The organism is Candidatus Sulfotelmatobacter sp. (assembly GCA_035498555.1).
In the GTDB taxonomy this organism is placed as follows: domain Bacteria; phylum Eisenbacteria; class RBG-16-71-46; order RBG-16-71-46; family RBG-16-71-46; genus DATKAB01.
In genome coordinates, this window is record DATKAB010000107.1 from 1 (window position 1) to 45297 (window position 45297).

Below are 45297 nucleotides of genomic sequence, written 5' to 3' on the forward strand. Positions count from 1 at the left end.
AGCCGGCCGGAAAAGGCGCTCCAGACCGACCGCCGGAGTGCCGAAAACTCCGTCGACCCCGCCGGGCCGGGCTCGACGGGGTCCACCCCCCTCTTCCAGGGATGGGAGTCTCTTTGGCCCTGTCACGACAGCTGCTCCTGATCGCCGCGCTTGCGTTGCTCGCCGCTCCATGCCGGGCGGACGCCGTGCTCCGCGGCGTGGTGTGGCCGACCCGCGCCGAAGCGCAGCGCGCCGAGCAGGCGCGCGCCGAAATCGCGGCGGAGAAGAACTCCAAGCGGCGCAACGAGAACTATCTGGCGTCGTCGAAACCCGGCCACCCCGCGCCCTCCGGGCACCCGCTGACCCCGATGCCGGTGTTGCACGCCGAGCCCGGCATGCGCGAGGTCGTGGTCTACCTCGACAGCATTCCCGCGAAGCAGGAGAAGAAGCTCGCCGAGCGCGAGCGGAAGTCGCGGGACCGCGCCAACTACCGAATCGTGCTGATGAACAGCCGTTACACACCGCGCGTGACCGCGGTGGCCGCCGGCAGCAACGTCGAGGTCCAGAACCTCGACGGCATCTGGCACAACACCTTCAGCGTCTCCAGGGCCAAGAGTTTCGATCTCGGCAAGATCCGCCCCGGCACCATGGACACCGTCGCCTTCGATCGGCCCGGCGTGATCAACCTCCACTGCGACATCCATCCCAAGGAAATCGGCTTCGTGATGGTGACGCCGAATCACGCCTTTGCGCGTCCCGACTCGCTCGGACAATTCGACCTGCCCAGGCTTCCCGCCGGCCGCTACCGGCTGCGCCTCTGGCACCCGTCGATGGGAGAGGAATCACGCGAGATCGAGCTGCCGAAGAAGGGCGTCCTCGACGTGGATCTGGCGTTCCCGTGATGCGCACCAGCCTGCGCGGGCGGATTCTGGTCATCACCGTGCTCACCCCGCTGACGCTGGGGCTGGCCGCCTACATCACCGTCCATCGCAACGTGCAACAGCACGTGGACTCGACCAGCATCCACGAAAACCTTCGCCACAGCGCGTCGGTGTTCGAGAGCATGCTGGCGGTGCGCCAGCGGGCGCTGGTCGGCGGCGCTCAGGTGATCGCCCAGGATCCGCGCTTCTTCTCGCTGGTGATGCTCGGCCCCTCGCAGCAGGATCGGCGATTCATCGCGACCGTGAAGGGGATGGCGCGCGACTTCAACAAGATCACGCGCACCGACCTGTTCGAGGTGTTCGACCGGAACGGAAAACTGCTGGCTTCGGTGGGCGAGAGCCACAGCAGCCGCGAGGCCCGGGAGGCCATGGTGCGAGCCTCGCTGCGCGGCCATCTCGCCGCCGGCGTGCTGGTACAGACCGACGACCACTTCCAGGCCGCGTGCACGACGGTGCGCGCCGACGGGCGGATCGTGGGGGCGCTGCTGCTCGGCGCTCAGATCGGCGACGGGCTCGCGAACGAACTCCGCACCCAGATGCGCAGCGAGGTCACGTTCATTTCGGACGGACGGATCACCGGCACCACGCTGACGGAGCCCGCCGATCGCAAAGCCCTGCTCGAACGCATCAAGGGTCTGGGCACTTCGGCCGGCGAGCTGGCCGCGACCGGCGTGATCAAGGTGAAGGGCAAGTCCTCGACCTGGCTCACCCTGGCGGGTCGCATCCCCGGCGCGAGTGAAGGCGAGAGCGAGCTCTACGTCATGCAGCGGTCGTACGACCCCGAGATCGAATTCCTGCACCGCATGCAGCTGGACCTCGGCCTGCTCGCCGTGCTGGCCGTGCTCGGCGCGCTGTTCACCGGGTTCGTGCTGTCGGAGGAGATCACGCGCCCGATCGGTAAGCTGGTGCGAAGCGCGCAGGAGATGGAGCGTGGCAATTTCGACTGGCCGATCGAGGTGAAGAATCACGACGAGATCGGCTACCTGGCCCAGCGCTTCCGCGACATGCGAGAACGAGAGCGCGCGTTCGTGAGCAGCCTGCAGGAGGCTGCGCGACTGAAGAGCGAATTCATCAGCGTGGCCTCGCACGAGCTGCGCACGCCGATCAGCGTGATCCAGGGCTACCGTGATCTGCTCGCCGACGGCAGCCTCGGCTCGCTCGAACCCCGCCAGACGCAGGCTTTGAGCGCGATCGCGGACTGCTTGCGCCAGCTCACGCAGGTGGCCGAAGAGGCCACTCACGTCGCGCAGGTCGAGGGCGAGCGCATCGTCGTCAATCCTCAGCCCTACCCGGTCACCAGCCTGATCGACCAATCCTGCGCCCAGGCCATGACCACCGCCTCCGGCCGCAAGGTGGAAGTGAAGCGGAAGGTCGAGGACAAGCTCGGCAACATGTGGATCGATCCGCCGATGATCACTCAGGCTCTGGTGCACCTGATCGGCAACGCGATCCGCTTCACTCCCGATGGCGGTCGCGTCGAGGTGAAGGCCTTCGAGGAGCACGGCCATCTGACGGTTCAGGTGCGCGACACCGGCGTAGGCATCGAGGCCGACAAGCTGAGCCGCCTCTTCGACCGGAGCCTGCTGCTGCGCGACTCGCGCGAGCACCATTCGTCCTCGTCGCTCGAGTTCAAGTCGTCCGGCCTTGGCTTCGGGCTCGCGATCGTGCGCGGCATCGTCGAGGCGCACGGCGGCACCGTGAGCGCGGAGAGCAAGCCGAACAAGGGCAGCACGTTCACGATCCGCTTGCCGCGGGTCGAGCCGAAGAGCCAGCCCAAGGCCGCCTAGCCCTGCCGGCCGGGCGCGCCTGACACACCCCGCGCCACCTTACCGCTCTAGAGCAGCTGTCTCAGGTGCTCCAGGTCGCCGACCAGCTCCGACATCAGCTCGGAAAGCACGGCGTCGGTCAGCTCGAGGCGCTGAATCGCGCGCACCTCGAGTAGATTCAGCTCGGGACTCGGGTGGGTGTGGGCGCCGATCTTGCGCGAGATCGAGTTCGCCGCCTGAACGCACAGCAGCAGGCGATCGTCGACCGGTGGCTCGGCGTCGTGGTGATGGAGCGCCACGTGGCAGGCGCTCTCGGGGATGCGCCAGTCCGACAGCACGTGGTGTCCGAGCTCGGGATGGAGGGTCTCCATCAGCTCGTCGCGCGCGGCGGCAGTGAGCTTCTGGCCCTGGCCCTCGGCGAGCAGGCGATCGAACGCTCGGAACAGGAGCAGCTTTCCGGTGTCGTGGAGCAGCCCGGCGAGGAACGCATCGCTGCCATCCACGCCGCGTTCCGTGCCAATCCGTCGCGCGCCCTGCGCCGTGACGATCGAGTGATCCCACAGCGCGTGCAGAATCGCCTGCTTCTCGGGATCGTCCGACACGAAGTTGGCCTTGTGCGCCACCATGGTCACGATCGCCGTCACCTCGCGCACGCCGAGGCGCGCGATCGCGATGCGCAGGTCGGACACTTCGCCGAGTCCGCCGAAGATCGCCGAGTTCGCCACGCGCAGGATCGCCGTGGTCAGAGCCGGATCGCTGCTGAGCAGCACCACCAGCGGTCCGACCGGGCCGTTGTAATCCTCACGCAACAGCCGGAGCACCTTGGCCGCCACCGGGGGCATCGGCGGCAGCGTGAGCTTGCCGGCGTTGACGGCATCCCGAATGCTGCGGGAGAGCGAGGGCTTCGGGGTGCCAACCTGTCTCAGGGTCACGGGGAGCTCCTTCCCTATCTCCAATGACTTTCGGCAACTAGCCTCGCCGGCTTGAGCCCTCCCCGGCGGGCCTCAAGTTCGGAGCGGAGCAGCCGAGACTGAAGAACCCTTACCGCGCGCCATGGAGGCACCTGAATGTCGCTCGGAATTGGACCTCTGGTTCGGGACATTGCGCAGTTCGGAGGGCTGTTGCTCCGCGGGGCACCGGCCGGTCCGAGCACGCCCCCGACGCCCGCTCTGCCGCCGACCGCCGGCCCGCCGGCCGCCGCCGGCCCCGCGCCTGGCCCCGCTCAGGTCGAGGCCTCGACGCTCTCGACCCACGCCCAGGCCGACATGCTCGAGCTCTCCCCCTCGGCGCTCTTGCGTTTTGCAGCCTGGCTCGCGCGCCATCAGCCGAAGCTCCCAAGCCTTTCGGACGCTTCCAGCACCTCCAGGGCCCCGGCGCCGCCCGCCGCCGGTAGCACGCCGGGCGAAACCTCCTCGCGCTGATCGGCCTTCCGGCCGATAACTCCCGGGAAGCACAGGGTCCTGGCCAGGGACCGACGATTCCGGTGGATTCCGGCAACTCGAGTCGCCGGAGGCCGCCACACTCATCTTTGCGGGCAGGCATGATCGCGCTCATCGGTCTCATCGTGGTGGTTGGCTCGGTGATCGGCGGCTTCACCGTCGCCGGCGGCCAGCTGGCCGCGCTCTTCCACGTCTCCGAGATCATCGTGATCTGCGGCACGGCGCTCGGAACCCTGCTCATCTCGACGCCGCCCAGCACGCTGGCCGGACTGGCCGGCCGGGTCGGCAAGATCATCCAGCCCTCGCCTTTCGGCCGCGGCCTCTACCTCGACGCGCTCAAGATGATGTTCGAGCTGTTCCAGATCGCGCGGCGCGACGGCCTGGTCGCGATCGAATCGCACATCGAGGGTCCCGACAAGAGCGCGGTGTTCCGCAAGTACGCCAGGGTGCTCAAGCATCATCACGCGATCGAGTTCCTGTGCGACTCGCTCCGCCTGGTGCTGGTGGGCAGCGTGCCGCCGCACGATCTCGAGATGCTGCTCGACAGCGAGATCGACGTCCATCACGAGCAGGAGGCGCGTCCGGTTTCGGCGCTGCAGCGGATGAGCGACGGATTGCCGGGCATCGGCATCGTGGCCGCGGTGCTCGGCATCGTGGTCACGATGGGCGCGATCGCCGGCCCGATCGAACAGATCGGCGAGCACGTCGCCGCGGCGCTCACCGGAACCTTCCTGGGTGTGCTGCTCGCCTACGGATTCATCGGCCCGCTCTCGAACGGTCTCGACAATCTCAATCAGGCCGAAGCGCGGTTCTACCAGTTCATGAAGGCCAGCGTGGTGGCGTTCGCCAAGGGTTTCCCGCCGATCGTGGCCGTGGAGTTCGCGCGCCGCACCATTTACGCCGAAGATCGCCCGTCGTTCACCGAGATGGAAACCGCCTGTAAGAGCCTGAAGGCCAAGGCCGGCGCGGAGTAGTCGATGGCGAACAAGGACCGCGAGATTCCGGTCCGGATCATCATCCGGAAGAAAGGCCACGGATCCGGTCATCACGGCGGCGCCTGGAAGGTCGCGTTCGCCGACTTCATGACCGCCATGTTCGCGCTGTTCCTGGTGCTGTGGTTGATCAGCCAGAGCTCCGACGTGAAATCGGCGATCGCCGGCTACTTCCAGGACCCGCTCGGCCGCGCCGACGAGTTCGGCAGCTCGATCCTGCCTGGTGAGGGCGCGCAGGCCTCGACGCCGCGCGTGTTGCGCAACATCGACGTGCTCGACCTGCGCCGCGACCGCCTGCAGAAGCTGGCCGGCGACATCGAGCAGAAGATCGAGGATGCGCCCGAGCTCGAATCGGTCAAGGATCAGGTGCAGCTCACGCTGACCGACGAGGGCCTCAACATCGAGCTGATCGAGGATCCGAACGGAGTGTTCTTCGAAACCGGCTCGGGCAACCCCAGCGCGCGTGGCCGCGCCGTGATCTCGCTGCTCGGCGGCGAGCTGGCGAAGATGCCCAATCAGGTGCGCGTCGACGGCTACACGGACGCGCGCCCCTACGCCGATTCGAGCGGCTACTCGAACTGGGAGCTGAGCTCCGATCGCGCCAACGCCGCGCGTCGCATCCTGGTGCAGCATGGTCTGTCCATGAACAAGATCGCCGAGGTGCGCGGCCACGCCGACCACGATCTCCGCCTGCCCAAGGATCCGTTCGCGGCCGGCAACCGGCGCGTCACCATCACGGTACTGATCGGACCCCGGCCCTCGCTGCCGTCTCCCGACTCGATCGGCGTCCACCGGACGGAGTCGACATGAGCGAAGCGCGCGCGCGAGTCCTGGTCGCGGAGAGCGACCCCGCGGCGATCGCGGTGTACCGCGAGGCGCTCGGCAGCGAGCCCGGCATCCAGCTGACACTGGCTGGCGACGCCCTCGACGCGATGCGCGCCTGCCAGCAGGAAGCACCCGACCTCACGATCGCCGGCTCGGGGCTGCTGGCCGCCGACGACTGGGCGCTGGCGCGCCAGCTCCATCATCGCGCCGACGAGCGCGGCATCATCGTCATGGTGTCGGACGCCGGCGACTGCGACCGCCGGCACGAAGCGTTGATGCGCGGAGTGGACGAGTTCCTGCGCCGCCCGGTGGACGTGGCGAGCGTGCTGGCCAAGGTGCGCGGCATGCTGCGGCTCAAGCGCGCCTACGATCGGCTCAGGCTCGATCGCGACGAGATGGAGCGCCTCCACGTTCAGCTCAGCGAGCGATTCGAGCAGCTCATGAAGCTGCTGGTGTCGATCCTCGACATGAGCCTGCCGGGCGCCGCCGATCGCGGCATCCGAGTCGCGAGGCTCGCCGACCGCGTGGCCGACAAGTTCTCGGTGCCGTCGGAGCTGCGCAAGGATCTCGACATCGCCGCGCGGCTCTACGAGCTGGGCCGGCTGGTGATGATCACTCCCGAAAGCCATTCGACCGTCGGCACCGATGCCTGGGCAGTGGCGGTCGCGACGCGCGACATCCTCGATCGCGTCGAGGGATTGAAGGGGGCCGCCGAGGTGGTCGGCTCGATGTTCGAGAACTGGGACGGCACCGGGATGCCGAGTCACCTTCTGCAGGGACAGATTCCGCTGCGAAGCCGAATCCTGCGCGCGGTGCTCGACTACGACGGCGAGCTGGAGGGCGGCCGGGGCGCCCGCCCCGCCGAGGTGATGGCGAGACTGATGGAGCACAAGGCCGCGCGCTACGACCCGCTGGTGCTGGTGCATCTCGAGAGCGTGGTGGATGCGGGCGCCGGGGCGAGCGAGAAGACCGACCGGCGCGTGATCCCGATCGCCTCGCTCGAGACCGGCATGGTGCTCGCCGACGATCTCTACACCGCCTCGGGCATCAAGCTGCTCGCCCGCGGCACGCGCCTCGGCGCCGCGGCGATCGAATCCCTGCTGCGCCGGCATCGCGTCGAGCCCTTGCTCCACGGCGCGTGCGTGAAGATCGACAAGGTGGCCTAGGCCCCGTCCGGAAACGCTGAAACAATCCTCCGCAATCGACCGGTCCGACTGCCGGCCTCGGCAGAGCCGCGGCCAGATTGTCAGGCCCACCGCGTTCCGAGCCCGCCGGAGCCCCGCCCTCCGAAAGGGTGATCCGTTTGCCGTTGCGAGCGTTAGGATTCGCGAGGCGGATCCGGGCTGCGCTCGGCGTGGAGCTTGCGTGATGCTTGTCGCTACCCCAGGGCTTCGACCATCCATTCGAGGAGACGCCCTTGCGCAAGACCCTTCCCTTCACTCTCCTGGTCGTCGCGTTGGCAGGCTGCGCCGAGCTGGCGGTGAAGCATCCGGTGAGGGTGTTTCTGGCCCGCGTCGAGCTCAAGGAGCTGGTGGGGTTCGTCGCCGGCCTCGGAACGACGCTGGCCGCCCTCCCCGATCTGCTGGCGATGCTCAAGCGCCGCTCGAGCGAGGGCATGAACCCGAGAATGGCGGCCATCACGGCCGTCTTCCAGCTGGTGTGGCTCTACTACGGACTGCTGATCCTGTCGCGGCCGGTGATCGTGTGGAACACGATCGCGGTGGGGATCAACTCGCTGAACGTGGCCGCGTACTTTCATTTTGCTCGAAGAAGGAAGAGTGAGCGCCGGCAAGGCGTGAGTGCCATGCCCGCCCGCGCCGCAAGGAGGACCCAATGAAGGCGGAAGCCAGGCGACTCGAAGAGGCGCGGGAGCGGGAGATTCCATGGAAGCGGTGGGGCCCGTACTTGAGCGAGCGGCAGTGGGGCACCGTGCGCGAGGACTACAGCGATTCCGGCGACGCCTGGAACTACTTCAGCCACGATCATTCGCGTTCGCGCGCTTACCACTGGGGCGAGGACGGGCTGGCGGGATTCTCGGATGACCAGCAGCGGCTCTGCCTGGCGCTGGCGTTGTGGAACGGGAAGGACCCCATCCTCAAGGAGCGCCTGTTCGGGCTCACCAACAGCGAGGGGAATCACGGCGAGGACGTGAAGGAGTACTACTACTACCTCGACTCCACCCCGACCCACTCCTACATGAAGTACCTCTACAAGTACCCGCAGGCGGCCTATCCCTACGACCAGCTGGTCGCGACCAACCACTCGCGAGGCCGCGACCAGGGCGAGTACGAGCTGATCGACACCGGCGTCTTCAATGACGATCGCTACTTCGACGTGTTCGTCGAGTTCGCGAAGGCGTCACCCGAGGACATTCTCGTCCAGATCACGGTGCAGAACCGCGGGCCGGATTCCGCGGTGCTGCACGTGATCCCCACGCTCTGGTTTCGCAACACCTGGTCGTGGGGCGTCGACGTTCCGCGCCCGTCGCTGAGAGGCCTCGCGAAGACTGCGGGTCACGCCACGATCGAGGCCTCCCATGCGCAGATGGGTCAGCGGCTGCTCCGTTGCGAGGGCGCGCCCGAGCTGCTGTTCACCGAGAACGAGACCAATACCGAGCGACTGGCCGGCGTTCCCAATCGCACGCCCTTCGTGAAGGACGGGATCCACGACGCGATCGTGCACGACCAGCGCGGCACCGTGAATCCGAAGCACGAGGGGACCAAGGCCGCGGCGCACTATGCGATCACCGTCCCCGGCCGCGGCTCCCACACTCTGCGCCTGCGACTGAGCGAGCCGGACGTGCCGGCGCGCGCGGCAAAGGGTCGGGCCCGCGCCGAGCATGCGGCCCACCCCGCGACCGAACCCTTCGGCGATGAATTCGAATCCACGATGCAGGCTCGCCGCAAGGAGGCGGACGAATTCTACGCCTCGGTCATCCCGGCCTCGATCGGCCCCGATGCGGGCAACGTGATGCGCCAGGCGCTGGCCGGCATGCTGTGGTCCAAGCAGTACTTCTACTACGACGTGAACCGGTGGCTCCAGGAGCGGGGCGTGGATCCGTTCAAGCCCGGGCAGCGCAACTCCCGGAACGACCACTGGCACCACATGTACAACGCCGACATCATCTCGATGCCCGACAAGTGGGAGTACCCCTGGTATGCCGCCTGGGACCTGGCCTTCCACGTCATCGCGCTCTCCCTGGTGGACGAGGAGTTTGGAAAGGAGCAGCTCTCGCTGGTGCTTCAGGATCGCTATCTCCATCCGAACGGGCAGATTCCGGCCTACGAATGGAACTTCAGCGACGTCAATCCGCCGGTCCATGCCTGGGCGACGATCTTCACCCACCGACTTCAGCGCGCCCGGCGCGGTCGGGTGGATTACGGCTGGCTCGAACGCTCCTTCCAGAAGCTGCTCCTGAACTTCACCTGGTGGGTGAACCGCAAGGATCGCTCCGGGAACAACGTGTTCGAGGGAGGCTTCCTCGGCCTCGACAACATCGGCGTGTTCGATCGCAGCTCGCCGCTGCCGACCGGCGGCTATCTCGAGCAGGCCGACGGCACCGCGTGGATGGCGCTGTTCTGCCAGACCATGCTCGAGATCGCGGTCGAGCTGGCGATGGTGAAGCCCGCCTACGGCGAGCTGACGCTCAAGTTCGTGGAACACTACCTGTGGATCGCGTCCTCCATGGTGCACGCCGGTGGCGACACCGGCATGTGGGACGAGGAGGACGGCTTCTTCTACGACGTCCTGAGGCTGCCGGATGGGGGCGCCCAGCGGCTGAAAGTCCGCTCGATGGTCGGCCTGCTCCCGCTGTGCGCGGTCACGGTGTTCGAGGGCAAGTTCAGCGAGAAGTTCCCCGAGATGGCGCGACGACTGCGGGAATTCCTCGACTCGCGCCCCGAGCTGACGGCCTTCATGCATGATCCGACCCGGCCCGGCGTGGCCAATCGCCGGCTGGCCTCGGTGCTGAACGAGAACAAGCTTCGTCGCGTGCTGGCGAAGATGCTCGACGAGAATGAGTTCCTCAGCCCCTACGGCATCCGGTCGCTCTCCCGCTTCCACGCCGAGCATCCGTTCGTGCTCGATGTGGGCGGCCGCGAGTTCCGGGTGGACTACCTGCCCGGGGAATCCGACTCCGGCATGTTCGGCGGGAACTCCAACTGGCGGGGACCGATTTGGATGCCGGTGAACGCGCTGATCGTGCGCGCGCTGCTCCAGTACTACACGTACTTCGGCGACGCCTTGAAGGTGGAGTGCCCGACCGGTTCCGGCCGGCAGATGACGCTCTACCAGGTGGCCGAGGAGATCTCGCGCCGCCTGGGCACGATCTTCACTCGCGACCGGGACGCGCACCGGCCGGTCAACGGGGGAACCGCGAAGTTCCAGGATGACCCGCACTGGCGTGATCTCATCACCTTCTACGAGTACTTCCACGGCGACAGCGGCCTGGGGCTCGGCGCCAGTCATCAGACCGGCTGGACCGGCATCATCGCTCGACTGATGCATTTGTTCGCCACCACGACACCCGAGCAGGTGCTCGAGCTGGGGAAGGCGGCCGCGGTCGTCGAAACCACGACCGGCGAGCACCGCGAGCCGGCCGGAGTGGTCGGCGGCTGAGAGATCCGATGTGAAGCGGCCCCGCTATCCGTCGCTCCTTCAGATCAATACGCGCGTCTGGCTGGCGGCACGATCCCGAATTCTGGGGCGCGCCGCCACGCTCGACGACGTACCCGACGCCGAGCTCGACTCGATCACATCACTGGGCTTCGACTGGGTGTGGCTGCTGAGCGTCTGGAGAACCGGGCCCGCCGGCCGAAAGGTGGCGCGCGAACATGCCGGGTGGCGCCGGGAGTTCCAGGCGACGTTGCCCGATCTGCGCGAAGATGACATCGGCGGTTCGGGGTTCGCGGTTGCCGGCTACACGGTGGCCGAGCCGCTGGGTGGCGGGCCGGCGCTGGCCCGGATGCGCGAACGGCTGGGCAGTCGCGGCATTCGCCTGATGCTCGACTTCGTTCCCAATCACACCGCGCTCGATCATCCCTGGGTCGAGAGTCACCCCGAATACTATGTCCGCGGATCCGAGCTGGATCTGGCGCGCGAGCCCCGCAACTACGTGTGGGTGAAGCGCGCCGGCGGGGATCAGCTGCTCGCCCACGGCCGCGATCCGAACTTTCCCGGCTGGCCCGACACGCTGCAGCTCGACTACGCGAATCCCGAAACCCAGACCGCCATGCGCGGCGAGCTGCTCGAGATCGCGGGCCAATGCGACGGGGTGCGCTGCGACATGGCGATGCTGGTGCTGCCCGAGGTGTTCGAGCGCACCTGGGGTGCCCGCGCGCAGCCGTTCTGGCCCGAGGCGATCCGGGCGGTGCGCGAACGCGCGCCGGGCTTCTGCCTCATGGCCGAGGCCTACTGGGATCTCGAGTGGACGCTGCAGCAGCAGGGCTTTGACTACACCTACGACAAGCGCCTGTACGATCGGTTGCGGGCCGGAGTCGCGCGCCCGGTGCGCGAGCACCTGATGGCCGAGCTCGACTACCAGAACAAGCTGGCGCGCTTCCTCGAGAATCACGACGAGCCGCGCGCGGCCGCGACCTTCGCCTCGGGGCAGCATCAGGCTGCCGCGCTGATCACCTTTCTCGCGCCCGGAATGCGCTTCCTGCATCAGGGGCAGCTCGAGGGCCGCACGGTTCGCATTTCGCCGCATCTGATTCGCGCGCCGGAGGAACCGACGAATCAAGAGCTCAACCACTTCTATCTGCGGCTGCTCGATCTGCTCCGCCGGCCACTGGTGCGCGAGGGCCGTTGGCGGTTGCTCGAGTGCGCGCCGGCGTGGGAAGGAAACTGGACCTGGGACTGCTTCGTGGCGTTCGCCTGGGAAGGCGAGAGCGCCGAGCGCCTGATCGTGGCCGTGAACTACTCCGACCACGCGAGCCAGTGCCTCGCTCGTCTGCCCTTCGGTGATCTCGCCGGACGACGCTGGCGGCTGAGCGACACGCTCAGTGACTCGGTTCGCGATCGTGACGGCGAGGTGCTTGCCGGGCGCGGCCTCGATCTCGAGTTGCCGGCCTGGGGGTTCAGCGCCCCAAGGTTGGAGGCGATTCGCTGACCGCTCTCGGCTACGCCCCGGTCGCGGTGGTCATGTTGAGCAGGGTCTGGAGCATGGTGTCGGCCGCGGTGACGATCTTGGCGGCCGCCGAGTAGGCCTGCTGCTGGCCGATCAGGTTCACCATCTCCTCGTCCACCGACACGCCACCGACGCTCTGCCGCAGCCCGTCGTCGTGATCCCGAAGCGTCTGCTGCACGCTGACATCCTGATCGGCGTTCTGAACGCCCGCGCCGATGTCGGCGGCGAAGCCGTTGTAGTACTCGCGCATGGTCTTGCCGCCGAGCGACAGGATCTGCTGATTGCCGAGAGCCGACAGGGCGAGGGCGGTGTTGCCGTCGCCGGGCGCGGCGGTGCTGGCAGCCGCGATCTGATCCGTCGAACCCTGCACGGCCGCCGAGAGCTGAATGTTGCCGGCGGTGGTGCCGGCCGGATCGAAGAAGTCCACGCCGGTCGAGCCGTTGAGCGTGTAGCCGAGCCGGTGCAGATTGTTGACCTGGGTCACCGCGGCGTTGGCGAAGGCGTCGAGTTGCGCCTTCATGCCGGGCAGCGTGTGGGTGACCAGGTCGGTGAGCGCGCTCAGGCTGCCGGCGCCGGTGTTGACCGCGGGACCGGTCGGCGTGGTACCCACGCCCCAACCGCCGCCCACCGGGACCACCGAGAGCGAGTGCGACTGGCCACCTTCGACCAGCGAGACGTCGCCAAACCTGATGTTGACGCTGCCATCGGACTGCGGCGTCACCTGAACGCTGCCGTAGGTCGAGAGCTGGTCGATCAGGTTGTCGCGCTGATCCATCAGGTCGGGTGAGTTGGCGGCGCCCGAGCCGGCGATCTTGTTGTTGAGCTGGGCGAGCTGGTCGGCGAGCTGGTTGACGTCGCTCACCTGGCTCTGCAGGCGCGAAATGCCCTCCTGCTGCGCCTGGTCGATCGAGCCCGAGACGCGATGCATCTGATCCACGAATCGCTGCGCCGCGGCGCGGGTCAGTTCGCGCTGCGGGCCGCTGGTGGGATCGTTGGCGAGATCGGCAAACGACTGCATCATGCCGTCGAAGGCGGCGCCGATGCTCGAATCCGACGGCTCCATCAGCGCGCTGTTGACGGTGCTGAGCAGGTCGAAGCGCGTTTGCGCGTTGCCGAGCGATCCCGAGTCGCCCCGGACCGAGATGTCGAGAAACGCGTCGCGGATCCGCGTGATGCCGGTGTCGGTCACCCCGCGGCCGATCGCGCCCCACGGCGACTGATCGGGCGTCTCCGAGACCAGATCGAGCCGCTGGCGCGTGTAGCCGGGCGTGTTGGCGTTGGCGACGTTGTGAGACGTCACCGCCATCGCGCGCTGTTGCTCGAGCAGCGCCGAGCGGGCAATGCTGAGCAGGCTGATCAGTGACATCTCATCCCCTCCGATCGAAAAGACAGCCCGGCGACGGGCGCTCTTCGCCCCGCTCGCCCGGCCCGTAGGTGGGAGCCCCGCCCAGCGACGAGAACAGTTCCTGGAGGAACGCTTCGCCCGAGGCCATGATGCGCTGCAGCACTTCGCGATTGACGGCCGCGATCCGCGCGACTTCGAGCGCCGCGGCGCGTACGCGCTGCTGCGACGGCTCGAGCTCGGCCGCGCGTGCCGGCGACGCCGGATACCGCGACGCCAGCTCCTGACGCCGATGGCGCAGAGCGTCGAGCGTGAGCAGCAGGCGCTGCATGTCGTCGGCGCCCGTGTTCACGTCAACGACACGGTTCTTGACGACCGCCTCGCGCTGGCGAAGCAGCTGGTCGCGCAGCTCGCCGAGCAGCGCGACCTCGCGCTCCATCAACTGCGGCCAGGCCTCCGGCGACGACTCGTCGAGCTGCATGTTGCCTTCCAGGGTCGGGCTCACGGCGCGGAGCCGCTCCCGTCCTTTTCGGGCGGCAGGCTGCGGCTGAGCTGGCGGTAGAGCGCCTCGCCCAGTCCGCGATCGAAGCGCTGAGCGGCCTGGCCGGCCATCGCGTCGTCGAGCATGGACGTGAACATCTTCTCCCCCTGCGATGCACCCATCAGGTCGTCGGACGGCGTCGCTTCCCGCATCGCCGCGAACAGTTGCTGCACGAACACGCCCTCGAGCTCGTGCGACGCCTTGCGAAGCTTCGCGTGCTGGCTCTCGGGCGCCGGATTCGAGGCGCCCCTGCCGATTTCGCCCACTCCCGGCAGCGGTTTCATCGCACCACCACCGGGGCGCTCAGCGCGCCGGCCGAACGCAGCGCCTCGAAGATCGCGACCAGGTCGTCGGGACGCGCGCCGGCCGCGTGCAGTCCCGCTGCTACGTCTTCCACCGCGGCAGGCGGGTCCATCCGCACCAGCCCCGTCGCTTCAGCGCGGCTGCCGCTCCCTCCGATCTGGAGCGTGATGCCGCGGTGGGTCACCACCGCCGCGCCGACCCGTACGTCGCCTCCGGCGACCACGGTGCCGTCACGGCTGTCGATTACGATCTTCCCGGGCTCCTCGGCCGTCACCATCAGGGTGTCCACGGCGGCGAGGAACTCGAGGTAAGTCTCGGCTCGGGTGGGTCCGGGGTTGAGGGCCACCGCCCCGGGATCGCGCACCTTCGCGGTGCCCGCCCCGAACGAGGCGTTGATCGCCGCGGCAACCCGTTGCGCGGTGACGAGGTTGGGCTGGCGCATCACCAGCACGCTGTCGGGGATTCCACCGGTTCCGGGGACCTCGGCCTCGAGGATGCCGCCCTCGGCAATGCGTCCTGCATTGGCGCGCTGCCAGTACGAGCGCGTGTCGCCGTTGCTCGAAACGTAGAGCGGCCCCTGCGCGCTCCCCAGCACCGGCTGATCGGGCCCGGCGGCGAGCGGCGTCATCCACAGCACCCCGCCGCGCAACGAGGTCGCGTCGCCGAGCGCCGCGACCTGCACTTCGAAGCGGCCCCCGGGTTTCAGGAACGGAGAAATCTCGGCGGTCACCAGCACCGCCGCGACGTCGCGCGGGCGAAGATGATCGGGCGGGACGTCGATGTCGAAGCGATGGAGCAGATTGACGATCGAGCGCACCGTCGGCGTCTGGGAGCCGATGCCGCCAAAGGCGCGATCGCCGCTGCCGTCGAGCCCGGTCACCAGGCCATAGCCGACCAGGCGCACCGGCGTCTCTCCGGCGTGCTGGGTCAGATCGCCGACGCGCGCCGGAGCGGCGAGCGCGAGTGATGTCCAGAGGCACGCCAGGACGAGCGTCGCGGCCAGCGCCGCGGGAAGCGCGTGAGAGGCGCGATCGCTCATGGCCAGATCGCTCCGATCAGCTTGCCGATGAATCCATTCCGCGGACCCATCTTCTTCCCGGTGTAGAGGATCTCGGCGTCGGCGATCCGGCTCGAGTCCACGCGGTTGCCGCCGGTCACGTCCTGCGGGCGCACCAGACCCTTCAGCGTCACGGTCTGCGGGCGGCCGTCGACCGTCACCTTCTTGCTGCCCTCGATCTGCGCGAGTCCCTCGGGTGTGATCGCCACCACCTTCACGGTCAGCGTGGCGGTGAGATTGCCGAGTCGCTTCGCTTCGCCGGTGTCGTTCGACTGACCGGTGAGCCCGGTGGCGACGTGAGTCTCGCCCACCGCGGTGGTTCCGTTGGCGGTGGCGTCGAGCGTGCCCTTCTGGCTGCGGTCGGCCTTCGACACCTGGCTCACCTGCTCCTGCGACTGGGTCTTCTCGCTCACCACCACGGTGAGCAGATCGCCGGGCCTGAGCGGCATGCGATCCGAGGTCCACGACGCCATGGCCAGAGTTCGCACTGGCGGTGTCGCCGGCGCCGGAGTGGCGGCGACATCGTTCTGAGCGCGCGCGGCGCGAACGCCGACCGCGGCGAGCAGCACGAGCGCGAGCGCCGCGGCCAGCGTGCGCGCGGATTCACGGGCGATCTTCATGGTTGCTCCTTCCCGTCCAGCCGCACCACGCCGGGCGCGACCGCGATGCCGCTGAGACGTCCCTGCCGGTGCTGAACACGCACGCCCACGACGTCGCCGAGCCGCGCGTCGCCGAGCGCGACGCCGTCGAGGCGCACGCGAACTCCGCCGCGCTCCCACAGCACCGACACCGGCTTGCCGTTCTCGATCACCGCCGGCGGCGCAATCGCGGGCCACGCCAGTGGCTCGCCGCTTCTCACCGGACGCCGCACTTCCCAGCCCACGCCGGGCTGGCGCTCGCCCGGAGCAGCCGGCGGGCCGAAGCGCACGCGCGTCTCCTCGCCGATATCCGCCGCGCCGAGCCGTTCTCCCACCGCCATCGCCCGGGTCGCGACCTGCACCGTGGTGCTGACTCCGGCGTGCAGCCTCAGGGCGAGCGGGTCGCCGGCCGGACCGGCCACCACCGTGAACCAGCCACCGTCGCCGCCGAGCAGCCGCACCCGCGCGTCGGACTCGCCGAGGCGCGCGGCCGCGGCGGTCGCGGCGCGGGTCCATTCGAGCGCCACCTGATCCTCGGGAACCGACCACCGGCTCGCGACCTCGCGGCGCACCGATTGCTCGAACACCGAAGGCAGAACGTCCGGCTTGGGCGCGCCGGCGTCGGGCGCGCCGGGCGGCGCGTCGCCGGCGGCGACGCCCGCGAACAGCGCGAGCGCGAGCGCCGTGGCGGCGATCACCCGGTCAGCGGATGAGGTCATTGGTCGCCTGCATCATCTGCTCGGCGGCGCTGATCGCCCGCGCGTTGATCTCGTAGGCGCGCTGCGCCGCGATCATGTCGGTCATCTCCTGAACGATCTCGACGTTGCTCGACTCGAGCGTGCCCTGCAGTACGCGACCGAACCCCTCTTCCTCGGCGAAACCGGTGATCGGCTCGCCCGATGCGTCGGTCTGGACGTACTGGTTCTGCCCGATCGCCGAGAGGCCGTTGGGATTGAGGAAACGCGCCAGCTCGAGCTTGCCGACGTCGGTGGGGCTCGACGCTCCCGCGGTCATCACGCTCACGGTGCCGTCCTCGCCGACGCTGATGGTGGTCGCGTCCTGCGGAATGATCACGCCCGGCTGGACCACGTTGCCGCCGTTGGTGACCAGCGTGCCGCTCTCGGAGAGCGAGAAGCTCCCGTCGCGCGTGTAGGCGATGGTGCCGTCGGGCCGCTGGACCTGGAAGAAGCCGTCGCCGTCGAGCGCGAGGTCGAGCGGACGACCGGTCTGCTCGGGAGTGCCCTGGGTGTGCAGCCGCAGAACGCCGGCGATGCGAACACCCTTGCCGAACTGGATGGGCCCGATGGTCTCGTTGTTGTTATCGCCCACCGAACGCGCCGCCGCCACGGTCTCGTAGAGCACGTCTTCGAAGCTCGCGCGGCTGCGCTTGAAGCCGGTGGTGTTGACGTTGGCCAGATTGTTCGCAATCACGTCGATCATCCGCTGCTGCGCCATCATGCCGCTCGCGGAAGTCCTGAGGCTCGAGTTCATGGATGATTCTCTCCTTCCGGGGAACGGCTACTGCACCCGTCCCACTTCGTTGGTGATGGTGCCGAGCACGCCGTCGAGCGACCGCACGCAGTCCGCGCTGGCTGAATAGGCGCGCTGGATGGCGACCAGGTCGACCATCGACAGCACCGGATCGAGGTTGGCGTCCTCGACCGCTCCCTGGCGAATCGAGAGTTTGCCGTCGTCGACCGGATGCGGGGTCTCGGTGCTCACGAATTTCCCGTAGCCTTCCTTGCGCAGCGACTTCGGATCCTCGACGTCCACCAGCCGGAGCTTTCCGGCCACCGAGCCGTCGACGACGATCAGCCCGTCGCGCTGCACCTCGACATGGCTTCCGTTGAGCACGAGCGGGCCGTCTTCCCCCAGCACCGGATTGCCGTGCGCGTCGGTGAGCCGGCTGTCGCCGTCGAGATGCATCGACCCCCCGCGGATCAGGCGCTCGCCCTGCGCCGTGCCGACCACGAAGTAGCCCGAGCCCTCGAGCGCCAGATCGAGCGGGCGGCCGGTCTCGCGCAGCGACCCCTGGGCGAGATCGGTGGTCTCGACCGGCACCGCGTGCGGCTGGTCCTTGACGAGATGCGCCGTGAGGCGGTCGGCCTTGTAGCCATCGCTGTTGGCGTTGGCGAGGTTGTTGGCCGTCACTTCCTGGAGCCTCAGGTAGAAGCCCAGCGACTGGGCGGCGCTGACGATTCCGGCGATCGGCATGGGTTCCTCTCTTCAATGCCGGCGATTGGAGCCGGCCATCCTCACGCGCGGGAGCAAACCGCGTACCCGCGTCTTTGCCTGTCCGCGGATCCCGGCGAAGCCCTTCTCGTCGCAGCGCTTCACCGGGGGTACCGCTCCTCGAAACTCAACGTTCGCGGCCGGCGCTCCCTTCCGCCCGGCAAGCTCTGCCGCCGATCAGCGGCGGTTCCTTCCGGCCCGATCAGCGCGCGGACCGCGTCCTGCGCGACGCCGGTGCGGCGCGCGATTGCCGCGACCGCGACCCCGCGCCGGGCCAGAGCGCGAACCCGGCGGCGTGGATCACGGCGCCGGGTCACGAGCCCTGCCGCCAGCGCGCCGGGCATCAGCAGCAGCGCCGCTCCGGCCGCCGGTCGCGCGGCCGGCGGTGTGGCGTCCCGCGCGGCGCGCGCGGCGTCGATCGCGCGCTGCTCCAGCTCCTCGGCGAGGCGACGGGCGGCGGCCCCGGCCGGCGTGGCGCCGATCGCGCCCTCGAGTATCGCCGCGGCACGATTCAGCGCGTTGAGATTGAGCGCCGGCGCGGTCCAGGGCAGCGCGTTCGGCACGGTGTTGAGGAGCAGCGTGAGCGCCATCAGCACTCCCGATCGCCGCGCATTCATGCCGCCTCCTTTCCCTGAACCGCATGGCGAAGCCGGTGAAGCGCGCGCGTCCGGATCTGCGAGACCCGCGATTCGGTGATGTGCAGCACCTCTCCGATCTGCTTGAGGCTCAGCTCCTCGAAATAGGACAGCGTCAGCACCAGACGGTCGCGCTCGGGCAGCTCGTCGAACGCCTCGCGCACCCCGCCGACCCGTTCGCGCTCGAGCAGGGCGGCGTCGGGCGAAGGAGCGTTCTCGTCGGCCAGCGCTTCGTGGAGCGGCGCGGTCTCGCCATCGCCCGATTCGCGCGGATCGAGTGCCACGCGCGAGCGCGTCTCCGCCTCCCTTTCCCAGCGCCAGTAGGTCTCGAGATCCACGTTCAGCGCGTCGGCCACCTGCTGGTCGGAGGGTTCGCCGCCCAGGCGCTGGCGCAGCCGGTCGCGCGCCTGCTCGAGCTGGCGGCCGCGCGAGCGGATGCTGCGCGGCGCCCAGTCGTAGCGGCGCAGCTCGTCGAGCATCGCTCCGCGGATGCGCGGCAGCGCATAGGTGCTGAACGCGAGCCCGCGCGAGGGATCGAAGCCCTCGAGCGCCTGAATCAGGCCGACGGTGCCGGAGCTGACCAGCTCGTCGAGTTCCAGTTCGTGGGTGCGGCGGATCAGCTCGCGGGCGTGGTGGTGCACGAGCCCGATGTAGCGGTCGATCAGCTCGCGGCGCAGCGCCGGATCCCCGGTCGAGCGATAGCTCTCCCAGAGGTCCGGAGTCGGCAGGGCGCGGGCCTGATCGCGCGAGATCATGCCGCGGCCTCGGCCGGGGCCAGCGACTCGAAGCGGTCCACGATCGTGCGCACCGCGTGCTCCACCGATTCCGGCGCGCGCTCGAGCAATCGCCCGGGCGTGCGCGCAGCCAGTCGCAGCGCGCCCTCTTCCGGCACCGCGCCGAGCAGCGGGAGCTCACGACGGAGGAACTTGCGCGTCGCGAGTTCCAGGCGCTCGTGCACCGCCTCGGCCTCACCTTCACTCTCGACGCGATTGACCACCAGTCCGACCGGCAGATGCGGCGCGCCGAGATGCGCGAGCTTGACCAGCGCGTAGGCATCGCTCAGCGCGGCCGGCTCGGGCACCGCCACCACCGCCATCCCCGAGGCGCCGATCGTCGCAGCGCGCAACGCACCTTCGAGACCCGGGCCGCCGTCCACGATCACGCGATCGAAGCGCTGGTAGAGCGCCGAGAGCCAGTAGTGCAGACGCGCGCGCTCGAGCGGACCGAGCGAGTGAGGCAGGTGTTCTCCGGGCGGCGCCGGCAGCAACCAGAGCCGGTCGCGGAGCGGGATCAGCAGCTCCGCCGGCTCGGCTTCACCGTGCCAGACCGCCGAGAGACCGCGCGCCGGGCGGCGATCGAGCAGCACGTGGAGATTGCCCTGGTTCTGCGCGCCGTCGAACAGCAGCGTGGCGCGGCCGCGCCGGGCGGACTCGACCGCGAGCAGGGTCGAGAGCAGCGACTTGCCCACGCCGCCCTTGCCGCTGGCCACCACCCAGGCGCCGGGCGCGCGACCTTCCGGCGGCGTGGCGCGGAGCTCGAGCGCGGGCTTCATGGCGTCTCCGTCCCGCTGCCGAGCCACAGGGTTTCCTCGGGCGCGACGTCCCAGTCGGCGGCGGCACGCAGATCGGCCGCCAGATCCTGGCCGTCGGTCACCCAGCGCATCGGCACCCGCAGCTCGGCGGCCAGCTCGAACCAGGTGCGCTCCTCGGGGAATTCATCCAGCTTGGTCACCAGCAGATGCGTGGCGCCGCGCGTACGGAATTCGGCGAGCATGCGTCGCGCTCGCAGCGGATCGAGACCGGCGGGCGCGGTGAGGTGGATCTCGGCGGGCCGCAAGGCTTCGAGCAGCCGCCAGGTCTCACGGGTGTCGGCATCGCGCGCCGGACCGCGGCCCGAGGTATCGATCAGCACGGTGCGCCGGCCCTTGAGGGCGCGCAGCGCGCGCTCGAGATCGGCTTCCTCGTGCGCCACCGCCATCGGCACGCGCGACAGTCTCGTCACCTGCCGCATGGCCTCGACCGCTCCCACCCGGTGGGTGTCGAGCGCGAGCACGCCGACCTTGCGTCCCACTTCCTTCGGACGCCGGAGCAGCTTGGCGATGGTGGTGCTCTTGCCGGCGCCGGTCGGGCCGACCAGCGCGATCAGGCGCGAGCCCGATGGCGACAGCTCGGGATGCTGCGGCGAAGGCGCGAGCGGCGCGGGCCGCGGCCGTGGAGCGAGCCGCGCGGCGCTCTCGGCGTCGGCGGCGGTCAGCTCGAAGCCGCGCGGTCCCGCGCGGCGCACACTCAGCACAACGGCGTCCGCCCCGAGCGCGGCTCGCGCGCGCAGCAGCAGCTCGCCGGTATCCGGTCCGACGAAGGTCTCAAGCGGCATGGCTCAGCTCCCAGGTGGCGAGGTTTTGAACGGGGGTCTGCGGCGGCAACTCGGTGAGGGCGATGACCGGAAGGCGCGGCAGCACCGGCTCCACCAGACGCCGGATGCCGACGCGCAGCCCGGGCGGCGTGACCAGCGGCGGCAGCTGGCCATCGCGCTGCGAGCGCTCGGCCAGCTCGGAGAGCGACTGGAGCGCGGTGGTGACCATGCCGGGATCGAGCGTGGGGCCGGAGTCTCGGCGCGGGCTGAACCAGTGCATCAGCGCCAGCTCGAGGCGCGGGCCCACGGTGATCGCGCGCACCGGGCCATTCGAGCCGCCGAGCAGCTCGGCGATCACGGTGGCCAGCGAACGGCGCACGTGCTCGGTGAGCGCTTCGGGATCCTTGGTCTGATCGGCGGCATCGGAGAGTGCTTCGAGAATCGTGGCCAGGTCGCGGATCGGCAGCCCCTCCCGCAACAGTCGCTGCAGCACGCGCTGCACCGTGCCCACCGAGAGCTTGCCCGGCACCACGTCCTCGACCAGCGCCGGGTTGGTTTCCTTGAGACCGTCGAGCAGCTCGCGCACGGTCTGGCGGCTGAGCAGATCGGCGGCGTGCAACCGGATGGTCTCCATGAGATGGGTGGTCAGCACGGTGGCGGGCTCGACCACGTTCCAGCCCTGCGATTCGGCGGTGGCGCGCCGCTCGGGCGTGATCCATACCGACGGCATCTGGAAGCTGGGGTCGCGCGTGGGCGTCCCTTCCAGCGGTCCGCGAGCGCCACCGGTGTTGATGGCGAGCAACGCGCGCGTCACCAGCTCGGCACCGGCCGCGCGCACGCCGCGCAACTTGATCACGTACTCGCCGGCCTCGAGTTGGATGTTGTCGCGGATTCGCACCGGCGGCACCAGCAGGCCGATCTCGAACGCCAGTTGCTTGCGCAGGATGCCGATCCGCTGCAACAGATCGCCGCCCTGCGAATCGTCCACCAGCGGCACCAGCCCGTAGCCGATCTCGAGCTCGAGCGGCTCGACGCTCACGATGTCGCGCACCGGCGGAGCGCCGGAGGGTGCGGCCTCGGCTCGCGACGGAGCCTCGGCCGAAGGAGCGTCGGGACGCCGGCGTCCGGCGCGCCAGGCGAGACCGGCGGCGCCGATCGCGAGCGTGAGGAACGGCAGCGCCGGAAGCCCGGGCACCAGGCCGAAGGCGGTGAGGATGCCGGCGGTGGTCCACAGGGCGCGCGGCGCGCGCGTGAGCTGCCTGGCGATCGAGGGCGCGACCGCCGTGCCGCCCGACCCGTAAGTGACGAGGATGCCGGCCGCGGTGCTCACCACCAGCGCCGGGATCTGCGTGACCAGGCCGTCGCCGACGGTGAGTGCGCTGAAGGTGCGCAGCGCCTCTCCCCCGCTCATGCCGAGCTGGGTGATCCCGATCACGAACCCGCCGAGCAGATTGATGGCCGTGATCACCAGGCCGGCCACGGCGTCGCCGCGCACGAATTTCGCGGCGCCGTCCATGCTCCCGTAGAAGTCGGCGTAGCGGCTGACCTCTTCGCGGCGGCGCCGAGCTTCGGTTTCGTCGATCAGGCCGGCGCTGAGATCGGCGTCGATACTCATCTGTCGGCCGGGCATCGCGTCGAGCGTGAAGCGCGCGGCAACCTCGGCGATGCGTCCCGCGCCCTTGGTGATCACCATGAAGTTGATTACCACCAGGATCAGGAAGATCACCAGGCCGACCACGGGATTCCCGCCGATCACGAAGTTGCCGAACGCCGCGATCACCTGGCCGGCGTGCCCGGTGCTGAGGATGAGGCGGGTGCTGCTCACGTTGAGCCCGAGCCGCAACAGCGTGATGAGCAGGAGCAGGCTCGGGAAGATGCTGAACTCGAGCGGATCGCGCGACGAGAGCGTGACCAGCATGACGACGATCGAGAGCGCGAAGCTGAGCGCGAGACAGGCGTCGAGCACGAACGGCGGAAGGGGCACGACCAGCAGCGCGACCACCGCCACCACGCCCACGGCCAGGGCGGTCTCCGCGCCGGAGGAGAAGCGCGCAGCGGCAGCGGCCGCGGCCGCGGGCGCGGCGCCAGCGAGCGCGGCGCGGCCGCCGCCGCGCGCCGGCGCAGGCGTGGTGGCCGCGGGCTGGAGCGGGGCCGCCGCCGAGCTCAGGTTGACGGCGGTCACGCTCTGCTCCTCGCCAGCGTGCCGAGATGGCGCAGCCCGTGGCGGCGATGCACCCAGGCCAGGATCTCGGCGACCGCCAGGTAGAGCGCGGCCGGAATCGCGCGGCCGACGCTGGCGGTGGCCAGCAGCGCGCGCGCCACCGGACGGTTCTCGACGATCGGGACGCCCGCCTTCTCGGCGATGGCGCGAATGCGCTCGGCAATGCGACGCTCGCCCATCGCCACCACGATCGGCGCCGGCGACTCGTGGGGCGCGTAGCGCAGCGCGACCGCGATGTGGGTGGGGTTCACCACCACCACGTCGGCGTTCGGGACCTGCTGCATCATGCGACGGCGCGCGAGCGAGCGGGCGACCGAGCGCATGCGCGCCTTGATCATCGGATCGCCATCGGTCTCGCGATGCTCGCGCACCACTTCCTCGCGCGTCATGCGCAGCTGGCGATGGAGTTTGAACCACTGGAAGGCGTAGTCGAGCAGCGCCACCGCGAGGAACGCGAGCGCGGTGGTCAGCACCAGCCGCAGCGCCAGCTCGCGCAGCACGACGGCCGCCGCCTCGGGGCCGGACTGCGACAGGGCCAGCATTTCCCCGAGATGGCGGGCGAACACCGACCAGGTGACCAGCACCAGCACCGTCAACTTCAGCACCGACTTGAGGAGCTGGACCAGGCCGTCGGTTCCGAAGATGCGCTTGAGCCCGGCGGCGGGATTGAGATTCGAGAACTTGGGCTCCACCGGCTTCCACGACAGCACGCCCCGCGTCTGCACCAGCTGGATCGCCAGGGCGGCCGCAGCCACACCGCCCGCGAACGGGAGCCAGGCGAGCAGGATGCCGGTCACGGTCTGCTCGAGCAGGGGCGTCACGCTGCTGGCGGAAAGGGGGCCGAGCGAGAACGCTTCCGTGGCGCGCTGCAGCGTCTGGCGCGCGGCGTGCGCCAGCGCGCTGCCCGCGGTGGTGCCGAGCAGCAGCGCGCCCGCGATCAGCCCGGCGGCGGCGGCCAGCTCCACGCTGCGCGCGACCTGCCCTTCCTCGCGCGCCTGCTCGAGCCGGCGCGGAGTGGGTTGTTCGGTACGTTCGCGGGTGTCGCTGCGCTCGTCGGCCACGGTCAGTGGCTCCCGGCGGCCTGGAAGCCGTGCAGCGCCGCCGCGGTCGCGATCGGCAGGTTCTCGATCCAGCCACGAATGGTCGCGGCGATCAGCGGCATCGCCGCGGCCGAGACGATCAGGCCGATGCCGATGGTGAGCGGGAACGCCACCATCATGGCGTTGAGCTGCGGAACGGCGCGGCTCATCACCGCCAGAGCGACGTTGGCGAGCAGCAGCGCCACCATCACCGGCGCCGCGGCGCGAATCGCGCACGAGAACAGCGTGCCGGGAAGCGCGCCCAGCGCCGCCGGCGACGCCGACAGCCCGAAGCCCGAGCCCGGCGGCAGAACGCGCAGGCTCTCGGCCAGCGCCTGCAGCAACATCAGATGTCCCCCGGCACTGGTGTAGATGAGCAGCGCGAGAATCGTCTGGAACTGGGCGACACCCGAAGCCTCGAGGTCGGGCGAAGGCGCGAGCGCCTGGCCCAGCGAGAGCCCCATCTGCAGCGACAGCACCTCGCCGCCGAGTGCCACCGCCTGGATCAGCACCGCCGCGGTGAGACCGATCACCAGCCCGACCAGGCCTTCCATGGCCATCGGCAGCGGCATCTGCAGCACCTCCTCCGGGGCCTTGACCGCCGGGCAGGAGGCGAGCAGCAACACGCTCAACACCACCGTAATCGCGGCACGCGTCGCGCGCGGCAGCGTGCTCATCGACCACAGCGGCGCCGCCAGCATCAATCCGCCGACGCGCGCGCTGATCAGCGCGAACGCCGGCCAGCGATCGGGCCCGATCAACTGGAGCAGCGGCAGGGGGTTCATGCGGCGAGGGTCGGCAGGCTGCGCAACACCTGCACCAGGTACTCGACCAGGCGCGTGAGGGTCCATGGCAGCGTGGCGAGGAACACCAGGGCGATCAGCACGAGCTTGGGAATGAAGGTGAGCGTCTGCTCCTGGAGCTGGGTGATCGCCTGGATCAGGCTCACCAACACGCCCACCACCAGCGCGGTGATGAGCAACGGCCCCGCCACCATCAGCGAAATGGTCACGGCATTGCGGATCATCTCGGCCGCCAGCGTCGGGCTCATCGCGTCCTCACCGGAAGCTCGACACCAGGTTCTGGACCACCAGCGTCCAGCCGTCGGCGAGCACGAACAGCAGCAGCTTGAAGGGCAGCGAGATCATCACCGGCGGCAGCATGAACATGCCGAGGCTCATCAGCACCGAGGCGACGATCACGTCCACCACCACGAACGGCAGGAAGATGAGGAAGCCCATCTGGAACGAGGTGCGCAGCTCGCTGGTGACGAAGGCCGAGACCACCGTCACGATCGGCAGCGCTTCGGCGGAGTCGGCGTGCTCGATGCCGCTCATCTCGGTGAACATTTGGAGGTCCTGCTCGCGGGTATTGGCGAGCATGAATTCGCGGAACGGCTGGACCCCGAGCTGGTAGGCCTGAACCTGATCGATGCGGCCCTCCATGTAGGGTTGGAGCGCCACGCGCTGCGATTCCTGGAGCACCGGGTGCATGACCACGCCGGTGAGCAGCACCGCGAAAGCCACCAGCAGCTGAGTCGGCGGCGCGGTCTGAGTGCCGAGCGCCGAGCGCAGGAAATGGAGCACGATCAGGATGCGCGTGAAGCTGGTCATGAGCAGGAACAGCGCCGGCAGCAGCGTGAGCACGCCGATGAAGATCACCAGCCCCACCGCGCCGCTCAGGTGCAGCGCGTCGTTCCCCTCGCCGATCCGCACGTCCACCTGCGGCGGCGCGGGACCGTTGACCGAGAACGCCGGCACCGCGCGCACGATGGGACCGGCCGCGGGCGCGTTCACCACCGGGGCCGGCGGCGCCGGAGTCTTCGCCGGCGGCGTGATCCTGGTGGAAAGCGTCGCCGGTGCCGCGGCCTTCGAAGCGCTCGCCACCGGCGCGCTGGCGAGCGACGATGGGGCCGTGACCGGCGCCACTCCCGGCGCGGTTTGCGCCGAGGCGTGACCGGCGCCCACCAGCAGCAGCGCTGCGAACAGGCCGATCTTCCCGAGCCCCGGCAGCGAGATCTGGAAGCGGCCGCGCTGCGGTTCGCCCTCGCGCGCGAGCGACGCGCCGCTCGCCGCCCACTCCTCGGCGGTCAGCTCCGCCAGGGTTCGCACGCCGCTCTCGGCCATGCCGATCACCAGCACGCGTCCCGCCACCCGCACCAGCGCCAGTCCCTGGCGCGGCCCGAGCGGCACGCGCTGCAGCACCTCGACCGGTCCGCCGCGCCCCAGCCCGCCGCCCTGCACGCGCTTGAGCAACGCGAGCGCCAGCGCCATCAGGCCGAGCGTGACGGCCAGCGCGCCGAGCATCTGCAGCACGCCACCACTCACGCCTGGGCCTCGCCGTTCTCATCGCTGAGCACGCGCGTGATGCGCACGCCGAAGTGATCGCCCACCACCACGATCTCGCCCTCGGCCAGGCGGCGATCGCTCACGTACAGATCCACCGGATCGCCGACCGCGCGATCCAGCTCGACGACCGAACCGGGCCCGAGCTGCAGGATCTCCTGCACGGTGAGCCGCGAGCGGCCGATCTCGATCACGACCGGCATGGGAACGTCGAGCAGCGCATCGAGGGCGGCCGGAGCCGCCGAGCGACCGCCGCCCGATCCAGTGTCCACGGTGCTCATACGATCCTCCCTTCACGAACGCGAGTGAGTCCCGACTCCTTCGAATGCTTCACGGTTTCCGAGATGCGCACGCCCACGTGTCCGTGCAACTGCCCGAGCGCGCCGCGGTGCACCACCCGGCCGTTGACCAGCAGATCGAACGGCGCGTCGGCCGGGTGCAGCGTGTGAACGATCTGACCGGGGGCGAGCGCGAGCAGGGCGCGCGCGCTCAGGCGCAGCTCGGGGAAGCGCACGCGCACCTCGGCGCTGGCCTGTTTCAGGCGATCCTCGATCTGCGCCCGCGAGGCCGCGCCGGCCGAGGGCGCGGCGTCGCGGATGCGCGATCCGAGCGCCGCGATCGGCAGGGCGACCGCCAGATCGCGGCGCTCGCCCGCCAGCAGCACTTCGGCGTGGGTCACGAGCTGAACGTCCTCCGCCGGCAGTCCGATCAACTCCGGATCCGCGGCGAAGCTGCCGCACTCGATGGTGGTGGGCTGCACCGTGCTCCAGGCTTCGCCGAGGAGGCGCAGCACCTGCTCGGCGAGATGGCGGATCAGGGCCTGCTCGAACGCGGTGAGCGCGCGCCGCGGCGGGGCGCCGTGGCCGGAGCCCCCCAGCAGGCGTTCGACCAGCGCGAGCGCCAGCTCGTTGCCCAGGTCGAGCACGCCGCCGGGCTGCGCGCCGGCGACGCGAATGACGAAGGCCGCGCCGGGGGTCTCGAGCGCCGAGGCCAGCTCTGCGCCGCTCACGGTCTCGACGCCGCCCGAAACCACCTCGATCGGAAGCTGGAGCACGGTGGCGAGGTGCACTTCGAGCGCGCGCAGAAAACGATCGTGCACCGCTTCGAGGCGCGCGTGGACCGGGCGCGAGAGCGGCAGGGGTCGCGCGAAGTTCCAGAGCCGCGGCGCGGGAGACGGCTCCGCCTCGGGCGCATGACCGGGCAGCAGCGAATCGATGTCGCGCTGCGAGAGGAGCGACGGGCTGGACGGGCTCATTGCACGACGAACTGCGGGAGGAACACGCGCACCGGGACGTTCATGACCCGCTCGATCGAGGCCTCGATCTCGTGCCGAAGAGTGTCGCGCGCGCCCTGCTTGAGCAGGACTTCGAGGCTCTGGCGCTCGAGCGCCGAGATCACCGCGTCGCGCAGCTCGGCGTCGCGCTCCTTCATCGCCGCCTGCAGCGTCTTGTCCGACACCTCGACGGCGACCGACGCCATCAGGAACCGCGTGCCGTTGGAGCCGGCCGGGTTCACGATGATGTTGTCCATGCGGTAGGTGGCGGGCTTTTCGTTGCTCTTCTTGCCCTTGTCCGCCTTGGAGTCGCCCGAGCCGGACCGGTTCGCCTCCGGCGCTTCCGCGTCAGCGGCGGGTTTGGCTTCCGGCCTCGCGCGGCTGGCGGCGACGATGCGGGGCGCCACCAGGAAGTCGCCGATCGCGGCCCCGCCGAGCAGCGCCGCCGCCGTGACTGCGAACAGGATCGGAAGCGCGGGGGCTCCGGCGGGCGCCGAGGCCGTTTCGCGCTTCGCTCCCCCCTCGCCCTTTTCCGCCCGTTCGGGGTGGTCGCCCTTCTCGGGCTTGTCGGGCTTCCCGGTCTTCTCCGGCTTTTCAGCCGCGTCGCCCTTCGCGGGCTTCGCTTCCTGCCTCGGACTGTCACTCATGCGGCGTTCTCCGGGGACGAGGCCGCTCGCGGCGCGCGAGGGCCTCGCTACCATTGAGCAACCGATGTACCACGCGCGCGGAGGAGCGGATTCGCTGCGCGAGCCGGCCTCGGGGATGTCGCCATCTCGCCTGATTGCCGCGGGTTGGGGGCGCGGCGCGGGGCAGGTGGCGCGGGCAGCGTGCCTCCGGCTGCCGAGGCGGGCCGCGGCGCGGGCGCCGAGGAGGAAGGGTCTGCCGGATGCGACCGGCGAATTCTGCCGCCGGCCGAAAAACGCCGGACGGCGCCGTGCCTCGACTCCCGGGGATGGAGCCGGGCACGGCGCCGAGCCGGACGAGGTCGCCTAGTGTCTCAGGTTGACCAGCTCGTTCAACATCTCGTCGGCGGTGGTGATCACTCGCGCGTTCGCCTGGAATCCTCGCTGCGCGATGATCATGTTGGTGAACTCGGTCGAGAGATCGACGTTCGACGCCTCGAGCGTGCCGGGCGCCAGGGTCGACGAGCTGGTGGCGCCCGCGAACCCGATCACCGGGGTACCCGAGTTCGGGGACTCCTGATAGAAGCTGTTCCCCGACCGGGTGAGGCCGCCCGGATTGTTGAAGGTGGCCATCGCGATCTGCGCCAGGTTGCGCGTCACGCCGTTGGTGAAGAAGCCCGACACCACGCCGTTGGTGTCCACCGAGATGTTGACGAGATCCCCTGCCGCGTAGCCGTTCTGGCTGTTGATCACGGCGTTCGAGGGATTGGCGAACCCCACCAGGCCATTGATGCCGTTGACGGTGCCGGCGTCGATCGTGACGTTGAACGCCGCGCCGCCGCCGGTCGGAGCGATGTTGAGGGACGCGCCCCCGCCCGGGTAGGTGAAGCTGGCGAGGCTGCCGTTGGCGTTGAAGGTCACGGTGCCGTTGCCGGCGGTGACGGTGGCGGTCGCGCTGCTGGCGGTCCAGCTCCACGCGCCCGGGCCGGTGTTGGTGAAGGTGAGATCGACCTGATGCGGGGCCCCGGCCGAATCGTAGACCGAGATGCTCATGGTGTGCGTGGTGCCGACCGCCGCACCCGCGTCGAGATTGCCGGTCAGGCTCATCTGGCTGGTGGCCTGCGCCGGTGCACGCTGGCCGAGCGGAATCACGATGTCACCGATCGTCGCCCCGTTTCCAAAGTTGCCGAACGGATCGGCGTTGATCCCCTGCAGCAGGTAGCCGGAGCTCGGCGAGACCAGGTGACCCTGCGAGTCGAGCTGGAAGTTCCCGGCGCGGGTGTAGACGCGGGCCGGCCCGCTGTTCAGCGCGAAGAACGAATCCCCCTGAATTGCGAGATCGAGCGGCTGCCCGGTGGTTTCGAGGCTGCCCTGGGTCATGAGCTGATCGATACTGGCGATCTTCATGCCCGTTCCGATCTGCAGCGGGTCGGTGCCGCCCAGCAGGCCCGAGGGCCGAGTGGCGCCCTGGAGCTGCTCGACGAACGCTTCCTGAAACGTGACCCGCGAGGCTTTGAAGCCGACGGTATTCACGTTGGCGATGTTGTTTCCGATCACGTCCATGTCGGTCTGGTGATTGCGCAGACCCGACACGCCGGCGAAGAGTGCGAGCATCATGTTGGTCCATCCTCCCTTAGTTACTCGTGGGCGGTGAAACCGGGTGGATCTCGACCAGCGAGCCGAGGCTCACGCTGAGATCTCCCATCTGCAGCGTGATGCTGCCGCCCTTGAACTGAACGCCGGTCACGACGCCGGTTTCGTAAGTGGTGACGGGCACCGCGGCGCCGCCCGCACCCGAGACGCTGATCGAAACGTGATAGGTGCCGGGCGGAAGATCGGCGGGAAGCTGGAGCGTCTGCCGTCCTCCCGAGATGGTGCCGAGGTCGCGCGTCTGCAGCACGTGACCCGAGTCGTCCTTGAGCGTGAGCGTGGCGGTGCCGCCCGCGCCGCCCACGTCACAGGTCACCGAGGCGTTGCCCGACGAGGGAATCTGGATCTGATCGCCCTCGGCCAGAATCTCGCGTCCAATCAACCCGGAGCTGAACTGGGTTTGCGAGAGCGTCGAAAGCAGCTGAGTCTGCTGCGACTGGGCCGAGAAGGCGTCGTTCAGCTGCGTGAGCTGCTCGACCGTCGAAAACTGAGCGAGCTGCGCCGCGAACTCGTAGGGCTGGAGCGGGCTGGTCGGGTCCTGATTGCGGAGCTGGGTGACCAGCAGTTCGAGGAACTGGTCCTTGCCGAGCTGCCCGCCGGGACTGGTGGTGGGCGTGGTCGACTGGAACAGCGTGGGCTGAGTGGTGGGCGAGATCATGATTCCGCCTCTCTTTCACCGCGACGCTGGCGGGTCTCGCGGCGAAGCTCGCCGCCCTCCCGCCCCGCGTCGCCGTCGTTCGGCCGGTGATGGGGTGTCGACTCCTTCTGATTCCTGGCATCGTGAGCGCCGGTTCCCGCCGTGGCGGTGCCGGTATGCGCGACCTGAAGCTGGGTCTGTGCGAAGCCGCGAGTCCTCAGCGCCTGCTGGAGCGAGCCCATGTCCTGCTCGAGCTTCGAGGCCAGCTCGGAATCCGAGGTGACCAGGGTCGCCTGCAGCGCCTCGCCGCGAACGCGAAGCCGCAGCGTGGCGCTGCCGCCCTCGGCGTCCTCGAGCCGCAACGCCACCGGCTCGCCGGGCCGCACCGCGCCATCCACGCGCGCTTCCCAGGCGCGCATCGCCTCGCCGGTGCCGAGCGTCGCCGGATTCGGGAACGTGGGCGTCGTGCCGGGAAGGCTCGCCGGTCGTCCCGGCGTCGCCGCGACCGCCACCGATGACGTCGGCGCCGCGGATTCGCCGGTGGTGCGCGTTCCGGCGCTCACGGCGCCCAGCGCGGCCTCGCGCGCCAGGCGGCGCACCGCCCGCAGCATCGCGCTCTCTCCCCGCTCGCCGTGCCGGGCGTCGGCCCCCGATCCCTGCGCCTGCGCTCCTGCTGCGGGCGCTCCATTCGTGCCGGGATCCTGTTTTCCGTGCGGCGCAGGTTCGCTGCCCGCGTTCACCGGTCGCAGCTGCTTCAGGGCCTCGCTCGCCGCGCGCGAATCGTTCGCGGCGTCGGGTCTGGCGGCCGCGGCGCCCGCCGCGTCGTCGGAGTCGTTCGATCGTCCGGGACGCGCGTCCGCATCGCGCGCGCGCGATGCGTCGGCGCGTTCCTGCGCGCGCGCAGAGGGATCGAAGCGCCGAGGCGCATCAGCCTGGTCGCCACGGTCGCCGCCGCCGGACGGATTCGGCGGATCGATCGCCGGCGTCACCGGCATGAGCGACGCCATGAGCGACGCGGCGAAGGCGGCGTCGAACGAGGGATCGTCGGCGCGATCGGTTCTCGAAGGTGCGGAGTCGGGGCGGGGGGCGGCGAGCCTGGGGTCGAATGAGGTCTCCATCACTTGGTCTCCACGGGGTGATGCATGATCCGCTCGCTCAGGCGCGCGGCGCGCTCGGTAGGGAGCTGGCTCAGCAGGCTCGCGGCCTGACGCACGCCCAGCTCCTGAAGGATTCCCTGCACGTGCTCGTCCTGCAGATAGGCGAGGATCTTGACGGCGTCCTGCGGATTCATGTTGGACAGGATGCGCGCCACCTGCTTGTACGAGAGCTGCTGGGCCTCGGCCGGCGTGATGGCCGGACGCACGCCCGCCGTGGTTCCCGCCGGAGGCGCGGGGCCGGCGCCCGGCGCGGCGCCCGCGGTGGGCGGCGCGGCGGCGCTGGTGGGGGCCGCGGCGGGCGTCACCGGCGCCGGCGCGGGTGAAGTCGCAGGGACGATCGGGGACGGGCCGCTCGAGGCCGGCACCGCGTTGATCGCGGCGCCGCCGGGCGCGCCGCCGTGGCTCGCAACCGCCACCGAGCTCGAGTCGGGTTTGGCCGTCGCGCTGACCCTGGACGGCGGCGGCGCGGTCATCACCCCCACCGTGGTGCCGGCGCCCAGGCCGACCACCAACGCGATGCTCGCGAACAGAATCATCTTGTTCATCGGGAATCTCCCCGCTCGCGGCGTTGCCGCACGATTTCATCGACGTCGTTCTGCTCGAGTCGTCCGGCTTCGGTGCGCCAGTTCGACTCGCGCGTCACCTTCAGCCGCTCGAGCGATTCCCGCTCGCGCCTGGCCAGATCGAAGCGCTCGCGTTCGGCCTCGGTGCGCTCGGCGGCCCGCCGCGAGTCCTCGGCGGCGTCGCGAACGCGATCGGCGGCGGCCTGCAGCGCCTGCGAGCGCGCGTGCAGCGTGCCGGCGGGCACCTGGGCGGGCGCCGCCGTCGCCGAATCGTGCGCGCGCTCCAGCCCGCTCTCGGCCTCGGCCAGATGCCCCTGCTGGCGCGCCTCGTCGCTCAGTGCACGTCCCAGGTCGGCGGCGCGCAGCTTTTCGACGCCTTCACGCAGCTTCAGCACGCGATCGAGACGGAATCTGAATCGCGTCATGATTTCTCCTCGAGCCGTTCTCGGGCGCGGGCCGCGAGAGTCAGCACCCGGACCCGGGCTTCGCCAAGGCTCGCCGCTTCGGCGGCGTCCTGCGTGAGGAAGCTCTGGAACTCGGGCCGCAACGCGATGGCCGCGTCCACCACGCGATCGGCCCCGGGTTTGTAGGCGCCCACCGCGATCAGGTCCTCATGCGACTTCCAGGCCGCTTCGAGCCGCAGCATGAGATTGGCGGCGTCGAGCAATTCGCGATCGGCGACGGCGTCGCGGACGCGGCTCACGCTGTCGAGCACGTCGATGGCCGGAAAGTGCTTGGCGCTCGCCAGCCGCCGCGACAGCACGATGTGGCCGTCGAGGATGGCGCGCGAGGCGTCGGCGATCGGCTCGCTGAAATCGTCGCCCTCCACCAGCACCGTATAGAGCCCGGTGATGCTGCCGCTGGCCGAGGTGCCGGCCCGCTCGAGCAGGCGCGGCAGGGCCGCGAACACCGACGGTGTATAGCCCTTCGTGGTCGGCGGCTCGTTCACTGCCAGACCGATCTCGCGCCACGCCATCGCGACGCGGGTGATCGAGTCCATCATCAGCAGCACGTTGCGGCCGGCGTCGCGGAAGTACTCGGCGATCGCGGTGGCCACCAGCGCGCCGGTGGCACGCACCACCGCCGCCTGATCGCTGGTCGAGACCACCACCACCGATCGCGCCAGGCCATCGGCGCCCAGGTCGCGCTCGAGAAATTCGCGCACTTCGCGCCCGCGCTCGCCCAGCAGGGCGATCACGTTGATGTCGGCGGTGGCGTGGCGGGCGATCATGCCGAGCAGCACGCTCTTGCCCACACCGCTGCCGGCCATGATCCCGATGCGCTGGCCCTGGCCCAGGGTCACCAGCCCATCCAGGGCGCGGATGCCGGTGCCGAACGGCGTGTGGATGCGGGGCCGCTCGAGCGGTCCGGGCGGCTCCGCGAACAGCGGGCAGCGCCGCGTCGGCCCGAGCGGCCCGCGGCCGTCGATCGGGCGGCCGAGCCCGTCGAGGATGCGCCCGACCAGCCCCTCTCCCGCGTCGGCCTCGAAGGCGTGGCCCATCGGCACCACGCGTGCGCCGGGGTGAACGCCCTCCAGTTCGCCGAGCGGCATCAGCAGCACGCCGCGCTCGTGGAAGCCGGCGACCTGCGCGAGGATCCCCTGATCGGCGTCGAGCTCGATACGGCACAATTCTCCGACGGCGACCGGCAGCGAGGCCGCCTCGACGACCTGGCCGATCACGCGGTTGACGCGCCCGCACAGGAGCGCCGGCGGCAGTTCCTCGAGCAGATCGAGAGCGCTCACCAGGCGGATCGGGTCGTGCTCAGTCATGGATCAGCCTTTCGCACCACTGGCGCAGCACCACGTCGAGCCGGCCGTCCACCAGTCGCGCGTGGCTCTCGACCCGGCAGTCGCCGCGCGGGAGCGTCGGGTCCGGGGCCCATTCGACGTGCGTGGCGGCGCCGCCCGGCGCGAGCGGGCCCGATTCCTTCAGTACCTTGAGGTCGTCGGGATGCAGGCGAACCTCGATCGGCGCCTCGTTGGGCAGCATCGAGATCGCGCGCTCGACCAGTGCGATGACGCGCTCGGGCTTCAAGGCCAGTTCTTCGGCGAGAATCCGCCGCGCCACCGCCAGCGCCAGCACGCGCACCGCGTCGGAGCGCTCGCTCGCGAACACGCCCTCGATGCGCTCGAGGCGCTCCGCCGCCCGCTGCAGGGCCTGCAGCACCGGGCGGACGTCCTCGGCCGCGATGCGCTCGCCCTCGCGCACGCCATCCTGATAGCCGCGCGCATAGCTCTCGGCGTCCCTGTCCGGCGGCGGGAGGACGGCGCGGCTCTGCCACGCCGGCGGCGACCAGCGCCCGTCGTCCGCGACCTCGCCGTCGGCCTCGGCGGACCGTCCGAGCGTGGGCAGCGACAGTGCGCCGATTTCGTCAGACGACGGCATCGTCGCCCCCCTGGCCTTCGATGGTGATCTCGCCCGCCTGGGCCAGCGAGCGCACGCTTTCGATGATGCGGGCGTGCGCGGTCTCGACGTCTTTGACGCGCGTGGGCCCCAGCATCTCGATCTCCTCGTCGAGCGCCGCCGCGGCCCGCTCCGACATGGCCTTGCGGATGTGCGCCTTGAGCTCGTCGCTCGCCACCTTGAGCGCGGTCGCCAGCTCCTTGGTGTCCACTTCGCGCAACACGCGCTGCATGCCCTTGGGATCGACGCGCAGCAGATCCTCGAAGGTGAACATCAGATTGCGAACGCGCGCCGCGAGATCGGAGTCGCGCTGCTCCAGGGATTCGAGGATCGAGCGCTCGAGCGACTCCCCGGCGCGATTGAGCAGCCGCGCCATGCGGCTCGCGCCGCCTTCGCCGCGCCCTTCCTCGGTCGGCCGCGGTTCGACGCGCTTCATCAGCGTCTGTTCCACCAGCACCAGCGTGGCCGGCGACACCGGCCCCATCGCCGCCACGCGCCACGCGACTTCGTTGGCCCGTTCCGGCTCGAGCGCGCGCAGCAGGCTCAGCGCCTGATGATCGTCGAGATGCGCGAGCACCAGCGCGATGGTCTGCGGATGTTCGTCGCGCAGCAGGCCGGCCAGGGTCTCGGAAGCCGCGCGCCGCAGGCGCCCGAGTCCCGATTCGTTGCCGGCGTTGACGCGCTCCATGATCGGCCGCGCCTTCGCGGCGCCCAGCGCCTGGTCGAGCACCCGCTGCGCGTAGGCCGGCCCGCCCTTCAGCGTGCCGGTGCCGCCGCGTTTCGACGCGTCGCGGAACTCCTCGACCACCGAACGCACCAGCTCCGGGTCGGGCGAAGGCATGCCGGCGATCTCGCGGCTGACGCGCTCGACCTCATCGGGCGAGAGCTGCTGCAGAATGCGCGCCGCGCCCTGCGGCCCGAGGGCGATGCAGAGCACGGCGCACTTCTGAGGCCCGCTCAGGGATTCGCGGCGGGTGCGCGCGGCGGCGGCCATCACGTCTCCGCCAGCCAGGCGCGGACGACGTCGGCGGTCAGCTCGCCGTTGCCCCCGCCGTTTCCATCACCGGGAAGCCGGGGCCGGGCCGGGCCCTCGAGCGCCGGATTCGCGCCCTCGGTCGCCGCGGTCGCGCTCGAGGGGGTCGCGCTCGCGCCCTTGGCCGATCCCATGCCGCGGAGTCCGGCCATGGCGACCAGCAGCACCGCCACGATCGAGACCACGCTCACCGCCGGGCGGCTGGCGCGCTCGACCACCTGCATCACGTCCACCTTCGGCGCGTTGGGTGTCACGCTACCGGCCGAAACAGTGGCCGCGACCGCGCCGAAGGGCACCGCCATCACGCTGACGCGATCCCCCCGCGTGCTGTCGGCGCCGACCGCGTCGCGCACCAGGCCTTCGAGCTGCGCCAGCTGCACCCCGCTCTTCGCGCGCAGCTGATCCAGCGACTTGGAATCCACCAGCACCGCGACCGTCAGGCGCTTCACGTTGCCGACCGCGTTGCTGCTCTTCTCCACCTGTCGGGAATTCTGGTACGCGTTGCTGACGATGGTCTGCGACTCTGGACTGCCATTGGCGCCGGCCTCGCTGCGCTGCTCGGTCTGCAGCACCTGGCCGTCGGGGTTGTAGGTCTCGGTGGTGCGATCGACCTGATTGAAGTCGAGCTCGGCGTTGACGCGCGCGCGCGCTCCGCCGATGCCGACCACGGTGGCCAGCAGGTCCTCGACTTTTTCTTCGAGCCCTTGCTCGACCGAGCGCTGCACCTCCATCTGCCGCGAGCTCATCGCTTCGGCGGAACCTTCGGTCGCAGGAACGGACAAGACCTTGCCGGCGTCGTCCATCACCGCCACGTTCTCGGCCGAGAGCTGTTCGACGCTGTTGGCCACCACGTACACCACACCCTGCACGGTCTCGCGTGATAGCTCGGCGCCCGGCTTCAGGTGAAGCACGACCGAGGCCGAGGCGGGCCGCTCGAGCCGCCGCAGCGGGCTCGATACCGGCATCACCAGATGGACCTCGGCGCGGTCGACGCCGCGAATCGTGCCGATGGTGCGCGACAGTTCGCCTTCAAGCGCGCGCTGGAAGGTGACGCGCTGCGTGAAGTCGGTCATGCCCCACGACGGCTTGTCGAACAGCTCGAGGCCGGGCTTGCCGCTCGCCGGCAGCCCTTCCTTGGCGAGCGCGACCCGCGCGGCCGCGACGTCCGAGACCGGCACCATCACCTCGGTGCCTCCGCCGCCCAGCCGGTAGGGGATGTCCGACTTGCGAAGGTGCTCGGCCATGTCGCCGGCTTCCTTGAAATCGAGATCGCGATAGAGCGTGACGTAGGTGGGCGCGGCACCCCAGCGACCGACCCACGCGATCGCCGCGACCGCCACCACGGCGGCGCCGATCACCAGGAGCCGGCGGCCCATGTCCATTCGCTGGAAGCTGCCGACGAGATTGGATCCGGGAGCGCTCATCGCGGGCTCACTGGGTGTTCATCACCGCGCGATAGGCGTCGGTGAGCTTGTTGCGCAACTCGACCAGCAGCTGCAGCGAGATCTGCGCTTCCTCGCTGGCCGCCATCACCTGGTGGAGATCGACGGGTTCGCCGCGAAGGAACGATCCGATCAGCTGCTGCGCGTCGTCCTGCATGCCGCTGGTGTCGTTGATGACCTTCTTGAACACGTCGCCGAACGACTCGGTCTGCCGATCGGTCAGATCGAGCTTCTGGGTCGCGCGATCGAGCTCGAGAGCGCGTGGTGAGACGAATTCGGATCGGATCGGGGCGGTCACGATCAGCCCTTGAGGTCCACGCGCTGTCCGAGCGGCGCGGCGGTGCTGGGACTGGTCGAGGCGTTACGCGAATAGGTGAGCGGCCCGAGCGCTTCCATCTGCTGGAAGAAGTCGAGCTCCTCGGGCGTGAGCATGTCCATCAGCGACTGCGCGTGATGGGCGTGGTGATGCCCGTGCTTCGCGCCGGTGCGGTTCGGCGCAGCGGCACCGGGGGCATTCGCCGGCTGCAGCGGCACCGGTTGCGCGGTCTTGCCGATCGAGCTGAGTTCCATTCGCGTTTCTCCCGGATCAGATGTCGAGTGCGCGGCGGAGCATGCTCTTCGCCGCCTGGAAGACGCTGGCGTTCGCCTCGAAGACGCGCCGGGCGATCATCAGGTCCACCAGCTCGTTGTTCATGTCCACGTTGGGGTACCGGACGTAGCCGTCGGCGTTGGCGTCGGGATGACCGGGGTCGTAGACCTCCTGCCCCGGTGTCTGGTCCTCGACGATCTTGATGCTGCCGCCGCCGTCGGCCACCGCCACCTCGCGCTTGTAGGGTCCGCCGTCGGGGGTGCGGGTGGTGCTGGCGTTCGAGATATTCTTCGCGATCACCTCGAGGAAGCGCTGCTGCGTGCTCATGCCGCTCGAACTGATGTCGAGCGGCTGGAGCATCTGGCGGATCGGGCGCGGCACGAGCGGAAACGACAGGCGATTAGCCATTGCTGCCGCCCACCGCGGTGCGCAGTCGGTCGTAGGCCGCGCGCAGCAGATGCGCTTCGGCCTCGTAGCGGAGCTGATTGTCGGCGAGCTCCGCCATGTCCTTCTCGAGATCGGCCTGGGCGGCCTGCGAGCGCGCGAGATCGCCCGAGAAGTCAGCGTTGCTGCTGGCTTCACTCGCTCCCGCGACGCGGGCCGCGATCGATCGATGCGAGGCAGTCGTCTCTTCGAGACCGCCGCGCAACATGGAGGTGACCGTATCGGGGCCAAACAGGCTTCTGAGCATCTGTCCTCCGGACTGAGGGTCGCCGGAGGTCGAGCAAGCCGCGTACCGCTGAGCGCGCGGGACGCACCGCGGTTTGCGCCGCGGGAGCGAAGCAAATGGTGTGGCGCAACTTGAGTGAGGCGCCGGGGCTCGCGTGACGGCCCGATTCAGCGGCGTGCTGGAGCGATCACGGACGCTGCTTCGGCAGAAAGTTCCGGAGCAGCGGCGAACAGTTCCGGTGCTGCCCTAGTCGGCGCCGGGTTTGGGGTTCAGCTTGTTGCGCAGGGTGCGCTCGCTGATGCCGAGCAACTTCGCGGCCTGCGCGCGGTGTCCGCCGGTCGCGACCAGCGCGCGCTCGATGGTCATGCGCTCGAGTTCGTGGAGATTGAGGGTCTCGGCGGCGGTGGCGGAGGCCGCGACGCCAGCCGGACTCGCGCCTGCGCCCGCCGTCGCTTCCACGCGGGGCGCAGGCCCGACGCCCGACGTCCGCAAGAACGCCGATCCCGGCGCCATCGGCAGCGGCTGAATCACCAGCCGCCCCCCCTTCTGCAAGATGACGGCGCGCTCGAGCGCGTTCGCCAGCTCGCGAATGTTGCCGGGCCAGGCGTGCTGGCGCAGCAGCGAAAGCGTCTCGAGCGGCACGATCGGCGGCTTCATGCCGAGCTGACCGGAGAAACGGCGCACGAAGTGGTCCACCAGCGCCGGCAGATCCTCGAGCCGCTCGCGCAGCGGCGGCGTGTGGATCGGCACGACGCTCAGCCGATAGAACAGATCGCGCCGGAAACGTCCGGCCTCGACCTCGGCGGTCAGGTCACGGTTGGTGGTGGCGATGAGCCGCACGTCCACGCGCACGCTTTGACTGCCGCCGACCCGCTCGAACTCCTGCTCCTGGATGGCGCGCAGCAGTTTGGCCTGCAGGTCGAGCCGCATCTCGGAGATCTCGTCGAGCAGCAGCGAGCCGGCGTGAGCGCGCTCGAACGCCCCGGTGCTGCGCGTCGTGGCGCCGGTGAAGGCGCCGCGCTCGTGGCCGAACATGGCGCTCTCCACCAGGCCCTCGGGAACCGCCGCGCAATTGACGGTGACGAAGGGACCGTCGGCGCGTGGGCTCTGCTCGTGGATAGCGCGCGCGAACAGCTCCTTTCCGGTGCCGGATTCGCCCTCGATCAACACCGTGGCGCGCGTCGGCGCGACCGCGGCGATGGCGTCGAGCACCTTACGCAGCGCCGGCGACTCGCCGACGATCGCGCGCGTGCCCTGCAGGTCGGTCAGCTCCCGGCGATAGGCCTCGTTGGTGCGTTTGAGCCGATGGACCTCGATCGCCTGGGTCACCGCAATCCGCAAGGCTTCGGAGCGCAACGGCTTGGTAAGGTAATCGGCCGCGCCGCGTTTCATCGCGTCCACCGCCAGCTCGACGGTGGCGTACCCGGTCATCACGATGACCGGCGTCTCGATTCCTGCCTCACGAAGCTGCGCCAGCAAGTCGAGCCCGGTGGCATCGGGCATGCGGTAGTCGGTGATGATGAGCTCGAAGCTCTCGCGGCGCGCGAGCTCCAGAGCGTCGGCGACGCTGGAGGCGAGCGTGGTGGGATGGCCGAGGCTCCCGAGCACCTGCTCCAGAACCACCAGCACGCCCGGGTCGTCATCCACGCACAGGATGTGCGCCATTCAAGGCCTCCGACCGCTCGGAACGCGCGCCCGAGCGTTCGAGACGCGCGCGGCGCGAGGCTCGACCCCACGTTCCGGCTCAAGCCGTCGAGAATCTAGACGATACTGGAGGGGGTGTCACGGCTTGGAGGAACGCCATGCGGATTTCCGATTTCACGATTCGGCAGACTTCGCTGCGCGACATTCAGAATCGCCTCGGCGACGTGGCCGGAGCTCAGGAGCGCGAAGTGACGGGCAAGCGCGTCGGCTCGATGTCCGACGCTCCCGCCGACGCGGCGCAGATCCTGACCTACGGCAGCCAGCTCCGCGACATGGCGGGCTATCAGCGCACCGGCACGCTCGCTTCCGCGCGCCTCCAGGCCGAGGATCTCGCGATCCAGTCGGCGCAGAAGCTGGTGCAGCAGGCCAAAGACCTGGCGGCGAGCGTGGTCAACACCTCGCCCACCGACCCGCTGCGCACGACGGTCGGGATCGAGCTTCAGTCGATCCACGATCAGCTGGTGGCGATCGGCAACACCAAGTTCGGAAACGAGTACCTGTTCGGCGGCGCGATCACCAACCAGCCGCCCTTCCTCGCCGACGGCACCTACGTCGGTGACGACACGGTGCGCCGCGCGACCCTCGACGACGGCCTCACCATCGACCTCTCGCACCCCGGTGATTCGGTGCTCGGCTCGACGTTCAACGCGCTCACCAGCCTGCAGGCGCAGATCGGCAGCGGCAACGCCAATGCCATCCAGACCTCGGTGACGGCGCTCGACGCCGCGCATCAGGATCTCCTGACCCGCGAGGCCGAAAACGCCACTCGCCAGCGCGTCGTGACCGACACCGCCACACTGCTCGCGCAGCGCTCGACGGACGTCGCCAACACTCGCGACAGCATCGCCAACGAGGATCCGGCCCAGGCCTCGGCCGAGCTGGTCACGGCGCAGAACGCGCTCGACCGCGCCTACGCGGTGATCGGCAAGGTGCTGCAGAGCAGCCTGCTCGACTACCTGCGGTAGCCAAGCGGCGCACGAGGACCCGGGACCCCTACCCGGGCGCGCTCGCCTCCGTATCCTGCTCCGGCTTCGTGCGGCCTCGCCGCGCTTCGCCATCGGGGCTGCGCGCGGCTCCGGATCGCCCGTCGAGCGGAGCCGGCTCCCCGCGCCCCGACCTCGAGCCGCGCCAAATCCCCCAGCCCGCCGTGCACTCTGCACGGTTCGCAACCGCGCAAACGCCGCGCTCTCAAGTTCCTGTCTGCGATTCCGAAGCTCCAATTGTCGGCAAGAGGCCGGCCGCCGGGCATGGAGCCCGCGCGCGGAACTCTCTTCGGACAAGGGGGATCGAATCATGGGTGTCAATGACATCACCCTCGCAGGCGGAATGCGGTCGAATCTTCTGAATCTTCAGATGACCGCCGCTCTGCAGGCGCGGACCAGCGAGCGCCTGGCGACCGGGCTCCGGGTCAACAGCCCGAGCGACGACGCTGCGGCGTACTTCGCGGCCGCCAACGAGCGCAGCCGCGCATCGGATCTGTCGGCTCGCAAGGACGAGATGGGCGAAGGTATCCAGACCGTGTCTGCCGCGAATGAGGGCATCACGGCGATCACCTCGCTGATCGAGCAGGCCAAGGGCCTCGTGGCTTCGGCCCGTAGCGCCAGCACTGCGGATCGCGCCACCCTGGCGACCCAGTACGACGCTCTGCTCACCCAGATCGACAACCTGGCGAACGACTCGGGTTACAAGGGCACCAACCTGCTCGGCGGCGACACGCTGACGGTGAGCTTCAACGAGGACGGATCCTCGAACATCGCGATCACCGGCTTCGATGCCAGCTCGACGGGTCTCGGTGTTGCGGCCGCGGCCGGCAACTGGGCGGCCAACGCCAATCTGGACACGGCGTCGACCCAGCTCGACACCGCGCTCACCACGCTGCGCACGAACGCGAAGGCGCTCGGTTCGGACAACGGCGTCATCGTGGCTCGCCAGGACTTCACCAACGGGATGGTCAACACCCTGACCACGGGTGCGGACAACCTGACGGTGGCGGATCCGAACGAGGAAGGCGCCAACATGCTCGCGCTGCAGACTCGCCAGCAGCTCGGCATCGCGGCCCTCGGCCTCTCGTCGCAGTCGCAGCAGGCGATCCTCAAGCTGTTCTAGGAATCCCGAGCGTGATCGCCGGTGCGCAAGGGATTCGCGCGACCGGCCAGCGCCAGACCGGGTGATGTGGGGGCCGGCGAGAGCCGGCCCCCGATCCCCCTCGCCGGACCGAAGCCGCGTCCGGACCTTTCGCCAACCCGAGAATCCCAAGCGGGCCCCATGTCCATGTTCTCGAATGCTCGTCGCTCTTACGACATCGGCGCCAAGGTCACGGAATCCTCGCGTGACCTGGAGGCGAACGCGCTGTTCAAGGCGGCGCGGATGCTCGACGACGTGCGCCAGGACTGGAACGCCCCGGACCGTCCCGAGAAACTGGACGCGGCGCTGACCTACACGCAGAAGCTCTGGACCTTCTTCCAGACCGAGCTGACCAACAAGGCCAACCCCCTTCCCCCAGAGCTCCGCTCCTGGCTGCTGTCGCTCAGCGTGTTCCTCGACCGCCGCGTGCTGGAGCTGCGCACCGAGCCCGACGCGAAGGGCCTGGACGCGCTGATCAAGATCAATCGCGAGATCGCCCTGGGGCTGTCCGCCCGGCCCGGCGACGCGGCCCCCGAGGCCGAAGCGGCCTGACTGCCGCTTGTGAGGCGAACATTGTTGATGGCCTGGCGAAGCCCGCTAAGTCCTTGAAATCCGTCGCCGAAGTCGCCGGTCTCCCTTCGAAATCGCCCGATCAACATTCTTCGCCGCACAACCGGGGACTCAAGTTCGGGCCCGGGCTGCCGAGAATGCAAATTGAAAGCATCAGCTCCGGCGACCCCGCCCGGGTATCGCCCGGTAACCCTCACTCTTAGGCGAGGACCACATGGCCATCCAGCCCACTGGATCCGGACGACCGTCGTGGAGCAACCGAGTCTCCCAAGGCTCGGCTTCCGACAGCGCTCGCCGTGGCGGGCCCGCGGATTCCTCGACCAGCAGCGACGCGGCCGATCGTGTCGAGATCTCTTCGACCGCCCGCGACATCTCGGGCGCCTCGAATACCGAGCCGGTTCCCGCGAACGAGCTGACGCCCGAGCGGCTGAACGACGTGCTCGGCAAGCTCAAGCGCGGTTTCTACGAGCAGCCCGAGGTTCGCGACATGGTGGTCCGCCTCCTGTCGCGCGACCTCTAGAACGCGGAGGCGGCCGTGAAGTGCCTGGTGGTCGACCCCTCGCCCACCGTCCGCCGCGCCCTCGTTCATGCCGCGCAGGCGATCGAAGCGGCGCCGATCCTGGTCGCCGATCAGCCTCGCGAAGCGCTGCAGGGACTCGAAGAGCAGCTCGAGCTGGTGATGGTGGGCTGGTCGGCCGACGATGATCTCGGCCTCGAGCTGGTGCGCGCCGTGCGCGCCGACGCGCGCCACACCGGCGCCCGCATCGTGGTGATCTCCCCGCGCCGCACGCGCGAAGAGGTGGAACGGGCGTTGCAGGCCGGGGCGGATGACTTCGTGCTGCGCCCCTTCGAGCTCGAGGCGCTGGTCAAGCGCCTGCGGCGGCTCGCGCCTCCCGCCGAGGACGAGAAGAAGGAAGCGGCTTAGTACACCAGCCTGATCCGCGCGTTGACCGAGCGCCGATCGGGTCCGCCCACATTGTCGCGCGCGTCCGAGCCTTCGAGCGCGACGCTGGTCCCCGAAAACACTTCGCAATTGAGATTGGCCACCGCGAGCTGCCGGTCGGCCTCGGGCGTCAGAACCGTGCGCGTGCGATAGTCATGCTCGTAGCGCCCGGTGAGCAGCCAGCGCGGATGGCCGCCGAACGGCGCCAGGGCCTCGAGCAGGAAGTACTGATGGTGCTCGTGCACGCCGGCGGAAGGCCGGTCGTCGTAGCGATCGAACACGTAGCCCGGCATCACCGTCAGACGACTCAGTGAGAATGCGGCGCCGCTCATCAGCTTCAAGTGCTGCATCCAGGTGAGCGAGGGCAGCGTCGAATTCTGGCGATCGAACAGGAAGCTGGCCTGGACGACGCCCCGGTTCCCTCCGCGGCTGGCCCACAGGTAGGAATCGTTCATGCGCCTGAGCGCAAGCGGCGCGTCGCCGTCGGCATGCAGATCCTGCCGGCTGTCGATCCAGCCGAGCCCGCCGGACCAGCGCCCCGACCGGGCCTGAAGGCCGAGCCCCAGCGCGTCGAGATCCACCGGGGCGAGATAGGGATGAATGGTCGCCGACTGTCGATTGGAGAGCAGCGGCAAGGCCGCGTCGAACCGGCCGACGCGCGCGTTGAAACTGCGGCCGGCCCCGAGTGCCCCGAGCTGCGCGTAGCAGACATCGCGCTCGCGAAGCGACGGCGGCTGGCCGGCATTGGCCTGGATCCGCACGCTCGCCAGATCCCCGAAGCGCAGCTGTGCGTGCAGCTCGGCGGCTCGGTTCGAGATCACGTCGCGGTCGCTGGTTCCGGAACCGGGTGGAGTCGAGACTTCCCGCATTTCGCTCGCCCCGGCGCTCGCCACCGCCGAGACCGGCGGCCGGCGCGCCTCCTTCACGGTGTCGGCAGGCGATCGATTGCCGTCGATCGCGAAGGCGACTCCGGCGGGCGTCAGCTGCGAAGAGGCCAGATGGCAGTGCGCGCAGGCCTCGCCGGTGGTGCGCGAGAACAACGGCAGCGTGTGCGCCAGCTCCGCCTGCAGCAGCGCCGCCGCGGGAAGGATCGCCAGCGC

At 69.7% G+C, this 45297-nt stretch carries 50 protein-coding genes; 14 read left to right on the forward strand and 36 right to left on the reverse strand.

The window, feature by feature from the left end:
• Nucleotides 1-113: 113 nt before the first annotated feature.
• Both VMJ70_09590 and VMJ70_09595 read left to right on the forward strand, forming a co-directional pair.
• Complete coding sequence (locus VMJ70_09590) at nucleotides 114-881, forward strand: hypothetical protein (GenBank protein HTO91372.1); 768 nt, start codon at nucleotides 114-116, stop codon at nucleotides 879-881.
• Nucleotides 881-2707 carry a HAMP domain-containing sensor histidine kinase gene (locus tag VMJ70_09595; GenBank protein HTO91373.1) on the forward strand — a complete coding sequence of 609 codons (1827 nt, stop codon included), beginning with the start codon at nucleotides 881-883 and terminating at the stop codon, nucleotides 2705-2707. Before VMJ70_09590 ends, VMJ70_09595 begins: the two co-directional genes overlap by 1 nt.
• Before the next feature lie 47 nt (nucleotides 2708-2754).
• On the opposite strand, the gene VMJ70_09600 is transcribed toward VMJ70_09595, so the two are convergent.
• Entirely contained in the window at nucleotides 2755-3618 is an 864-nt protein-coding gene (locus VMJ70_09600; GenBank protein ID HTO91374.1) for an HDOD domain-containing protein, read from the reverse strand.
• A gap of 135 nt (nucleotides 3619-3753) precedes the next feature.
• Between VMJ70_09600 and VMJ70_09605 the strand changes: the two genes are divergently transcribed.
• The 7 genes from VMJ70_09605 (at nucleotide 3754) to VMJ70_09635 (ending at nucleotide 12051) form a co-directional block, all read left to right on the forward strand.
• A complete protein-coding gene (locus tag VMJ70_09605; protein HTO91375.1) occupies nucleotides 3754-4107 on the forward strand; it encodes a hypothetical protein in 354 nt (117 codons plus the stop codon).
• A 119-nt stretch (nucleotides 4108-4226) separates the two neighbouring features.
• A complete protein-coding gene (gene motA / locus VMJ70_09610; GenBank protein HTO91376.1) occupies nucleotides 4227-5099 on the forward strand; it encodes a flagellar motor stator protein MotA in 873 nt (290 codons plus the stop codon).
• Nucleotides 5100-5102: 3 nt separating this feature from the next.
• Nucleotides 5103-5927, forward strand: coding sequence for a flagellar motor protein MotB (locus tag VMJ70_09615; protein ID HTO91377.1), 825 nt, complete (start codon nucleotides 5103-5105; stop codon nucleotides 5925-5927).
• Nucleotides 5924-7108 carry an HD domain-containing phosphohydrolase gene (locus tag VMJ70_09620; protein ID HTO91378.1) on the forward strand — a complete coding sequence of 395 codons (1185 nt, stop codon included), beginning with the start codon at nucleotides 5924-5926 and terminating at the stop codon, nucleotides 7106-7108. The genes VMJ70_09615 and VMJ70_09620 overlap by 4 nt, the downstream gene beginning before the upstream one ends.
• A gap of 251 nt (nucleotides 7109-7359) precedes the next feature.
• Nucleotides 7360-7779, forward strand: coding sequence for a SemiSWEET family transporter (locus VMJ70_09625; GenBank protein HTO91379.1), 420 nt, complete (start codon nucleotides 7360-7362; stop codon nucleotides 7777-7779).
• Nucleotides 7776-10559 (forward strand): hypothetical protein, encoded by a 2784-nt coding sequence (locus VMJ70_09630; GenBank protein ID HTO91380.1) that lies wholly within the window; start codon nucleotides 7776-7778, stop codon nucleotides 10557-10559. The genes VMJ70_09625 and VMJ70_09630 overlap by 4 nt, the downstream gene beginning before the upstream one ends.
• Before the next feature lie 10 nt (nucleotides 10560-10569).
• Nucleotides 10570-12051 carry an alpha-amylase family glycosyl hydrolase gene (locus tag VMJ70_09635; protein ID HTO91381.1) on the forward strand — a complete coding sequence of 494 codons (1482 nt, stop codon included), beginning with the start codon at nucleotides 10570-10572 and terminating at the stop codon, nucleotides 12049-12051.
• 10 nt (nucleotides 12052-12061) lie between these two features.
• Here VMJ70_09635 and flgK read toward each other — a convergent pair whose 3' ends face one another.
• The 34 genes from flgK to VMJ70_09805 form a co-directional block, all read right to left on the reverse strand.
• The gene (gene flgK / locus VMJ70_09640; protein ID HTO91382.1) at nucleotides 12062-13435 is read right to left on the reverse strand and encodes a flagellar hook-associated protein FlgK; all 1374 of its coding nucleotides are present in this window, start codon (nucleotides 13433-13435) and stop codon (nucleotides 12062-12064) included.
• A 1-nt stretch (nucleotide 13436) separates the two neighbouring features.
• Nucleotides 13437-13916: a flagellar export chaperone FlgN gene (gene flgN, locus VMJ70_09645; GenBank protein HTO91383.1), complete on the reverse strand. Its 480-nt coding sequence runs from the start codon at nucleotides 13914-13916 to the stop codon at nucleotides 13437-13439.
• The gene (locus tag VMJ70_09650; protein ID HTO91384.1) at nucleotides 13913-14236 is read right to left on the reverse strand and encodes a rod-binding protein; all 324 of its coding nucleotides are present in this window, start codon (nucleotides 14234-14236) and stop codon (nucleotides 13913-13915) included. The genes flgN and VMJ70_09650 overlap by 4 nt, the downstream gene beginning before the upstream one ends.
• Nucleotides 14233-15294 (reverse strand): flagellar basal body P-ring protein FlgI, encoded by a 1062-nt coding sequence (locus VMJ70_09655; GenBank protein ID HTO91385.1) that lies wholly within the window; start codon nucleotides 15292-15294, stop codon nucleotides 14233-14235. The genes VMJ70_09650 and VMJ70_09655 overlap by 4 nt, the downstream gene beginning before the upstream one ends.
• Entirely contained in the window at nucleotides 15291-15932 is a 642-nt protein-coding gene (locus VMJ70_09660; protein ID HTO91386.1) for a flagellar basal body L-ring protein FlgH, read from the reverse strand. Before VMJ70_09660 ends, VMJ70_09655 begins: the two co-directional genes overlap by 4 nt.
• Nucleotides 15929-16669: a flagellar basal body P-ring formation chaperone FlgA gene (gene flgA / locus VMJ70_09665; protein ID HTO91387.1), complete on the reverse strand. Its 741-nt coding sequence runs from the start codon at nucleotides 16667-16669 to the stop codon at nucleotides 15929-15931. Before flgA ends, VMJ70_09660 begins: the two co-directional genes overlap by 4 nt.
• Nucleotides 16653-17441: a flagellar basal-body rod protein FlgG gene (gene flgG, locus VMJ70_09670; protein ID HTO91388.1), complete on the reverse strand. Its 789-nt coding sequence runs from the start codon at nucleotides 17439-17441 to the stop codon at nucleotides 16653-16655. The genes flgA and flgG overlap by 17 nt, the downstream gene beginning before the upstream one ends.
• Before the next feature lie 27 nt (nucleotides 17442-17468).
• A complete protein-coding gene (locus VMJ70_09675) occupies nucleotides 17469-18164 on the reverse strand; it encodes a flagellar hook basal-body protein (protein ID HTO91389.1) in 696 nt (231 codons plus the stop codon).
• 119 nt (nucleotides 18165-18283) lie between these two features.
• Nucleotides 18284-18799 (reverse strand): hypothetical protein, encoded by a 516-nt coding sequence (locus VMJ70_09680; GenBank protein ID HTO91390.1) that lies wholly within the window; start codon nucleotides 18797-18799, stop codon nucleotides 18284-18286.
• Nucleotides 18796-19572, reverse strand: a complete 777-nt coding sequence (locus tag VMJ70_09685) for a FliA/WhiG family RNA polymerase sigma factor (protein ID HTO91391.1) — start codon at nucleotides 19570-19572, stop codon at nucleotides 18796-18798. Before VMJ70_09685 ends, VMJ70_09680 begins: the two co-directional genes overlap by 4 nt.
• Entirely contained in the window at nucleotides 19569-20369 is an 801-nt protein-coding gene (locus VMJ70_09690) for a hypothetical protein (GenBank protein HTO91392.1), read from the reverse strand. The genes VMJ70_09685 and VMJ70_09690 overlap by 4 nt, the downstream gene beginning before the upstream one ends.
• On the reverse strand, nucleotides 20366-21190 hold the full coding sequence (locus tag VMJ70_09695; GenBank protein ID HTO91393.1) for a hypothetical protein: 825 nt from the start codon (nucleotides 21188-21190) through the stop codon (nucleotides 20366-20368). Before VMJ70_09695 ends, VMJ70_09690 begins: the two co-directional genes overlap by 4 nt.
• Nucleotides 21180-23351: a flagellar biosynthesis protein FlhA gene (flhA, locus tag VMJ70_09700; protein ID HTO91394.1), complete on the reverse strand. Its 2172-nt coding sequence runs from the start codon at nucleotides 23349-23351 to the stop codon at nucleotides 21180-21182. Before flhA ends, VMJ70_09695 begins: the two co-directional genes overlap by 11 nt.
• Nucleotides 23348-24451, reverse strand: a complete 1104-nt coding sequence (gene flhB, locus VMJ70_09705) for a flagellar biosynthesis protein FlhB (protein ID HTO91395.1) — start codon at nucleotides 24449-24451, stop codon at nucleotides 23348-23350. Before flhB ends, flhA begins: the two co-directional genes overlap by 4 nt.
• A 2-nt stretch (nucleotides 24452-24453) precedes the next feature.
• Nucleotides 24454-25254 carry a flagellar biosynthetic protein FliR gene (locus tag VMJ70_09710; protein ID HTO91396.1) on the reverse strand — a complete coding sequence of 267 codons (801 nt, stop codon included), beginning with the start codon at nucleotides 25252-25254 and terminating at the stop codon, nucleotides 24454-24456.
• Nucleotides 25251-25520 carry a flagellar biosynthetic protein FliQ gene (locus tag VMJ70_09715; protein HTO91397.1) on the reverse strand — a complete coding sequence of 90 codons (270 nt, stop codon included), beginning with the start codon at nucleotides 25518-25520 and terminating at the stop codon, nucleotides 25251-25253. Before VMJ70_09715 ends, VMJ70_09710 begins: the two co-directional genes overlap by 4 nt.
• 7 nt (nucleotides 25521-25527) lie before the next feature.
• Nucleotides 25528-26796 carry a flagellar type III secretion system pore protein FliP gene (gene fliP, locus VMJ70_09720; GenBank protein ID HTO91398.1) on the reverse strand — a complete coding sequence of 423 codons (1269 nt, stop codon included), beginning with the start codon at nucleotides 26794-26796 and terminating at the stop codon, nucleotides 25528-25530.
• Nucleotides 26793-27095, reverse strand: a complete 303-nt coding sequence (gene fliN / locus VMJ70_09725; protein ID HTO91399.1) for a flagellar motor switch protein FliN — start codon at nucleotides 27093-27095, stop codon at nucleotides 26793-26795. The genes fliP and fliN overlap by 4 nt, the downstream gene beginning before the upstream one ends.
• On the reverse strand, nucleotides 27092-28069 hold the full coding sequence (locus VMJ70_09730) for a FliM/FliN family flagellar motor switch protein (protein ID HTO91400.1): 978 nt from the start codon (nucleotides 28067-28069) through the stop codon (nucleotides 27092-27094). The genes fliN and VMJ70_09730 overlap by 4 nt, the downstream gene beginning before the upstream one ends.
• Nucleotides 28066-28734: a flagellar basal body-associated FliL family protein gene (locus VMJ70_09735; GenBank protein HTO91401.1), complete on the reverse strand. Its 669-nt coding sequence runs from the start codon at nucleotides 28732-28734 to the stop codon at nucleotides 28066-28068. The genes VMJ70_09730 and VMJ70_09735 overlap by 4 nt, the downstream gene beginning before the upstream one ends.
• A gap of 342 nt (nucleotides 28735-29076) precedes the next feature.
• Entirely contained in the window at nucleotides 29077-30327 is a 1251-nt protein-coding gene (locus VMJ70_09740; GenBank protein HTO91402.1) for a flagellar hook protein FlgE, read from the reverse strand.
• A 16-nt stretch (nucleotides 30328-30343) separates the two neighbouring features.
• On the reverse strand, nucleotides 30344-31018 hold the full coding sequence (locus VMJ70_09745; GenBank protein ID HTO91403.1) for a flagellar hook assembly protein FlgD: 675 nt from the start codon (nucleotides 31016-31018) through the stop codon (nucleotides 30344-30346).
• The gene (locus VMJ70_09750) at nucleotides 31015-32115 is read right to left on the reverse strand and encodes a flagellar hook-length control protein FliK (protein HTO91404.1); all 1101 of its coding nucleotides are present in this window, start codon (nucleotides 32113-32115) and stop codon (nucleotides 31015-31017) included. The genes VMJ70_09745 and VMJ70_09750 overlap by 4 nt, the downstream gene beginning before the upstream one ends.
• On the reverse strand, nucleotides 32115-32699 hold the full coding sequence (locus VMJ70_09755; GenBank protein HTO91405.1) for a hypothetical protein: 585 nt from the start codon (nucleotides 32697-32699) through the stop codon (nucleotides 32115-32117). Before VMJ70_09755 ends, VMJ70_09750 begins: the two co-directional genes overlap by 1 nt.
• The gene (gene fliJ / locus VMJ70_09760; GenBank protein ID HTO91406.1) at nucleotides 32696-33142 is read right to left on the reverse strand and encodes a flagellar export protein FliJ; all 447 of its coding nucleotides are present in this window, start codon (nucleotides 33140-33142) and stop codon (nucleotides 32696-32698) included. The genes VMJ70_09755 and fliJ overlap by 4 nt, the downstream gene beginning before the upstream one ends.
• A complete protein-coding gene (locus VMJ70_09765) occupies nucleotides 33139-34488 on the reverse strand; it encodes a FliI/YscN family ATPase (GenBank protein HTO91407.1) in 1350 nt (449 codons plus the stop codon). Before VMJ70_09765 ends, fliJ begins: the two co-directional genes overlap by 4 nt.
• Nucleotides 34481-35104: a FliH/SctL family protein gene (locus VMJ70_09770; GenBank protein HTO91408.1), complete on the reverse strand. Its 624-nt coding sequence runs from the start codon at nucleotides 35102-35104 to the stop codon at nucleotides 34481-34483. Before VMJ70_09770 ends, VMJ70_09765 begins: the two co-directional genes overlap by 8 nt.
• Nucleotides 35091-36116 carry a flagellar motor switch protein FliG gene (gene fliG / locus VMJ70_09775; protein HTO91409.1) on the reverse strand — a complete coding sequence of 342 codons (1026 nt, stop codon included), beginning with the start codon at nucleotides 36114-36116 and terminating at the stop codon, nucleotides 35091-35093. Before fliG ends, VMJ70_09770 begins: the two co-directional genes overlap by 14 nt.
• Complete coding sequence (fliF, locus tag VMJ70_09780; GenBank protein HTO91410.1) at nucleotides 36116-37579, reverse strand: flagellar basal-body MS-ring/collar protein FliF; 1464 nt, start codon at nucleotides 37577-37579, stop codon at nucleotides 36116-36118. Before fliF ends, fliG begins: the two co-directional genes overlap by 1 nt.
• Nucleotides 37580-37586: 7 nt before the next feature.
• The gene (gene fliE, locus VMJ70_09785) at nucleotides 37587-37895 is read right to left on the reverse strand and encodes a flagellar hook-basal body complex protein FliE (protein HTO91411.1); all 309 of its coding nucleotides are present in this window, start codon (nucleotides 37893-37895) and stop codon (nucleotides 37587-37589) included.
• Nucleotides 37896-37897: 2 nt separating this feature from the next.
• Nucleotides 37898-38167, reverse strand: a complete 270-nt coding sequence (locus tag VMJ70_09790) for a hypothetical protein (GenBank protein ID HTO91412.1) — start codon at nucleotides 38165-38167, stop codon at nucleotides 37898-37900.
• Nucleotides 38168-38183: 16 nt separating this feature from the next.
• On the reverse strand, nucleotides 38184-38594 hold the full coding sequence (gene flgC / locus VMJ70_09795; GenBank protein HTO91413.1) for a flagellar basal body rod protein FlgC: 411 nt from the start codon (nucleotides 38592-38594) through the stop codon (nucleotides 38184-38186).
• Nucleotides 38587-38877, reverse strand: coding sequence for a hypothetical protein (locus tag VMJ70_09800; GenBank protein HTO91414.1), 291 nt, complete (start codon nucleotides 38875-38877; stop codon nucleotides 38587-38589). The genes flgC and VMJ70_09800 overlap by 8 nt, the downstream gene beginning before the upstream one ends.
• 225 nt (nucleotides 38878-39102) lie before the next feature.
• The gene (locus tag VMJ70_09805) at nucleotides 39103-40521 is read right to left on the reverse strand and encodes a sigma-54 dependent transcriptional regulator (GenBank protein HTO91415.1); all 1419 of its coding nucleotides are present in this window, start codon (nucleotides 40519-40521) and stop codon (nucleotides 39103-39105) included.
• Nucleotides 40522-40658: 137 nt separating this feature from the next.
• On the opposite strand from VMJ70_09805, the gene VMJ70_09810 reads away from it, so the two are divergent.
• From VMJ70_09810 to VMJ70_09830, 5 genes are all read left to right on the forward strand, one after another.
• Nucleotides 40659-41525 carry a hypothetical protein gene (locus VMJ70_09810; GenBank protein ID HTO91416.1) on the forward strand — a complete coding sequence of 289 codons (867 nt, stop codon included), beginning with the start codon at nucleotides 40659-40661 and terminating at the stop codon, nucleotides 41523-41525.
• 361 nt (nucleotides 41526-41886) lie between these two features.
• Nucleotides 41887-42666 (forward strand): flagellin, encoded by a 780-nt coding sequence (locus tag VMJ70_09815; protein HTO91417.1) that lies wholly within the window; start codon nucleotides 41887-41889, stop codon nucleotides 42664-42666.
• Between the two features lie 159 nt (nucleotides 42667-42825).
• Nucleotides 42826-43236: a flagellar biosynthesis regulator FlaF gene (gene flaF / locus VMJ70_09820; protein ID HTO91418.1), complete on the forward strand. Its 411-nt coding sequence runs from the start codon at nucleotides 42826-42828 to the stop codon at nucleotides 43234-43236.
• A gap of 232 nt (nucleotides 43237-43468) precedes the next feature.
• The gene (locus tag VMJ70_09825; GenBank protein HTO91419.1) at nucleotides 43469-43774 is read left to right on the forward strand and encodes a hypothetical protein; all 306 of its coding nucleotides are present in this window, start codon (nucleotides 43469-43471) and stop codon (nucleotides 43772-43774) included.
• A gap of 15 nt (nucleotides 43775-43789) precedes the next feature.
• A complete protein-coding gene (locus tag VMJ70_09830; GenBank protein ID HTO91420.1) occupies nucleotides 43790-44179 on the forward strand; it encodes a response regulator in 390 nt (129 codons plus the stop codon).
• On the opposite strand, the gene VMJ70_09835 is transcribed toward VMJ70_09830, so the two are convergent.
• The coding region (locus VMJ70_09835; protein HTO91421.1) for a hypothetical protein at nucleotides 44176-45297 on the reverse strand (1122 nt) is incomplete at its 5' end. The genes VMJ70_09830 and VMJ70_09835 overlap by 4 nt on opposite strands.

Bases quoted from the DNA above. Each gene is read 5' to 3' on its own strand.
- VMJ70_09595 (HTO91373.1), top strand. From the start codon at position 881: ATGCGCACCAGCCTGCGCGGGCGGATTCTGGTCATCACCGTGCTCACC.
- VMJ70_09605 (HTO91375.1), top strand. From the start codon at position 3,754: ATGTCGCTCGGAATTGGACCTCTGGTTCGGGACATTGCGCAGTTCGGA.
- motA (HTO91376.1), top strand. From the start codon at position 4,227: ATGATCGCGCTCATCGGTCTCATCGTGGTGGTTGGCTCGGTGATCGGC.
- VMJ70_09615 (HTO91377.1), top strand. From the start codon at position 5,103: ATGGCGAACAAGGACCGCGAGATTCCGGTCCGGATCATCATCCGGAAG.
- VMJ70_09620 (HTO91378.1), top strand. From the start codon at position 5,924: ATGAGCGAAGCGCGCGCGCGAGTCCTGGTCGCGGAGAGCGACCCCGCG.
- VMJ70_09630 (HTO91380.1), top strand. From the start codon at position 7,776: ATGAAGGCGGAAGCCAGGCGACTCGAAGAGGCGCGGGAGCGGGAGATT.
- flgK (HTO91382.1), bottom strand. From the start codon at position 13,435: ATGTCACTGATCAGCCTGCTCAGCATTGCCCGCTCGGCGCTGCTCGAG.
- VMJ70_09650 (HTO91384.1), bottom strand. From the start codon at position 14,236: ATGAAACCGCTGCCGGGAGTGGGCGAAATCGGCAGGGGCGCCTCGAAT.
- VMJ70_09655 (HTO91385.1), bottom strand. From the start codon at position 15,294: ATGAGCGATCGCGCCTCTCACGCGCTTCCCGCGGCGCTGGCCGCGACG.
- VMJ70_09660 (HTO91386.1), bottom strand. From the start codon at position 15,932: ATGAAGATCGCCCGTGAATCCGCGCGCACGCTGGCCGCGGCGCTCGCG.
- flgA (HTO91387.1), bottom strand. From the start codon at position 16,669: ATGACCTCATCCGCTGACCGGGTGATCGCCGCCACGGCGCTCGCGCTC.
- flgG (HTO91388.1), bottom strand. From the start codon at position 17,441: ATGAACTCGAGCCTCAGGACTTCCGCGAGCGGCATGATGGCGCAGCAG.
- VMJ70_09675 (HTO91389.1), bottom strand. From the start codon at position 18,164: ATGCCGATCGCCGGAATCGTCAGCGCCGCCCAGTCGCTGGGCTTCTAC.
- VMJ70_09680 (HTO91390.1), bottom strand. From the start codon at position 18,799: ATGAATGCGCGGCGATCGGGAGTGCTGATGGCGCTCACGCTGCTCCTC.
- VMJ70_09685 (HTO91391.1), bottom strand. From the start codon at position 19,572: ATGATCTCGCGCGATCAGGCCCGCGCCCTGCCGACTCCGGACCTCTGG.
- VMJ70_09690 (HTO91392.1), bottom strand. From the start codon at position 20,369: ATGAAGCCCGCGCTCGAGCTCCGCGCCACGCCGCCGGAAGGTCGCGCG.
- VMJ70_09695 (HTO91393.1), bottom strand. From the start codon at position 21,190: ATGCCGCTTGAGACCTTCGTCGGACCGGATACCGGCGAGCTGCTGCTG.
- VMJ70_09710 (HTO91396.1), bottom strand. From the start codon at position 25,254: ATGAACCCCCTGCCGCTGCTCCAGTTGATCGGGCCCGATCGCTGGCCG.
- VMJ70_09715 (HTO91397.1), bottom strand. From the start codon at position 25,520: ATGAGCCCGACGCTGGCGGCCGAGATGATCCGCAATGCCGTGACCATT.
- fliN (HTO91399.1), bottom strand. From the start codon at position 27,095: ATGAGCACCGTGGACACTGGATCGGGCGGCGGTCGCTCGGCGGCTCCG.
- VMJ70_09730 (HTO91400.1), bottom strand. From the start codon at position 28,069: ATGAGCCCGTCCAGCCCGTCGCTCCTCTCGCAGCGCGACATCGATTCG.
- VMJ70_09735 (HTO91401.1), bottom strand. From the start codon at position 28,734: ATGAGTGACAGTCCGAGGCAGGAAGCGAAGCCCGCGAAGGGCGACGCG.
- VMJ70_09740 (HTO91402.1), bottom strand. From the start codon at position 30,327: ATGATGCTCGCACTCTTCGCCGGCGTGTCGGGTCTGCGCAATCACCAG.
- VMJ70_09745 (HTO91403.1), bottom strand. From the start codon at position 31,018: ATGATCTCGCCCACCACTCAGCCCACGCTGTTCCAGTCGACCACGCCC.
- VMJ70_09750 (HTO91404.1), bottom strand. From the start codon at position 32,115: ATGGAGACCTCATTCGACCCCAGGCTCGCCGCCCCCCGCCCCGACTCC.
- VMJ70_09755 (HTO91405.1), bottom strand. From the start codon at position 32,699: ATGAACAAGATGATTCTGTTCGCGAGCATCGCGTTGGTGGTCGGCCTG.
- fliJ (HTO91406.1), bottom strand. From the start codon at position 33,142: ATGACGCGATTCAGATTCCGTCTCGATCGCGTGCTGAAGCTGCGTGAA.
- VMJ70_09765 (HTO91407.1), bottom strand. From the start codon at position 34,488: ATGACTGAGCACGACCCGATCCGCCTGGTGAGCGCTCTCGATCTGCTC.
- VMJ70_09770 (HTO91408.1), bottom strand. From the start codon at position 35,104: ATGCCGTCGTCTGACGAAATCGGCGCACTGTCGCTGCCCACGCTCGGA.
- fliG (HTO91409.1), bottom strand. From the start codon at position 36,116: ATGGCCGCCGCCGCGCGCACCCGCCGCGAATCCCTGAGCGGGCCTCAG.
- fliF (HTO91410.1), bottom strand. From the start codon at position 37,579: ATGAGCGCTCCCGGATCCAATCTCGTCGGCAGCTTCCAGCGAATGGAC.
- VMJ70_09790 (HTO91412.1), bottom strand. From the start codon at position 38,167: ATGGAACTCAGCTCGATCGGCAAGACCGCGCAACCGGTGCCGCTGCAG.
- flgC (HTO91413.1), bottom strand. From the start codon at position 38,594: ATGGCTAATCGCCTGTCGTTTCCGCTCGTGCCGCGCCCGATCCGCCAG.
- VMJ70_09800 (HTO91414.1), bottom strand. From the start codon at position 38,877: ATGCTCAGAAGCCTGTTTGGCCCCGATACGGTCACCTCCATGTTGCGC.
- VMJ70_09805 (HTO91415.1), bottom strand. From the start codon at position 40,521: ATGGCGCACATCCTGTGCGTGGATGACGACCCGGGCGTGCTGGTGGTT.
- VMJ70_09810 (HTO91416.1), top strand. From the start codon at position 40,659: ATGCGGATTTCCGATTTCACGATTCGGCAGACTTCGCTGCGCGACATT.
- VMJ70_09815 (HTO91417.1), top strand. From the start codon at position 41,887: ATGCGGTCGAATCTTCTGAATCTTCAGATGACCGCCGCTCTGCAGGCG.
- flaF (HTO91418.1), top strand. From the start codon at position 42,826: ATGTCCATGTTCTCGAATGCTCGTCGCTCTTACGACATCGGCGCCAAG.
- VMJ70_09825 (HTO91419.1), top strand. From the start codon at position 43,469: ATGGCCATCCAGCCCACTGGATCCGGACGACCGTCGTGGAGCAACCGA.